Genomic DNA, 57671 nt, shown 5'->3' with positions numbered 1-57671 from the left:
TGGAAACGCGCATGTATAATCAGAGCTCTTCGATTTTTTTCATTCCGGGTTTTTTTTCCTGAGATTCAAATGCCTGCTTTTTTGATTAAAATTTGCTTGAAAACTTTTCAGTTTCAGTTTATGCCTTTCACGATATTTTCTACCATGTCCCAGTCGTGGTCATAGACATGGGCTGAAATACTGACTGTGGTGATCATTCCCGGCTCTACTCCAACTCTTCCGGCAACGTATTCAAGGAGTTTCGAGAGCCCGTAAAGGTTTGCAGGATAGGCTCCTCCGAAGTCGTGACTCCTGAAGAGGGTTGTGAGGTGGACTTTCCCGTCCCGGATCTTGAAGTCGTCCAGGATCATGCAGGGGACTTCATTGACTTTCGTGTCCACAGGCGGGATCCAGGTGACAGCCGTAGCCCGCCGGGAAGTGGGGCTTTCCTGCAGTTTCTCGATTACGTATTCGATCTGGTCTACTTCTTCATTCCAGTTCCTGAGGCGTTGCCCGTAGGTGTATTCAAAGTCCTGTGCGTTTTCGCCCGAGATCAGCTGTTTTGCATACTCTTCGAGCCTTTCTTCGTTCCAGGCTGTATCTTCGGGAATCCTGTCAGTATAGGGGTTTTCAATTACCACCATCAGGTCCATAAACTCCCGGATCTGGCTCCCCCTTTCGTCGGTAATTACCTGCCCGTGGTTCCAGATGATGTTAAGCCCTCGGTACCATGCATCAGAGATATTCTTTGCCCTGATGATCCTGCCAATCTCAAATTTGTCTTCCATAGAAAATCCCCGGATCAGATTAGGATAGGGTATTGACAATCAACGTAATAATTTACATATATCGTTATTGAGAAAATACTTTCCAGACCCTACATCTTTTATCTGCCTTCCCGAGCGTTTTCTTAGAAATGGCAAATAAGAACCGGTAAATCTGCTGTACGGGTGGGTCCGGATTTCTTACCTTTTGTCAGTACATTCATCATAAACTGATGCTTTTGCTGACTGTCTTTTATTGACTATTCATCCTTTCCATTTTATCTATCACTTTCTTTTATAAGTGCTTTTTCTCATGCGAAGCCTGGTAATTTTCCGTGTAATCTGATAACATATAGCATGCTCGATTTAAAAAAATACCGGGCAAACTTCCAGAGAGAAAATGAGGCTGGAAACAAGACAGGAAACGAGAGAGGGAACGAGACAAGAAACGAGGCAGGAGGTGAGACAGGAAAAATGAATAAATTATGCAGGGGGTCAAAAAAATTAAAAATGAAATGCAAGAATGAAAGACAAAGAACAAAAGAGAAAGTAAAAGTAAAAAATGTTTTAGAGGGCTTTAGAATCTCATTGCCCTCAGGCGTTTTACCCTCTCATCGGTTACGGGATGGGTCCTGAAGAGAGACTGGAGCGTTCCACCCTTGAGCGGGTTTACGATGAACATGTGTGCACTGGTCTCTTTTGCCTGGACGTCCCTGATGCTTGGCTGGAAGTGGGAATTCCCGTATTCGAGCTTTTCCAGGGCATCGGCAAGAGCCCAGGGTTTTTTAGAGATTCTTGCCCCTTCTTCGTCAGCTGCAAATTCCCTTGACCTTGAGATTGCAAGCTGGATCAGGGTTGCAGCAAGCGGAGCAAGCACTGCCATTACGATAAACCCGATGATGCCTCCATTGTCGTCGTCCCTACCGCCAAAGCCGCCGAAGATTGCAGCCCAGCGAGCCCAGGTAGCCAGCATGGTAATTACACCTGCAAAGGTTGCAGCCACCGCACTGATCAGGGTGTCCCTGTTCTTTACGTGTGCAAGCTCGTGTGCCAGCACACCTTCGATCTCCTCATAGGAGAGCAGGTTGAGAATCCCGGTCGTAACAGCTACAGCCGCATGCTGCGGGTTCCTGCCCGTTGCAAATGCGTTTGGCATTCCGGAATCAACAACATATACTTTGGGCTTTGGAATATTTGCTTTCAGAGCCAGCCCGTCAACAATCCTGTGAAGGTTCGGGGACTCTGCAGGGGTAACTTCTCTTGCCCTGTACATTTTCAGTACAATCTTGTCGCTGTACCAGTAACTTCCAAAGTTCATGATTACTGCGAAAAGAAAGGCAATAATCATCCCGCCCGTTCCCCCGAAGTAATCTCCGATAAGTACGAGGAGCCCTGTCAGGGAAGCGAGCAGAACTGTGGTTCTAAGCATATTTTTCATGACTTCTCACACGACGTCCTCCCAGGCTAATGTCTGGGTTTTCGGTCTTTTGATACGTATGTTTTGCAGTTGTTTCTGTAATTTTGATTGGTTAGTATCAAACATATATCTCTTGGTTACAGATATATATTTTTTACCTCATTTCCGGGAGATTTGTACTTTTGTGCCATTTTAGTTTCCTGGTTCATCCAAAAATACATTTTAATTCCATAATATAGAAAATTTATTTCTCAAATGGGAAGTTTTATTTTTTTACAAAAAGTCTCATTCCATCTTCTGGTGCAACTCTCATATTTTAAGTTGCAACAGCCGTTAGAGTCCCGGTTTAGAGATAATTGTATTGATTTTATCTTCGAAATTTGTTTTTAGTTCGATTTCAAACTATTATATGGGAGTTTCAAGTATATATTATTTATTGAAAGAAATTTTTATCAAACTTTTTTGGATGAAAGTAAATGAAGCTTGGATTTTTCCATCACTGTAGCTTCATTATTGCAGATTTTTGATTCCTATCGGTTTCAACAAGTTGCATGTTTCAATAAGTTACATGTTTATGCTTAACTTCCGGGGCTAATCAGTGTCTAAAGAAGGATGCTTCTTTCAAGCTGAATGCTCAGCATTCAGATAACTCCATCTTCAAAATAATCGGTGTCCGTCTTCTTCACTTCATATGATTTGACCTTCGAAACCCCAACATCATATTCAATCATCAGCCTTGCAAGCATTTCCCCATCGATAAGGACAATATTTCCTGTAAAGTCGGCATATTCAATAGCTTCTTTTGAAAAATTCGAGGTCGTTATGAAGACTCCCTTCTTTGCTTTTCTTCCTATCAGAGCACCGGCGAACTTCTGAATTTCAGGCCTTGTGACTGTACCTTCCCAGCGCTTAGCCTGGATATAAATAACATCAAGCCCGAGCCTGTCTTCTTTTATAATGCCATCAATACCGCCGTCGTGACTTTTGCCAACAGCTTTCCCGGCATCGGCTCTTGAACCTCCATAGCCCATTTTTGTAAGAACATCTACGACCAGTGATTCAAAGAAACTGGCTGAACATTTCTTTATAATGGAGAGAATCTCGGAGACTAGCTCGTTATGAAGTTTCTGATATGCGATTTCGAGGGTTTCTTTTGGGTCTAAATTTTCAGGTTCTATTTTGTTAGGGCCTATAGTCTCTATCTGTTTTCCTTGATTGCGGAATTCATTAAACTCTTCATACCGCTTCAAAAAATTAACATCAATGGAAGGAGGTTTTTCTCTAAGAACATCCATTCCTCTCTGGGTAATGGAAAAATATCCCTTTTTTCTGGATTCCAGCAGTCCGGCCTTTTTCAGATAAGTATTAGCCCATCCGACTCTATTCTTAAAAATAGCTTGCTGGCCGCTTGGCAGTAGCTCTTTTCTTTCTTCCTCACTCAGTCTGAATTCTTCGGCTAACTGTTCAATTGCATCACGGATTCGATGCTCTTTGCCGTCTTCTGCATACTTTAACAGAGGGAGCATTACGGATTGATAATCTGGAATTACCATCAAACCACTCAAAAGTCATTTTCTTATCCAAATTTTTGAATGTCTTTCCTTTTATGGTTTGCTATTTTCTTATGTCGCCCTTCAATTTCATATTCCAATTTCACCAGCCCACTCTCATACCTCTCCGTGTCAATCATCCTGAGCCTGACCTCCTTCCCAATCCGGTCAAAAAGCGGAATCCCACTCCCAAGAATAACCGGAACAACGAAAACAATCATATCCTGCACAAGGTCTTCTTCGAGAAATACCCTGATAAGCTGTGAACCGCCCACGAGCCAGATATTCTCATCAGTATTTTCCTTCAGCCGGCGCACAAATTCCCCGACGTTTCCGGAAACAAATTCTACGTTTTTTTCCCGGCGCAGGGGTTCTTTTTGTCTGGTAAAAACATACGTTTTCTTCTCCCCGTAAGGCCATACTCCGAAGTCTAGGACCTGTTCATAGGTCTTTCTGCCTATAAGGACTGTGCCGATCGACGCGTAAAATTCGGAATATCCGTAGTCGGTTTCGGAACTGTTTTCGTATTCGGTTAACCAGTCTACGCTTCCGCCTTTTCGGGCGATGAAGCCGTCGAGGCTGCAGGCGATGTAGAGTTTTATTCTGGGATTATTTTCTTTCACTGCCCCTTCCCCTTTCAGTGATTGTTACTTGATTTTATGTGATTTTGCTTTTTATTTATTGTTTCATTTCAGTTGTTTCATGGTTCAGGCCGTTCGCAAGCGAACGGGACAGGACAGACGGGAATAAGCTATTTATGTAGCTCGGATGAAGTTTTTTGCTCTTATTTTTTTGCTCTTCTTTTACCGAATTAAGCTGAGAAACAGCAGGTCTCTCTCATAATGGTCTCTTATGGAAGACCAGAATAAGGAAAAGTTGGTCTCCTATATAATACCAAATTTTCAGTAAAATGGTCTCTTATAAAAGACCATGGAAAAAAAGGAGCTTTTCAACAAGCCTTAGAGGCCGAACTCTTTCCTTTTACCTCTTTATCCCCTGGATTTTCGGGAGTATCTGGCTTTTCGGGGAGTTGAGCCTGTTCAGGATTTTGAGTACTCCAAGCAGCGTTTTGAACTTAAGAAGCTCTTTAAGGAATATCTCTATGAAGGGGGATTTCCCGAAGTCGTGCTCGAAGTTCCGGAGCTCCGGAAGAAGATTCTTCAGGATTACTTTGAAATGATGATCTACAGGGATCTTGTGGAACGTTTCTCCATCCGGAATACCACCCTGCTCAAAGTTCTCACAAAATATCTGGTCACAAACATCGGAAATCTTTTCAGTGTAACTTCCTACTACAAAGCGATAAAACAGGATCAGGAAGTCTCAAAAGGTACTCTCCTCGAATACATCTCTCACCTGGAGGACATCTCCCTTGTCTATTTTCTGCCACTCTTCAGCTACTCTTTAAAGGCACAGGCAATAAACCCCCGAAAGGTCTACTGCATAGACAACGGACTTCGGAATGCCGTATCTTTCACCTTTTCTAAGGATGAAGGCAGGCTTGCCGAAAATCTGGTTTTCCTCGAACTCATGCGCCGGGAAAAAGAGATATATTACTGAAAAAATGAAGGTGAGGTGGATTTCGTGGTGAAGGAAAAAGACATCTCTCTTACAGCCATAAATGTCTCCTACACCGATAGGATCGAAGAAAGGGAAATCCGGGCACTGGAAGAGTTTTCAGGGGTTGAAGGATTCGGGGGTCAGGTGAAAGAACTCCTTCTGCTCACAAAAGACACTGAAAAAAAAGAAAATGGAGTCAGGTACATGCCGTTGTGGAAGTGGGTACTGAAAACCTGGTAAATGCATGGGAATGAATTTTTGCTATTGTTTGAGACTTTTCCTGGTGGTCCGGTCTAGCAGGATTTTTCTGAAAAACTTAAGTGGGTTGGGAGCTTTCCTGTAAGTGGGATTAATTTCCTGCCCGGTCTTTTAGATCTTTTTTTAGGATCTGTTTTAGATCTTTTCTTTACGTAATCGGGCTACATAATGTGTTTTGTAAAGCATGCTTTTGTAAAGTAGACATGTCAGCGGGCGTTACGGATGGAATTCAGGCTGAAAATGGGTTAAGGGGTTTGTTTATGGCAATAATGGAAAAATCGTTTAAAATTGAAACCGATTCCCTGGATGATGAGTATTTTAAAGGTTTGATCAGGAGCGGATGCTTGAGAATTATGGGTGAAACTGAACCATCTTTGAGCTGTCTCCCCATTGTTACACCAAAAAATGAGATGTATGATTTTTATGCCTATGAATATATCTGGACACTGAGTTTCATGTCTCATCTGGATAAAAGGGAGAGACCGACCCTCGATTGGATCAAATGTTTGAAAAAAACAAACACAATTATCGTGCAGATTTTTTTCCGTACTTCGAATACAAACTATACGGTCCGGGAACTGACCGCAACTTTAAAACCTCCTCTTATGACCAATAAAAACCTCTGGGATACCTTTTGTGACTCCTGGATGAAAATAACGGGAAGAACTGCAAAACTCATTGGAGATACCACAAAAATCCCTTCGGTTTCACAGGTAGGGGAAGTAATGGATATGCTTGGTGAACTAGAAAAAGATGTGGTGCCCAGTTCTCATGCTTACCCCTGGTATTTGAAAACAATTGTAACCACAGATGAGGAGGGAAATCTCCTGAACGGGGTCGAGTGGACAATTGACAGAAAAGCTTTTCACAGTATCGGTAACAGATTGATGGGTGGAATTTGCCTTATGTTCATAAAATCTTCTGGTTCGGAGAAAATCAAAGCTCCTGTTAAGCTGGATGTAAGAGCAAGAATCACCTTCAAAGAGTTAGCTTTAAACGAGGGTAAACATCATGACTTCTGGATTCCGGCTAATCCTAACAGGAAAGGCTTTGAAAAAAATGGCTTCTTTTTGGAAGTAAATCCAAAATGCGAAACTCTTTGAAATGTTTATTGGCCATGTTCCGGAATATCTGAACTCAGGGATCGCCCTATTCGATTGTTAAGCTTGTTTTTCTTTTTTGCTTTTTTAATCATAACCTTTTTACCTTTCCTTACCAAAAACTCCTGCATGTCATCCCCAGGCATCCCCCTCAAAACAGACCACTCTATCAGAGACCGCCTTTACTGGAACTTTTTCAATATGATCCCTTTCCTCATTGGCTCCATAGCAATTGCCAGGGATTCCCTCAAGTGGGTTGCAGTTTACATCGGAATAGCTCTCTTTTTCTTTCTGGTAATCGAATTTCGCTTTGCCTGCACCCACTGCCTTCACTACATAAGGAGCAGGGGCTGCGTAAAATGCATGATGCTTTCGGGAGTGCCCAAGATTTTCAAAGCCCGCCCGGGTCCCCACAGCCCTTTTGAAAAGGCGATGACTATTCTCGGGGCTCTTCCCATGTTTTTCTTTCCGGTCTACTGGCTGGTCAGGGACCCTCTGCTGCTGGGGGCTTATTGTGTTTCCTGGGCACTTTTTTTTCTGACCGCCCGGCGGTATGAGTGCGTACGGTGCCTTAACTTTGAATGCCCTATGAACCGTGTGCCTGCAGGCGTGAAAGAGGAGTTTGAGAAAGGGGATAGGCTTTCCGGGAACTTTGAGCTTTCAGGAAAGGGGATTCGGGAATCGTATTCAGACAGGTGTTCTTCCCTTAGAGTAAGACATGAGTTTAGGGATTTTCTTTACTGGAACTTTGTGACCCTTGTTTTTCTCTTTTCGGCGGGGCTTGCAATTGGCATCAGTTCAACAGGGTGGCTTCTTGCCTATATTTTCATAGTTTTTTTCCATTTCGATATCCTGGAGCAGCGCTTTTTCTGTACTCATTGCCCTTATTTTGTCAGAGGAGAAAAGAGTTTGAGGTGCATGATGAACTGGGGCTGGCCGAAGCATTTCAGGCCCAGGCCGTACCCTCCGGGCAAATTCGATCTCGTTATTACCACACTGGGGTTCATAATCGTTATCCTCTTTCCGCTTCCCTGGCTTTTGAAAGTGCCTTTCTTGCTCGGGGCTTACTCCATTTCCATTTTGCTTTTCTTACTGACAATATGGCGGTATGAGTGCATCCGCTGTATTTATTTTGGATGCCCTTTTAACAGGGTGTCAGTGGATGTGAGGAAAGAGTTCGAAAAGAGGAAAAAGTTTGAAAAGGGAAAAGCGAGTTGAATGAAGCCGGACGATTTAAAGGAATGGTAATATGCGGTGCAGTACCGTGTTTTTCTGTTTTCATATCGCTTTTTCAGCATTATTTAAGCATTGGACCGTTTTTTCCTGTCACTCCGGTTAGAGTCCCGAAAATTCGGTAACAAGAAGTCTATATAGTTTTATTTTTTTCTGGATTTTGATATGTTTTCTTAATAATTCGAATTGTTTTGAAATAGAAATCTATTTATTTTATAACTAGGAAATAGGTTACCGTCTTCCTGATATGCTGCGCTGAGAATACCCTGGAAAATGATAATGAGGTTATTTGCTGAAAACCCTCTGTAAGCCGTAAAAACGTAGAAGTTTTCCAAAAAACAGACCCGTTAGCGTTTTCCAATCTCAGTAACTGTATATCTATTTAACAACTGAATATACTTTTATATCTTTATGTTTATCCGAACATATCGATTAAAACATCAAAAGTCTGTAGGGATTTCTATGCGTGAAAAAATAGGTACAATGTTAATACTCTCTCTGCTGGTTCTGGCTATTGCTTCCTGCGGATGTACGGAAAGTACGGGCCAGCAGGCTGTTCCGAACTCAAGCGCTGTGCTCCAGAATTCGGATAAAGTGCAGATCACCGATATGCTGGACAGGCAGCTAACCGTGCCGGCTGAGATCTCCTCGGTAGTAGCCACTTCTCCTCCTTCTACTATTCTCGTTTATATGCTTGCACCGGACAAACTTGCAGGCTGGAATTTCAAAAATAATTTTACTCAACCTTTTATGGATGAAAATTACACAAGTCTGCCAGTAATAGGGGGCTGGTTCGGGACCCAGACCGGGAACTATGAAACTATAATCAGCATGGACCCTGACATTGTAATTGAAGGATACACCACTGACGGGCAAATCAACGAAGCCATAGAACGCAGGCAGGAAAGTTTTGGCAGCATTCCGGTGGTTGCCGTTGATGATTCTATTATCTTCGTGACACAATCCGATCCCACTATCGAATATGTGGGTAAGCTGCTTGACTGTGAAGCCCAGGCAGAAAAACTGATTGAGTTCCGCGGTTCAATCCTCAACGAGATCAACAACACTGTAAAAGATATTCCCGAAGATGAAAAGGTACGGGTTTACTATGCCGAAGGCCCGAAAGGCCTGATGACCGATCCCTCCGGTTCTCAGCACTCCCAGGTCATTGATATCTGTGGGGGTATCAATGTTGCCGACTGTCCGCTAACTCCGGGAAGCGGCATGACCCAGGTTTCAATAGAGCAGGTCATGGACTGGAACCCTGAGATAATCATCACCTCCAATCCGCAGTTTTACGCATCCGTATATTCTGACTCTCTCTGGGAAAGCGTGGATGCTGTCCGGAACAAACGGGTGTATCTTGCCCCTCAGAATCCCTTCTGCTGGATTGACAGGCCACAGGGCCCCCATCTTATTATAGGGACTGCCTGGACTGCAAAGATGCTATATCCGGATCTTTTTGCAGATATGGATCTCTCCGGGCTGACCCGTGAGTTCTACTTGGAATTCTTCCACTATGAGCTTACGGATGAACAACTGAATACGCTACTGAACCCTGCAGCAGAGGCCTGAACGTGGATGAAAAGGGCAAATCTCCGGGTTTTCCCTATATTGCCGAACACATCTTTGCTCCCATCTACCCTGTAATAGCAGCTCACATCGTCAAAGAAAGCGGGATAAAACAGGGCATATGCCTGGACCTGGGATGCGGTATTGCATCCCTGGGGATCGCTGTTGCGGAACTCACGGATATGCAGGTCTATGGGGTTGATTTTTCAACGGAGATGTGCAGGCTTTCAAAAGCCAAAGCTAACCGTCACTTCCTTTCAGATAAGGTTGTTCCTTTGCAGGCTGATGTCCACCTGCTTCCCTTCAGGGATAATTCCGCAGTCCTCATAGTAAGCCGTGGCTCCGTATTTTTCTGGAAAGACCTGCCTGTGGCTTTCAGGGAAATTTCCCGCGTCCTTGCTCCGGGTGGACAGGCGTGGATAGGGGGCGGTTTTGGCACAAAAGAGTTGAAAGCCCAGATCTCTGAAAAAATGGTTGAAATAGACCCGGACTGGCATACTGCTTCTAAATAGCGCCTCAGCCCGGAAACGATTCGGGCTATACGGGAAGCCGGGGAACGGACTGAAATCCCCTGTCATGTGGTTAAGGACGATTCTGGCTTTTGGGTGGTCCTGAGCAAGGAAAAGTAATGGAGATTAAGAAAGGAGGTTAAAATATGCAGTGCAATGTGTGTGAGTTCGGGTGCGAAATCGATGAATACAGCAGGGGCAGGTGCAGGACTTATGTCTGTACCGGCGATACCATTATCCAGGACCCTGATATGGGATACCTTGGTGCATATCCAGTCTCCATAGAAACTATCCCCTTGCTTCATTATTATCCCTCAGGTAAGTTTCTCCAGGTCTTCGGCACGGGCTGTAATTTCCAGTGTTCCGGGTGCGTGGCTCGTCTGCTGGCTTCAGGAAAATCTCTTTCCAGTACCACTTTAACTCCCTCCCAGGTCGTGGAAAAAGCTCTGCAGCAGGATTGCCTGGGTGTGGTTTCCACCTTAAATGAGCCTGCTGCAAATTATTATCTCTTCAGGGACCTTGCAGTGCAGGCAAAAGAAAAGGGTTTGCTTGTGGGCTGTTCCACAAACTGCTATTTCACAGAAGAGACTTTGAACAAGCTCGGGCAGCTTGTGGATTTCATGAATGTCGGAATCAAAGGTTATTCTGACAGAAGTTACATAAGCTGCGGAGTCCCTTCATCAGCTCCCGTTTTCCGCAATATTTCCCTGCTTTTTGACATGGGAGTGCATGTTGAAACTTCGGTTGTTTATTCAAGGGGAAATGAAGCCGATGTGATAAAGGTTGCAGAAGCTGTATCCGATATTTCTCCAACCATTCCTGTCCAGGTCATGAGATTCATCCCCTTCGGGGATGCGCCTATTGAGCTTGAGCCCTCCGTAGGAGAGGCGGAGAGCCTGTGCGCTGATCTGCGTAAGTATGTGGATTATGTTTATCTTTTCAATTCTCCGGGTACGGAACTATTGAATACTTACTGTCCCGAATGCGGCAGTCTCCTTGCAGAACGGGAGTTCTACGGACCCATGGGTTCGAGACCAGTAAGGCCCTGGATAACTTATTCCTGTGATTGCGGGAAGACTGTGCCTGTTAAAGGGACAACTGCCGTTGAACGTTTCAATGAGGAAGGTTTCATGGGCGGATATCGGATCAGCCGGGCTTTCGGGATGGTCCATGGAGTACTTACATGTCTGGGAATACTGGACGATTCCAGGTTAATAGATGTCTGGAGAGAAATCTCCGATTCCGGGACCCTTATGAAGGTGCACCATATGATCCAGCAGCCTTACGCTTATCTTGACTTTGTCAGGCTAATTGCGGAAAGGGCAAATATGCCGGAAAAAGGAGAAGAGCTTATTTCCTTTATCCATACACGCCTGGAGCTTGTTAAGTCCCTTGCAGCAGAAAACAGTGGTCATAAGGTGTATTACTGCATGGGCTCTCCTCTTTTTGCCCTGAACGCCGGGAGAATGGAAAACAACCTTGTGGCATTTTCCGGGGGCTTGAGCATCAATAAGCAGCTTCAAAAGGAAGGCAAACCGGGTATAAATGTTTCTCCTTCTTTTATCAATGAAAATAACCCGGACACAATTTTCATCTCCGGTTTCCTTTCCCGCCCCCTCGATGAATTCTATACCCTCTGCCGACAGTATGGCATAGAGACGGATGCTGTAAAACAGCAGCGGGTCTATGAAGTCCCTCCATCCTGGGATTTCGGAAACCCCCGCTGGATCCTGGGGCTCATGTATATTGCAGACAAACTGTATCCAGGAAACTCAGGAATCGACCTGGAAAAAGAAGCAGATGAGTTCTACAGGCAGTTTTACGGCATGCCATATGGGAAAGCCACACCTAACAGGTCTTTTCACAGGCCTACTTCCGGGACCTGGCATGTTTTGAGGTGCACTCATGCCTGAATGCAGGTATTCCCGTACCACTCTGGTGTACATTCTTCCCCTGGTCTTATTAATAGGCTCCCTTTTCGTGGGGAGATATCAGACTCCTGTCTCGGCGGTTGTGGACGAGAGTATGAAAGCTTTTTCATCTCTCATTTTTGGCACCCCTGCTTCGGTTTCCACTCAACACACGGTCCTGTTCAATGTAAGGCTGCCCAGGATACTTGCAGCTTTGCTTGTAGGGGCTGCACTTTCCACAGCCGGAGCTTCTTTTCAGGGGATCTTCAGGAATCCCCTTGTCTCTCCCTATATTCTGGGAGTGGGTGCAGGTGCGGGTTTCGGAGCATGCCTGGCAATACTGCTCTGGGATAATTACCTGCTTATACAGTTGATGTCTTTTGCTTTCGGACTCCTGGCCATGTTTTTTGCCATAAGTATGGGGAAAGCCAGCAAAGGTACAGGAACTCTGGTCTTTGTGCTTTCCGGAATTATCGTGAGTTCTATTTTCACGGCGCTTACCTCCCTGGTAAAGTATGTGGCAGACCCTTATGACGAACTTCCCGCAATAGTATTCTGGCTCATGGGAAGCCTTGCTACTGTCAGGTACGGGGACCTGCTCTACATAGTGTTGCCCATGTTTGTCGGGGCTCTGGTGTTGTTCCTTCTCAGGTGGAGGATCAATATCATGTCCCTCGGAGACGAGGAAGCTAAAGCTCTCGGGATGAACGTGGAAAAAATGCGCCTGGTTATCATTGTTTGTGCAACCCTTTTAACTTCAGCAGCGGTCAGCATCAGCGGTGTTATTGGCTGGGTCGGGCTGGTCGTACCTCATATCTCAAGGATGATAGTCGGTCCGAACTACAGCCGTCTACTGCCCATGAGCATGGTTATCGGTGCCTCTTTTCTGCTGCTTGTAGATGACCTGTCAAGGACCATTGCCGCAACGGAGATTCCCCTGGGGATCCTCACTTCCCTTGTAGGTGCTCCTTTATTTGCATATCTGATTCGAAGGGGGCGCATGGGATGGAACTGATGCTGGAAGTTAACTCTCTTGCCTTTTCCTATGGAAACGGGCTGGTCTTTGAAAACGTTTCTTTCTCTTTAAAGAAAGGTGAGGTTATGTGCATCCTGGGTCCCAACGGGGCGGGAAAATCCACACTGATCAAATGCATTGCAGGGATTCTCAAACCTTCTACCGGGTCTGTTCGCATTCTGGGAGAGGATACGACTTCTCTCGGGGCAAAGGGAATTGCCCGGCATATAGGTTATGTGCCCCAGCAGAACGAGGTGGTTTTTCCTTTTACCGTGCTGGATTTTGTGGTGATGGGCCGGGCTCCTCATCTTTCCATGTTTGCATCTCCCCGTGCTGAAGATATGGAGCTTGCAAGGGAATCGCTTGCAGTGGTGGGGCTTTCCGACCTCGCGGAAAGGCCGGTTGCCAGTCTCAGCGGCGGACAGAGCCAGATGGTCCTGATTGCCCGGGCCCTTGTCCAGCAGCCTTCTCTTCTTTTGCTGGACGAGCCGACTTCTCACCTCGATTTCGGCAACCAGGTCCTTGTACTGGAAACAGTGCAGAGGCTTGCCTCCCTCGGGATGTCCATTGTGATGAATACCCACATGCCTGACCATGCTTTCCTGGTGGGCAGCAGAGCCGCAGCTCTGGAAGGGGGCAGGCTGGTTGCACTGGGAGAGGTTGAAACGGTTGTAACCGGCAAGATGATGTCCTCGGTCTATGGGGTAAAGGTAGCTGTCCGGGAAATCGAAGATATGAAGAGAAAAGTGTGTCTGCCCTTACGGGGGAAATAATACACTGAACCTGCATCGAACTAAATCAGGGCATTATGAATTAATCAATACAGTGGACAAATTTTTGAATAACAGAAAGAGGTGCAATCGCCTTAATTTTACTTTCACGATAAAAATCTGAACATAGAAAAACAAAGATTAAAAATTAGTGGAAAATTAGTGGAGAATTTTTATGAACTTAAAGAGATTTAAAGCAATAGCTCTGGCTATCTTTGTGCTAACGTTAATCCTTGCGTTGGCAGGAACGTGTACTGCTGCGTCGGTTGAAATCAGGGGCATTCCCCTTGATACCGGGAGCACGGATTCCCAGAATATCTCGTGGGATTTCAGAACCTTCCCGGCTTTTGCCTTCAATGCAAATAAGTACAGTAATTACGTTAGTGGGGTTGGAGAGCACCTTTATTTTGAGGACAAAGGAAACAGCCCTGCTCTGGGTAAAGATAATCCTTCAGCCAGCACAATCGATGAAGGTGAACTCTTTTATACTACCAAACAGTTCCCTTCGAAGTATAAGGTGTTCTCCGAAGAAGAAAATGTAACAAAGTTATCATTCTTTTACATGATGCATCTCTTTGGTAAACCCTACTGTACTATTGACAATGATGCAACGCATCTTGCCAAGATGCTGTACCAGCAGGGTGCCAGCGACAAGAAAACCCTCAAAGCAGGGGAGACCTGGGATATTGCCGGTGGGTACAGCCTTACTCTGAACGGGATTGATGTTAACGGCAACAAATGCTATTTTTCGCTTTACAAGAATGGTAAGGAACTGGATACTGCGGTAATCTCCACGGACAACACTATAGATGACAGGATATTTACTGCAGATGCCGAATTCGGAGACAATGCCTCTCACATTTATTTCGTTACCTTTGTGGATTCTGTTTTTGCAAGTGCGGATACCGATTTTGCAGTGTTCAAGTACACCTGGTTAATAGATAAGGACAACCCTCTTTCAATCGAATCCGGGGACGAATTTGGCAATTTCGAAGTAGACCAGGCCCTTGAAAACCTGATAGTAATGTCAAATTCCGACGCAATAACAATTAATGTCGACGCTGACAGCAAGACTAACATTACAGACGAGTGGTATTTCAAGACCTCTGATGAAGGAAAAGGAAGCAATGGAGGATACGTGATCTACCCGGCAAAAACAGTCATTCTCGCAGACCAAAGTCCTGCAACTGCAACCGAAACTGCAACCGGAACTGCAGAAATCGATACTTCATCCCCTGCTTCCAGCAATGTTCAGGTACAGGAAGATAATAGCACTCAGACAAAAGCAATAACCGAAAATTCCAGTGGAAATAGTGGAGAGGTCTACGGGACTTCATCTGAAGCCCCGACTGAAGCAGAAACACCTGCATCTGCCAGCAGCGAAGCTGCAGCCAGTTCCGGTTTCGGAGGATTTCTGGCTTTCATCTCGCTGGTCAGCATAGTTTATTGTTTTAAAAGGAGTCAAATCTAAGAGTGATGGGAAACCTCAAAGTCTGATTAATTTCCTCCTTTTTTCCTGGCATGAAAGTACTTGATTTGAAAGGTACTTTCATTGCTTTGTTTCTTTTATTTAAGAATTTCATGTTTGGCTCTTCGCTATTTCCCGTGGGTTGGAAATATTTGCATAGTTATAAAGTAGCCAAGCCAAAAAGAGAAATATTGAGCTTGAATGTGATTTTCAACGGCAAATATATCTAAATTTTATAGATGTTCTTTTGATATTTAGGAGATGGGTTTAAGTTACCCACTCTAAACAGCGAAGAGCCTCATGTTTTTTCAATGTTTTTTGAAAATAAGATAGCTTACCGAAAGTTCGGTATATTCTGAATCACTTTCATGCGTCTTCGGTTAAGTTAGGAATCGTGATAAATTGCCTCCATTCTCACAACAGTTGTCAATAATTTTGATGTGTTGTGGACTGGAACTGGGTATTGATTTCATGTAATAAGACCAAAATTCAAGGCAGCCTTTTGGTGAAAAATCAATAGCTTTCAGGCAAGAAAATTCCTTAACTGATGACCAATGAAAATCTATTCACCTAATTCTTGTTTTTCTCTGTTTGTCAGATAATACTCCAGCTATTATTGATAAAAGGAATGATGCGCCAAGTAGAATAAGCGTTAATTTGTTGATCGATAAGAAATATCCTAGTAGAAAAACAAGAAACATTAAGATAATGATGAATTTAAAATGTGTAGTCATATCAATTAATTTAACAGTCCATGTTATAAGTATTGTCAGTATGTCTAATTTTCTGTAAATTTTGTCAAGGGCGGTTAAGAATCTTCCAATTACGGCGGTTTAAAAACTTCCAATTCTCAATCCTTGTGAAAAGTTCGAGGATTGTAGATAATGCTGAAAACGGAGGAATGGCTATTGATACGAGATTTGTATTCACAAGGCTTCAGCATCAGTGAGATCTCTAGAAGAACAGGTTATGCTAGGGAAACTGTGAGGAAATATCTTAAAAAGAAAACTGCCCCAGAACCTCAGAAACGTCCGCCAAAACCGAGTAAACTTGATCCTTTCAAACCTTACATACAAGAAAAACTCAAAGAAGGTCCTTATACTGCTGTTCGCCTTTATAGGGAAATCAAAGAAATGGGTTTTGATGGAGGAAAAACCATAGTCAAGGACTTCGTAAGAGAAGTCCGACCTAAACAGGGAGTCCCTGCTGTACTCCGCTATGAAACAAAACCAGGTGTACAGGCTCAGGTTGACTGGGCAGAGATGGGAACAGTTGAGGTTGATGGAAAGGTAAAGAAACTCTTTTGTTTCAACATGATTCTTGGATATTCCAGAATGAGATATGTTGAATTTACACTGAGCATAGACACTCCCACTCTTATTCAGTGTCATCTGAACGCTTTTGAGTACTTTGGAGGATTTACACAGGAGATCCTCTATGATAACATGAAACAGGTTGTTATCAAAAGAGCCTTAAAATCATCAGATTCCGAATGGAACCCACAGTTTGAGGATTTCTTCAAATGCTTTGGTTTTATTCCAAGGTTATGCAGGCCTTACAGGCCTCAGACAAAAGGGAAAATTGAAAATACAGTCGGTTTCGTCAAGAGGGATTTCTTCCTTGGAAGAAGGTTTACCTCTCTCGAAGACCTGAACGCCCAAGTTCACAGTTGGTTGGAAAGGGTAAATTCAACTGTCCACGGAACAACCTATCAAATCCCTCTTGAACGCTTTAAGGAGGAGAAACTGAGCCCTCTGGATCAGGTTCCTCCTTACAAAGTTGTCCATAAGGAGACCAGAAAGGTCTCCAGAGACTGTTATATTTCGTTCCTTGGAATAAGTATTCTGTTCCTTACAGGTTTGCAGGGAGAACTGCAGAGCTTCAGATCCTTGAAGGAATATTCGAGGTCTATGTTGATTATGAGAAAGTCTGTGAACATGAAATCCTTCCTGGAAACTGCAGAGTTTCAAGGAAAAAGGAACATTTCCAGGGTCTCCTGAGTGAGATTCTTAAAGAGAACTCAAAATGCAAAAAAGATTCACAGATCCCGTTGAAGTTCTCAGATCCCGAAGTTGAAAAAAGGTCTCTTGATGTCTATGAAATATTTAGTGAAGGTGGTTTTGAATGAACAACTTCACCTATGAGAGACTTCACAATAACCTGCAATACCTGAAACTTAATTCTATCGAAGAGCTTCTGGATAACTACCTTGAAATTGCTGCAAGGGACAACAAGACAACAATGGAAGTCCTTGATTACTTGTTTGAACAGGAAAAGAAACACAGAGAAGCTGTTGCAATTGAGAGAAGGATGAAAAGTGCAGTTTTTCCCGTTAAAAAGACTCTTGAGGAATTCGATTTTGAATTTCAGAAATCCATTGATAAAAAAGCAATCGAAGACCTTGCAACCTTGAGATTTGTTCATAATTCAGAGAATGTCGTTTTCCTTGGTCCTCCCGGAGTTGGAAAGTCTCATCTTGCAATCGCTCTTGGGATTGAAGTAGCAAAAGCAGGGATTTCGGTTTACTTTACCAATACAGGAAACCTTATCGAGAAGTTGAAAATAGCAAATCGAGAAGGAATGCTTGAAAAGAAACTAAGGGACTTGATGAAATATAAAGTGCTGATAATTGACGAAATAGGGTATCTCCCATTTGACGAAGAAGGAGCTCACTGCCTATTTCAGCTGATCTCAAGACGGTATGAAAAGAGTTCAACGATCTTGACATCAAATAAATCATATGGAGAATGGGGAGAGATATTCAAGGACCATGTAATAGCGGCTGCTGTACTTGATAGGATTCTCCACCATTCAACTACGATTAACATCAAAGGGGAAAGTTACAGGCTGAAAGAAAGGAAGAAACAGGGAATAAAAACAGGAAATATATGCCAGTAATTTCTAAAAGTTTATGAAAAATTGAGTAAAATTTATATTAAAAGGTTGGCAAATTCTAAACCGCCCAAAATGGAAAAAAGTTAACCGCCCTTGACAATTTTACTTCAAATATTCGAGTGATATGGAAAAAAATTGATCTTCCGATGTGGAAGAAGCTACCAAGCAATTTCTTGATATTTTTAATTATACAGAATTTTCGCTACACTGCCTTTTTGAATATGTCTTTTGAATGATTTTTTTGGTGAGTTTTGAAGGTTCTGTGTCTTTTTTCCAGGGCGAGTACGAGCTCTCAATGAAACGAAACCTTCTGATTTCTGCCTCAATTCGGAATTTTATTTTCTTCTTTCTGAATCCGGAAAGTTTCAGTCCATTTTTTATGGATTTTTTGTCAGATCTGGCTATCCGTCCTCCACCTGAGAAATCTTTATATATCAAAACACGGTAATAGGATTCCGGGCATCCTGCGATGGGCAGGAACCCCCAATACAAGAAAAGGAGATCCAGAATATGAAAGAAAAAGTAGAGGTAGAAGCTCCAAAACCCATTTTGCGTGGGTTTTTGTTCGGCAATGGTACGTTTGTCACCCCGGCAGAAATGAAAATCATGGAAAGCCTTGGGGTCGTTCCGGCAACAAGAGCATGAACTCGAAAAGTAAACCGGGAAAAAGCGCATTGTAAAGAGGTCAGGGAATTCATTAAAACACTCTATAACCATACTACAAAATATCTAGCTATTTTATTCAGCTAACCTCCAAAAATCCAACAAACCAACCTCCTAAATGTAAATATTACAGTGATTTACACCAGCTCCTTCTTATGCTCAAAAGAAGGTATGGAAGTCTAATCACGTTAAAAGTGAAAGTTTACAGAAAATAATCTCCTGACCCTTAATCTCTGTGTTTTCCTGCGTTCTAATTCTTTCATTTCTCTCTTTTTTTTGTTTATTTTTTGTATATTTTTTGTTTTATTCTTTTGTTTTATCCTTTTGTTTTTGGGTCATAGATCTCAGGTTCACGCCTGTACCTGAATTAATTTCCGTCCTTTTTAAAGGAATATGTCCTTTTTCCTCTCTTTTTCAGCTTGAATAACCTCTTCCGGGTTATACTTTCCATGATTTCTTCTTCTTTCATTTGATGGTCGCTAAAAGAAAGGGTTCCTTCTGGTTTCAGGACCCTGTGCAACTCCTTCATAACAAGTTCCGGTTTATTCAGGGTATGATAGGTATCATAGAAGAGGACTGTGTCTAGGCTTCCGCTGGGCAGACCTGTATCGTAATCGGAAAGGATGGTTTCTATGTTTCTCAGCTGTTTTATCGAAGCCAGATGCCGGACCATCTCAACAGCAACCGGGTTGATATCCAGAGCATAGACTTTTCCTGAAGGGCCCACCATTTCGGAGGCATCACGGATATAGGAACCTGACCCGCAGCCGTAATCAAGAATTTTAAAACCGGGCTTTATTCCGGCTTCTTCCAGGATTTTCCTGCGGGGGAATAAGAAGTCTCGGAACTTGAAGATAAGGGTCGTTGCGTGGAATCGAAAATCAGAATCTGGTTCTTCCGTGATGTTTTCCTCCTTCATAGTCAGTCAATAATCCAGTAATGGCTAAGGTCCTTCTCTTGCAGACAGCTTTTTTCTTCAAGCTTATTTTGAGATTCACATGCCTTATATTTTGCCTACGAAAGTTTTCATGATTTTTTGTTGTTCTGTACGGATCCATGAGCCATACATAATCAAAGTGCTGCCTGTAGCAGTTATTCAGACTCTGAACCTTCACTGCTATATCTGAGTACAAATAATGAGGTAAATACTGGAATACAAATAATGAGGTAAACTGAAGGGCAAATTCTGGAGGTAAATACTGGAGCGCAAAAACTTAATCTAAAATCGGAAAATAGAATTATCTCATAAAGTATCCAAATAATTATTTATGATGTGCTTTATGAATTGTGGAGACGATTATGAAAGCAGCTTGTATCCAGATGAATATCTCACTTTGTTCGAAACAGGAAAATCTTGAGCGTGCCCTCTCCCTGGCAGAAGAAGCAGTTTCAAGAGAAGCCGAGCTGCTCGTCTTTCCGGAAGTTTTCTCAACAGGCTTTTGTTATGACCGCATAGGGGATGTGGCTGAAACCACTTCCGGCCCCACTCTAGAAACTCTCCGCGCTTTTTCCAGAGAACACGGATGTATTCTTGCAGGTTCAATGATCGAAATAAGGGAAGGAGACGCGCCAGGTTCAGAAAAGAAGGTTCCTTCCCAGTATAACCTCGGTTTTTGCATAGAGTCCGGAAAGTTAGCCGGAATCCGCCGAAAAGTCCAGCTGTACGGCCCTGAAAAGGAATATTTTGCTTCCGGTGACAGCATATCTCCTATCAAACTTCAAAAATACGGACTTTCCATAGGGCTCATAGTTTGCAATGAACTCAGGTATCCGGAAGTTGCCCGAAAACTGGTCCTTGAGGGAGCGGATCTGCTGGTCTCAGCTGCCGATATACCGGACTTTTACATATATCCGTGGCGCATTATGTCCTTTTCACGGGCAATTGAAAATCAACTGCCGCATATCGCCTGCAACAGGGTAGGAAAAGACAGGTATTCTATCTATCCAGGCGGCTCTTTTATTGTCGACGGCTGGGGCCGTGTCCTGGCAGAAGCTGGAACCGAAGAGTGTGTTCTTCTAGGAGAAATAGATCTGGTAAAAGCAAAAGAACTCAGGCAAACAGGCTCTATTCTCGAAGACCGCAGGCCTGATCTATATTAAAAATCAGAGGATGGTAAAATCCAAAAATCAAGTTAAAAAAATCGAGCTAAAAGTAGAAAAAAATTAGAAAAGGTAAACCCTTCCGGGTTACCCTTTAAGTTCTTTGAGAATCAGTTCGCGTGCAGTCTTTGCATCTGCCGTGCCTTTTGTCTTTTTCATGACCTGTCCGACCAGGAAGTTCAGAGACTTTTCTGTTCCTCCCAGGTAGTCCTGCACTGCAGCTGCGTTTTCGGCAATTGTTTCGGCAACAGCTTTTGTAACCAGGTCGTCTTCGGCTTTGAAGAGGCCTTTTTCTTCGATGATCTGGGAGGGGGTCTTTTCCTCCGTGCCGTCCAGAATGGTACGGATGACTTCAACTGCAGCCCTGTCACTTATCTTGCCTTCGGCAAAAAGGGTGACCAGTTCTACCATATCCGAGCCTTTGAAGGAGTTTTCTACTTCAGGATCTTTTGCGTGGATAAACCCAATGGTCTTGCCGCCGTAGGAAGAGATCGCAAGGTCGCGGTAGTTCAGCTCCCCGAGGAAGACATCGGCTGTCCAGGTGGCGGCAATCTTCGGGTCAACACCTTTTGCACAGACTCCTTCGTAGAAGTCGGCAAGCATTATCTTGGATGTAAGGGCTCTTGCGTGCATATCCGTGATGCCGTACTGCTCTATGAAGCGGGTACGTTTGGCGTCCGGAAGTTCGGGAAGGGTTTCTTTGATTGCAGGAATCCAGTCAGTGATACGCATAGGCATAAGGTCAGGCTCACGGAAGTAGCGGTAGTCTTCTGCCTCTTCCTTTGTCCTCATTGAAAGCGTTACACCCCTGCCCTCATCGAAATGGCGGGTTTCCTGCACGATTGTTCCTCCGCGGCGGATCACGTTCTTCTGGCGCATGATCTCGTAGAGGAGAGCCCTTTCCACTCCTTTGTGGGAAGAGATATTCTTGACTTCAACCCTGGTTCCCCAGTGAACCGAGACGTTAGCATCGACGCGCATAGCCCCTTCAAGGTTTCCATCAAAGACGTCCAGGTATTCGAGGATGTTTCTGAACTTGTCAAGGAACCTTCTGGCCTCCTTGGGGCTTCTCATATCCGGCTCGGTAACGGTTTCAATTAAGGGCATGCCCGACCTGTTGTAGTCTATAAGGACCCCTTTGGATTTTCCGATACTTCCTATGTGCACAAGCTTCCCAGGGTCTTCTTCCATATGGGCTCTTGTAATCCCGACCACATGCTCCCCGTCCTCGCCTTCGATTACAACCTTCCCCTTGCTGACAATCGGATAGTCGTACTGGGTGACCTGGAAACCTTTCGGGAGGTCAGGGTAGAAGTAGTTCTTCCTGTGGAACTGGGTCTCTTCCGCAATCTCACCTTCAAGGGCAAGCCCCACCTTTATTGCTGCTTCCACGACTTTTTTGTTCAGGACCGGAAGTGTTCCGGGCAGGCCGAGGCAGATCGGACAGGTGTGGGTGTTTGGGGCTGCATTGTGGTAATCGGTAGAGCAGCCGCAGAACATTTTGGTCTTGAGCTTGTTGAGCTGGACGTGGATTTCAAGCCCGATCCTTATCCCGTCAGGGTTTTCGTAGACCATTTACGCCACCTCCGGAGGTCTCTTTGTGTGGTAATCGGTATTCTTCTCAAAAGTATAGGCAGCCCTAAGGACAGTCGGCTCATCAAAGGGTTTGCCCATTATCTGGAGTCCCACCGGGAGTCCATCAGTAAAGCCGCAAGGTACGGAAACTGAAGGCACACCTGCAAGGTTGATCGGGCAGGTGTTTACGTCCGAGAGGTAGAGGGTAAGCGGGTCTTCAATCTTCTCCCCTATCCTGAAAGCAGGATTCGGCATAGTCGGCGCCATGAGCAGGTCTACTGTTGAGAGAGCCTTATCAAAGTCCTGCTTGACAAGGGTCCTGACCTTCAGGGCCTTGAGGTAGTATTTGTCATGGTAGCCTGCAGAAAGGGCATAGGTCCCGAGGAGAATTCTTCTCTTTACTTCGGTTCCGAAACCTTCGGCCCTAGTCTTTGAGACCATTGCGTGCCAGTTTTCCCCATTTGCTCTGAATCCGTAACGTGTTCCGTCAAAGCGGGCAAGGTTTGAGGAAGCTTCACTCATTGCAATGATATAGTATGAAGCAAGAGCGTAATTTATGTTGGGCATCGAAACTTCCTGCCTGGTTGCTCCGAGGCTCTCAAATTTGTGGATTGCGTTCCATACGGCTTTTTCCACGCCCGGGTGAATCCCTTCTCCGAAAAACTCTTTAGGAACCCCTATTTTCAGACCTTTTACATCGTCAACAAGAGCCTTCTGGTATTCGGTTTTACTGTCAATGGAAGTGGAATCTCTCCGGTCGTAACCGGCTATAACATCCATCAGGATTGCAATGTCTTCCACGTTGTTTGCAAGGGGTCCGACCTGTTCAAGGGAATTTGCGTAAGCCACAACCCCGTACCTTGAAACTGCCCCATAGGTCGGTTTAAGCCCTACAACCCCGCAGAAAGCTGCAGGACAGCGTACGGATCCGCCTGTATCAGAACCAAGAGCAAAAGGAGCTTCTCCTGCTGCAACAACTGCTGCGCTGCCTCCGGAAGAGCCGCCAGGTACCCTTTCAAGGTCCCAGGGGTTTGCGGTCGGCCCATAATAGCTGGTTTCCGTTGACGATCCCATTGCAAACTCGTCCAGGTTGGTTTTTCCAAGGATTACGGCTCCGGCATCAAGAAGTTTTTCGATTACGTGAGCATTGAATGGGGGGACGTAGCCTTCAAGGATTTTCGAGCCGCAGCTGTTTGGAAGCCCTACTACGGAAATGTTATCCTTTATTGCGATTGGCACACCTGCAAGGGGGCCTTCATGCCCTTCAACATCGATCTTTTTTGCCTGTTCGAGGGCTTTATCGGAAACCGTTATATATCCGTTGATTTTGCTCTTTTCGATAACTTCGAGGTATCCGGCTGTTACTTCTTCGGCTGAGCTTTCTTTGATCTTATCTTTAACCTGTGCAACACTCATCCATTTTGCCATCAAAACATCTCCTCAGCCGATCTTCGGGACCCTGAAAGTCCCATCCTGTTTGTGTTCTGTGTTTGCAAGAACGGTTTCCTGCGAAAGGCATTCTTCCACCACATCTTCCCTGAATACGTTATGGATCTCAGCAACATGGTATGTGGGAGCAACATCTTCGGTCGGCAACTCGTCGAGCTGTCCGAAGTACTCCAGTACTGAGTTAAGTTTTTCCATATACTCGACTGTTTCCTGCTCATTGATATCAATGCGGGCAAGCCAGCCGATGTGTTCTACATCCTCTTTTGTGATCATTAAAATTCCTCAAAAATAGAATAATCCGAAATAGAATGCCGTTAATTATGCATACTAGAAACAGTTTATGAAATAAATATATTCTTCCTATTCTCATCTCGGGGGATATGTGGGGAAGTATTTTTTAATATAATCTGGCCAAATGTTTTCTTTTTTCAGACAAAGTTGAAATACTGACAATCGTTCAGCTACTGTTACTCCTTACTTATTCTTCTGCTACACTCAATGCTGATTATTTCCATACTGGCTAGAAATACTCCTGGAAATATCCTGCGAAAATATTCCGCAAATTCATATCTGTAAATTTATTGATTCTTCCGTATACGTAGATCGGTTTTAGAAAATCTCATGGAATTACCCTGAAATCCCAAAGATTCCAAAAATTCGGGAGCGAGGTGAAAAAGTGATATTAAATAAGGTAGCAGTGGACCGGAAACGAGATGATAAAGTGATATTAAATAAAGTAGCAGTGGATCGGAAACGAGATGAAAAATTGATAATAAATAGAGTAGCAGTGGATCAATTTAGTGAGACTCTTCAAAAGGCAAGAAATGATCCTTCAAAAACTAAAAAAGTGATTGAGTTTGAAGGGAACTGGGAAATAGGCAAAACCGGGCCTCAATTTTCCACAAAGATAAAAACTGAAAAAGGAGGAGAGTTCCTGATTCAATCGGATGAACCCATAGCTCTCGGAGGTAGCGGAACTGCCCCTAATCCTGTTCAGTATGGCCTGTACGGAATAGCGTCCTGTTTTGCAGCTTCTCTTGCTAAATGGACTGCAATGGAAGGTATAGTTCTCAATCAATTAAAGATAAAGGTCAGAGCCGACATGGATTTAAGTGCAAGCTTTGGAATTTTCCAGGAGCCTGCAATTCCTATATACGAATGTATTAAATTTGAAATCGTAATCGACTCCGGAATGAGCATGGAAGAAATCAAAAGATTTAATGAGATCGCAAAGCAGCGTTGTCCGTGTTATTACTGTTTGACCGCTGCAATCGTCCCCGATATTGTATTCAAAAAAGGAGATCAGAACCATAAACAGGTGTCTTTTCTCTAGGGATCTGTTGAAGTGTATCAGGTTTCTATCTGGAAGGGCTCTAGCCGGGATCTTTTCCTGTTAGGAGTAGTTTTTGAGAGTCCCATATAGAGATCCCCGTTTCAAGAGGATTAAAAAGTGAAGGAGTTATTCTTTCTATGTTTTTGCTCTATTAAAAAAATAGCTTTTGTTCCCCTTTTCTTACACTTTCTGCCTCATGTGTAGGGCGTACATCTGAACTTTCTTCATTTTTGCCAGATTAAGGACCTTTTCGAGTTCTTCATCGGTGAGGTTCCGGGCTTCGATGTAGCCGTTGTCTACGGCTTCATTGAAGATCTCGTGCCCTATAGCTGAGCGGGCGAGGACTGTTGTCCAGCCTTCGGGGCTGCCCACGCCGCCGAAGGAGATGTCTGCGTTTTCAGAGGCAAGGTCTGTGCAGAACTGGCAGGATGAACTGCGGTATTCATCGAAGTCACTGAGTTCCAGGACATGTTCTTTTCCGTCTTTTAGCGTAATTTCGAACTTTCCTTTCCGGATTTTCATTGCCTCTACATTTTCGAGTGCGATCCCGTAGCTTTCAAGTACCGCTTTGATGCCCTCGTAGGTGAAAGTGTCCATGCAGAAGAGGCCCAGTTTCAGAATTTTTGCCCGCATGAAGAGGTGCAGTAAACCGTAAGAACTTTTCTGCATCTTTGTGACGGCGTCGATGTTGCAGCTGGTTCCTACAAAGGCGATGCTATGCATTCCCTGCTTGATTGCGCTCATCAGGGCTTCAAGGGTCATTGAGTGGGAGTAGATGCTTCCTCCGCTTTCAAGAATCTCCTCCCTGGTTTTTGCTACTTTTGGTATGGGTTTCCAGGGCTCTTCCTTTGAGCGGGTTGTGACCACGGCGCAGTCGATCAGGCCTTCATCCAGGGCATACAGGAGGAGAGAGGTCACAACTCCCCCGTCCTGACCTTTCATTTCGGGAATAGCAGATTTTGCGGCGTAGGCATATCGAAAGCTTCCGATCAGTCCTTCTTCGGTGGTGATTGTCCTTGGGCACTGGTAGTAGCAGACCCCGCAGGCTTTGCAGGGGCCGACCAGTTTTGGGGCCCCGTTTTCAATGGTTATGTATTCGCAGCTCGATGCGCAGGCTCCACAGAGGGTGCAGATTCCCGGTTTTATGATGTCTTTCTTCAGTTTTCCGAAGGAAATCTTTTCCTTTTCACTCAGATTTCGCTTGAGCCGGATGACGCTCTTTTCCAGTACATCGAATTTCTGCTTGCATTCGGGACTGCAGAAATAATAGGTTTTTCCCCCGTAGTCCGAAATGTATTCACTGTTTTCAGGTATTATTTTCTTGCAGATGGGATCCAATGGCATTAATGGCCTCCAATTCAGGTTTACGCGAAAAATGTAACAAGTATATATACATTTTTATAATCATACCCTTTATAATTTCTGCTCTTTATAATTATGTGTTGCAATTTTATCTTATGGCATGTAGAATCCGGAATCTCCCGATTCACGTAACCTTGTAAGAATAGAGTGTGAATATAATGTAAAAACAGAATTGAAACCGAAGCTAGTTGACGACTTTAACCTTTTTTGCAAAGGTTATTATAGGCTCTGGTTAATACCTTCTTCAAACTTCAGACAAATTATGGTCTTGTTAGATCTTTTTAAGGGGTTAATAAGCCTGAATTAACCTTCGAATAGGCCCGAATTAACCTATAAATAAGCTTGAATTAACCTTTGAATAGGCTCGAATTAGCCTATAAATAAGCTTGAATTAACCTTTGAATAGGCTCGAATTAGCCTATAAATAAGCTTGAATTAACCTTCGAATAGGCTCGAATCTCTTTCAAATAACCTTGAATCTCTTTCAAATAACCTTGAATAACCTTCAAATAAGCTTAAATTGTCTTTTCAAATCAAGCTTGGAAAATAATTATTTCCAAATTGCATTTAGTCACAGACCCTCAGGAAGGTACAAAAAATGGCTCTTAAACCCAGAATTGCAGAATCTCCTCAGGTTCGTTTGATCGACCTCAAATCAAAACCGTTCTTTATTGTGGCTTCCGTAGAAGTCGGAAACACCACTACTAAGTGTATCCTTACGGCTACCAACATGGATACTGGCAGGACTCATATCATAAATAAAATCGTACGAATGACAAGGGACGTCCGTCCTCCCAAATCTGGAGAAGTCATATTCGGAAGAACGCTTACGGGAGTGGAGCTTACGCGCGAATCCGTTGCGGAACTGGTGAAGGGCACCCTGACCGAATCTCTGGAAAAAGCCAGCCTGGATATAAAGACAGACCTTAACTTTGTGGTGCGTTCAACAGGTGTCGTTGCAGGCTTTGATTCCCCTGAGGAGGTGGGCGAATTTATCAAAGCCCTGGCAGACGGCTGCCTACTGGCAGGGGTCCCTCCAAAGAATATGACTCCTCCAATGTCTATATCGAATATCTCTAAAAAACTCCAGAAATACAGTAAACTGGAAAAAGTCATCTTTGACGGGGCTGTAGCAGGTGTTGTGCCTCCGATCGGCTCCACAGGTGTTGAAATTGTTGCAAACGAAATGGAAGGAGAGCTTGCGACAGCAGGGATCAAGGAAGCGGCTAAACTGACGGATGTCGATTTCAGGAACCCCTGCATCTCAATCGACTTCGGGACAACCCTTGACGGCAGGATTACAAGCCCTGACCTGCCTTATGCAAAAACAATCGGAAACTTCTGCGGTTATGCGGGTGCAATTCCTGATGCCATTATTCGGGGTTCGAAAATTGTTGATGCCAGGGTAGGCACGGCTCTGGAAGTTTTTGAGAAACAGAAACCTCCTTCTTTCCTTACTTTGAAGCTGAAGGCTAAAGCCATCGAAGAGTATGAAAAGCGCATTCATGAACTCATAATCATTGAAAAAGTCCCTGCGGATAGAAAAAGGTACGGTAGCGTCCCTGTAAGGCCTGATGCCGCCGAAGAGATAGGGGTAACCCTTATAGGCTGTGATGTGGGGGAAAATGGCTCAAACATGGGAAAACTGAGCGCAATAGGTCTGGAGATCTGTAAAAGTCATGGGTTGCCTATTGTTTATGCTGTCATCGACGAGGTAATGGCCAGAGTGGTATGCAGGCTTATAGAGGTTGCAAAGAAAGAAGGGCTCATTTTTGAAGATACAACTATTGGAATTACAGGAAGGGCAGGGATTACCGGGAACAAGCCTAAATTAATCCTGAGCTGCCTTGAGAATATGAACCTTGCCCCCAAAATCGATGAGAGAGTAGTCTTTGTGGATGACGGGCTTGCCAGAGGTGCGGCGGTCATGGCGCGCTGCATGAATTCCCTGGGAATACCGCAACAACCTCTTGGCGGCAGACACGGCGGAAAATGTATTCTTGCACAGCGGATGAAAATGCAGGAAAAGTGAACTGGCGGTTGTGCAGTGCAATTAAAAAAGATTGGGGTTGAGGAATGAAATTCAGGCAGGAAAATTGACAGGAAGAATTATCCTCCTGCTCCTCCTCCTCCGGCTTTTCCAAGATCATAGGTCTGCATCGTTTCCCTTTCTTTCCTGAACCTTTCTTCCAGTTCTTTGGCAGTAAACTCCCTCTGTTCTCTCTTTTCTGCGGGTTTGAGGTCCGTATATTCCAGTGTTTCTTCTCTGTACCAGAGGTCGGTACTTTCGAGCAGGACCCAAACATTTCCTTCTTCGTCCTTTTTGATCTCGCTGACCCTGCTCACCGTATCGCTATTTACGTATTTGACAGCATTTCCCACTAGGATGGGTTTTTTGTTGCGCCCTACTGCTGTGATTTCCTCAGCATCAGCCATACTTTCACCTCGAGGGGCTTCCAGGACGCTGGCATTTAGGCCCTGCAAGTCCGTTTCTTTACATACAGATAACTGCTAATAGGTTATTCAGGCCCTTTAATAAAGCTTGTGTGGTCTCAACTCAAAAACCTCCGGTAAAGCCCGAAAAAACTTAATAGAGGTTCCTGAGTTTGAAAAATAAAAAAAGAATTTAAAGGTTTGTTGATCGCTCAGCAAATGCTACCTTCTTTTGCTGGTTAACCTTTTTACTGGTTGATTTCGCTCCTGAGTTCTCCCATGAGGGCAACCCTTTCGGCAAAAGCGTTGTGCCTGTGTATGCTCTCTTCGTTAATCTGTTTGATAGTGATCACAGCATTATCGGGAAGGTTCGGAAACTCTTTTACAATATTGTCTGCCATTGCCCTTACGCAATCTTCCACAAACTTCGGGTTCATGTGTGCGGTTTCCACGACAACTTTTTCGTCCGAACGTTTCAGGACTTCATAGACGCTTGAACTCATGGAGCGCTCGATGATCCTGATTATACTCTCAAGGGAAACGTCAAAATCGTGTGCTACCTTGATCGAGATAATACCTCTTCCGCGCTGGTTGTGGGTCGCCATTGGAACTTTTTCCAGGAATCTTATGATTGTATCCCTGTCAACCCCAAGTTCGGCAAGCTCGTTTGCAGCCTTATCTCTCATTATTTCCTGAGCGCAGGGGCAGGCGGTCATTCCAACTACTTCGGCCCCTATGAGCTTTTTTACATCAAAGTAGTCTTTGTCGCCGACACCTCTTACAGCTGAAGCTTCGGCAAAGATATTAACGACTTCCTGACACTTGATCCCCGTTGAAGGAGAGGCGCGCCTTATCATATATTCGCTTTTCATTCTTACTTCAGCCTGATTCGCGTATTCGTGACGACCGAGCAGATTGTGTGCGATATCGCTGCATAGTTGTTCGATTTCGTATACCGGTGTACTGAGCACCTTCTCCAGCACCTCGTCTACAGCTTCGAAGTTCCTCGAGAGGTTTGCTCCCTTGCGGTCTGAAGGCAGGTCAACAAAGACATCAAAAGTTGAAATCAGCACTATCGGGCGCTTGTCCTTTCGTTTGATTTCAACCAGCTTTTTCATGTTTGTTACCCCAACACGGGTGAGGTTGATAGCTATGCTTGGTTTGCTGGCCTGGACATCAGGGAGGTTGAAAGTACAGTGTTCCATATTTAACCAGATCCGTGAAAAGATGAGTGTGTGCTTGATTTGTAGAATCAATACCTAACAAATACATATTTTTATTATATGCATTTGGAAAAATATAGTGACCATAAGAAGTAATAGCATGTAAAGTTTGTGCTTTCCAGGGTCTTTTCCAAAAGTACAATAAAATATATTTTTTAAGAGTTTCTAAAAACCCTTTCCTGAAGCATATTTTGGAGTGAATTTTTAACAACGAATAAATATTTAAATATTTCCCGTGTTTCCAACAATATATAAAAATTTAGCTTATATACCCTGTATAAATCAAGTGTATTTTTTCATAAACCACTAACTAAAGACGACATCCTGAAGAAAGATTTTATATACTTTAAAATTTAATCAGTGTCTAGCAATACAATTTGCGAGGTGACCTTTATGTCCAACACAAGAAATTTTGTTTTACGAGACGAAGAAGGCAATGAACATGGAGTTTTCACTGGAAAACAGCCTCGGCAGGCTGCTCTGAAAGCTGCAAACCGGGGTTCCGGTACCAAATCCAAACCGGATGTCATCCGCCTCAGAGAACGCGGGACAAAGAAGGTGCACGTTTTCAAGGCATGGAAGGAACTTGTCGCAGCCCCCAAAAATAGGCCTGACTGGATGCCTGAGAAAATCAGCAAGCCCTTTGTCAAGAAAGAAAGAATTGAAAAAATTGAGTAAACCTATTACTCATATGCCCTGTAAATCGGGGTTCTTTATTTTCTTTTTGATATCCAGATGTGGAATTAGCCTGGACAGATCTTGATTTTATACTATCCGGGCTTGTTTATTTCTGTAATTTTTATTTTTGTTTCTACAATTTCCATAATTTTCATGGCTCATTTCTATAATTTCTATATCTCACTTCTATAACTCCTATGATCTCCAAAGCTCGATATATTCAAAATTTTAATATATTTTGATGTGTTTTGTATCAATTTGTTTTTTACAGAATTCCTCCGAGCCTGGACTTTAATGTTCAACGATAAGTTTAAAAAGAGATTTTCTGATTCCTAGATCATGGAACTCAAAAGAGAGAATGTGCTTATTGAAGCTCTGCCTTATATGCAGGAATTCTATGACTCAATCATGGTTATCAAGGTGGGTGGGAATGCAATGGTCAGCACCCAGATCATGGAGGACATCATAAAGGATATCGTTCTCCTGCGTTATGTGGGGATCAAACCCGTTATTGTACACGGTGGAGGCCCTGAAATAACTGAAAAAATGGAACGTATGGGCAAAAAGGCCGAATTTTTCCAGGGACTCCGTATTACGGACGATGAAACTATGGAAATTGCCAGGATGGTTCTGGTAGGGAACATAAACACCAAGATTGTATCCCTTATCGGGATCTTCGGCGGCAAGGGTGTCGGGTTCACAGGCTATGACGGGCGAATGATCCTTGGCCACAAGCAGGCTGTAAAGCGTGTATTAGTCGATGGAGTGGAAACTGAAGTGGATATAGGCTGGGTAGGGGAAAGTGAGGTCATAAACCCGGAAATTCTTCATATTATGCTTGAAAAAAGCTATATCCCTGTAATCTCTCCAATCGCCGTGGACGCAAAAGGCAATGCCCTGAACATTAATGCTGATACGGTTGCAGGAGATATTGCAGCGGCTCTGAAAGCTAAAAAATTGATCCTTATGACCGATGTTTCCGGTCTGCTGAGAAATATTAAAGACCCGAGCAGCCGTATCTCCCGCGTAAATCTGGATCAAATCGATTCCCTTATTGAAGAAGGAATTATCAGCGGGGGCATGATCCCCAAAATCAAAGGCGCCGCTGTTGCGGTTAAAAGCGGAGTTGAGAGAGCTCATGTCATAAATGGGAGTGTTTCCCACTCCATGCTTCTTGAGCTTTTCACAGACGGCGGAGTAGGAACTATGCTCTATGGGCCGGACCACCCGCCGGTGTGAAACAGGTTCCTGCTGGTTTTTAATTACTGGAAAAGAAAGACTCTGAGGAGATAACTACCATGGATTTGCTTATCAGGCCTGTCAGGTTGAGTGACTCTGAGGACATTAATGAAATGAGAAGGCAGGAAGATGTCAGGGCGAATACACTTGCCCTGGCAACCGAAACCATTGCTTTTACCGAAGGATTCCTGAAGAGTCTGGGAATCGATGACCATGTACTGGTAGCCGAACTTGATGGAAAGGTCGTAGGAATGGCGGGAGTCCATCCCTTCAAAAGTGCAAGGCAGAGGCATACTGCCTGCCTTGGCATGATGGTAAGGACTGAATTTCAGGGTCAGGGCATTGGAAAAAAGCTGCTGGAAAACATCCTGGACCTTGCAGATAACTGGCTCATGCTTGTAAGGGTTGAGCTCGACGTCACCTCTGACAATGAAAGAGCAATTCACCTGTATAACTCATTCGGGTTTGAGCTTGAAGGAAAAAAGAAATATTCGATAATTAAGGACGGGAAGTATGCTGACCTCCTCATGATGGCCAGGTACAGGATTCCCGCTCAGTTTAAATAAAAACGAACTTTTTTCAAGCGAAATTTTTCCGCTGTTTCAGTCTAAAATGGGTGTTCCATATGTGAAATCTTCGATCTCCAGGACTTTTTTCCAGAGTTCTTTACATTCGCAATCTGCTGTACTGAGGTCTGCAGGGTTCTGGGTGAGTGAAAAAGTCCTGAGGGAATCGGCAACTTCCGAGCTGCAGATTTTACAGTTGTGGGGGCCGCGTTTTGAGCCCGCCCCGACAGGATCGGACATCAGGGGGAGCTCAGGGTGGGCGGCTTTTGCCTGCCGGAGGATTTCAATTATGCTCCAGAGCCAGGGCGGGCGGTACTGGCCTTTTTCCCAGAGGGCTTCTACAAGGGTACCCTTCTGGACGTTGCAGAGGTTGATGGATATGGTGTCAGCATAAGGAGCCGCATCGTCTATGGAACGTATGATATCTTCCATTGCCTGCCTTTCGGAGAGGAAGAGAGGCTTGAGCATAAGGTAGACTTTTACGGTTACCCCGTATTTTTTTGCAGTTTCTGCTGCGTGGACAAAGTCCTGGAAGGTGAAACCCTTGTTAATGGAATCTCTTCGGATCTTATCCGAGCTGGTCTCGAGCCCGAATGCGAGTTCGAAAGGTTTATTTTTCAGGATGCTGAGGCAAGCCTGTACGTTCTCTTCCGTTACATAATTAGGGCGGGTCTCGACAAGCACTTTGGTGACCCTCGGATCTTCTGTAAGGTTTTTGAGGATTGCATCCCTGGCTTCTGGAAGGACTTCCTGTTCATCCAGGAAACTGCCTGAGGTAAAGATCTTGACCATGAACTCAGGAAACTTTTCAGCTTTCCTCATCGCTTTTTCAAGCTGTGCCATGTAATCCTCGAGGGAAGGGGGCTCGCTTGCGCAGTCATAGACGTAACCGCACATCGTACAGCCACCGGCTTTTCCCCAGCGGCAGCCTGCGCTTTTGAAGATTACAGTGAGGGTTTTAGTCTGGACCCCGTTCACAAGATCCGTTCCGGTCCAGCTTGCCGCGGGTTCATTCGTAGGTGAGGGCTTTACTTTTATCCGTTGTCGGATCTCCAGTACTGCTTTATTCAGGGACATGGGCTTGGAACTCGCTATTCTCAAATTTGCTTCTAGTAGTATCTCACAGGTTATAACCGTGATTTTTCGTAGGATATTTTATACGTATTGTAGATTTTGTCATGGTTTCATTTTTACTGCCTAAGATATTGTGCCCACTATGAAGCCAGAAACCTCGCTTGACACATAACTCCAGATGCTCATAATGTGAAACCAAGGTTATGCAAGTTAACATCTATTTTCACTAAATACATACTCTGTTACTTCACCATACTTTACAAATCCTATTTTTTGATATGCTGCATTTGAAGCAGGATTTCTTGCATCTGCATACAACATAGGAATTCTATTTTCCTCTAAGAGTTTTTCACTCATCTTACCTACAAGCATACCAGCATATCCTTTTCCTCTTTGTTCACGTTCTGTAAATACGGTATTTATTCTTGCGTATTCTCCTGTTTTGTGAGCAATCCTAGCCATTGAAACAATCTTACCGTCATCTTCCCACAAAAATAAATTATTGGAATTTACCATTGCATTGGCAAAACCGTTTGCCTTACTTTCATTAATGGCCGTTTTTTCTGTATCATATGTTATTTCAGTTATAAACTCAGTTATAAATCTGGCCATTATTTCCTTGTGTTCCTCTTTGGGCGTAACGATTTGTCCGCTTATTTTATATCTGCTTATTGCCTGATTGCAGGCATATGCAATCATTGGGACACTGACACAATACCCAAGTCCCGTTTTCTTAGAAACCCTGTCCAGGATTTTCCTGGCATATTTGTCATACGCATTCAATTGCAGGTATTGATTCAGTACTAATCTGCTTTTAATAATATCGCATATTTCATTTTCTACATTTTCGTCTGGTATTTGCTTTAACCACATCCACAAAGGGGCACTTTCGTTGCCCTGCCCAATTATATATGTACTATCATCCGTAGCAAAAAAAGCACTATCTCCTTCACGAATCAGATAGAACAAATTATAAATAATCCTATCTTTTTTATCTAATATTTTTTCAAGAATTTCTTCAGTTCCATCTATGATTCTCATCCCTAACGCCTCATTTAATATAATCCCTTCTCAGTCAGGCTCTGTAGAAATCCTTAATTTGATGCAAATAATTTCTACAAATTTTTTGTTAATATCATAGACTATCAGTATAATTTTTAAGCGGAGTCAAAAAGCAAAAAAAATTCCCGAAAACCCCGTATTTACAAGCTTTCGGGAATTATTTTATTTATTCAAACTCGATAGTCGCAGGAGGTTTTGGTGTGATGTCGTACACCACCCTGGCAACCTTCGGAATTTCGGAAGTGATCCTGGCTTCGAGATGCTTGAGGACTTCCCACGGAAGTTCGAGGGCTTCTGCGGTCATTCCGTCTCTCGACCCCACAGCCCTTACGGCCACGATCCAGCCATAAGCCCGGATATCGCCCTTAACTCCTGTCCCTTTGCCGAGCACGGCAGCAAAGGTCTGCCAGGGGCAGAACCTCTCCAGAAGTTCCTCTTCGACTATGAAGTTAGCTTCCCGCACCACCTCAAGCTTTTCTTCCGTAACTTCTCCGAGAATCCGTACAGCAAGTCCCGGACCAGGGAAAGGCATCCTTTCGCAGATCTCTTCAGGCAGCTGAAGGGCCCAGGCGACTTCTCTTACCTCATCTTTGTAAAGGTCTTCAATAGGCTCAACGATCTTCTCGAAGTCCATGACGCTTGGAAGCCCTCCTACGTTGTGGTGGGACTTGATCCCACCTTCGGACTCGATCCTATCAGGATATATAGTACCCTGGATCAGATAATCGGCTGCAATCCTCTTTGCTTCGTCTTCAAAAACGCGGATGAAGGTCTCACCAACAGCCTTCCTTTTCTCTTCAGGGTCCGTAACTCCGGCAAGGGCTTCAAGGAACCTGTCCTTCGCATACACGACGTGCAGGTTCATATGCGAGAAAATGTGCTTTATCCTCTCGGTTTCCCCTTTCCTCATAAGCCCGGTATCTATATAGATGGGCTGCAGCCTGTCTCCTATTGCCCTGTAAGCCAGCTCCGCACAAACAGAACTGTCCACACCTCCGGAAAGTGCAATAATTGCCTTCCCCTCTTTTATCTCCTGGCTGATTTTCTCAATTGCCTTTGGAATGAACTTTTCGGGTTTTACCATTGAAGCGCTCCTTCGAGTGAATCTTTCCTTTGAAGAAATGATAGTGACCGGTGAATTGTATGAAAATAATTAAGATTTGATTGTATTTTATTGTGATATATGAGTCAGTGCATGGGGTTTTTGATATTTAAAGGTATAGTTAGAGAATCCTTCATGCGTCTTCGGTTAAGTGAGGAATCGTGATAAATTGCCTCCATTCTCACAACAGTTGCCAATACTTTTAATGTGTTATGGACTGGAACTGGGTATCGATTTCATGTAATAAGGCCAAAATTTAAGGCAGCCTTTTGGTGCAAAATCGATAGCTTTCAGGCAAGAAAATTCCTTAACCGATGACCAATGGAGAATCCTTTTATTTGTTAGAGCATTCTTTGATTTCCTTCATCTTTAATTCCGATAATTTTTATCTTACTGGCCAGTAACTTACTAGAGGATAAGATCTCTAGATAGCGTAAACTTTTGTTTTTCATGGGCTTATGGAAATGCGGGTTCCAGAATGGAATAAAAGGATTCGAGAGGAAAATCGGGCAAAAATAATCTTTAGAAAAATTTTTCTGAGAGTTAGGTGCGAGATTTTAAGCTCTGAGGATTTCCTTCTAACCTCGTTCAAAAAACAAAAAATTACTCTTATATACGAAGCTTTTCCAAAAACATTGCTATCACGAAGAAATGAGGAATTGGTGATAGGAATGGCTAATGAAGACTATGAGATGATTGATAAGCTTGAGAGTATTGCAAAATCCCTTCAAAGCATGGCAGAATCGCAGAAGAAAATGGCTGATATTCTGGAATTGCTGGTACAGGAAAAAGAACTTATAGATTTGAAGTAGTGAGGCTCTGTCTAAAACAAAAAAGTAAAATTAAGCAAAAAAACATCAGAACACAGGATCAGAACATAGGATCGGAACACAGGTATTGGTTTCAATTTAACTGGAGGGCTTTTGCTTTCAACAGTTAAAGGAGACTTTTCCGGGGAAGATATGCTGTAAGTGCCAGTTTTATTTTCAGGGTCGAAGGGATACTGGAAATTTTGAAAAATGAAAATAAATTCTGCATTTGTTTTTCCGGGGTCTTGTTTGAGATTCTCAGGCGTCTTCCGGATAGTTTCCTCTGAAGCATTCATTCTTGTTTCTTGTTTTAAAAGCTTGATTTCACTTCGTATATTCGCTCCGTATATTATTCAGTATAAAGTTTCTTCTACTTATTCAGAAATGTTATCAAATGGCTTTGTCAGATCTGTTCTTTTTTATGTGATAGTGGGTTGTGTTCTTTTCTATATGTGACAGTGGTTTTTGTTTTTTTATAAGTGATAGTGGGTTGTAAGCAAAGTTCGAGTTTAATCTGAAAACTTAAAGATAATACCAAAAAAACGGCAGGTTAATATAAAAATCGAAGACATAGTATCTAGCTACATACTAAATAATCATGTTTCTTAATATTTGTTCTTGCACCTATATATCAGTACATCTCAAATTAAAACAGGGGATTTGGAACTTTGGATGCAGAAAAAGCGTTAAAGTTGTGGATGGCTCTGATGTTTGTACTGATGCTTGGACTGCTGCTTATTCTACTTATGGTCATTGCAAGTTAAGAATAAACAGTATCTGTCGAAGATATTGTAGAAGATATCCATTTGCCTTAAGAGGTACCATTTGGCGGGATTATCCCGTTTTTGATGGTTGATCCAGTCCCGGTTGAGCTAAAGTTTTTTGCGCTAAAATGGATGGAGCTAAAAGTGACTGGGGATCAACTGTGCTGGATATAAATTCGGTGAATCTAAATATGACTGGACATACACCAGTGAATACAAAAACGGCTTGATGTAAAATGACAGTTTAATCTAAAATTCAGTAGCTGAGAAAGAGTATTTTGCAAATGGGAAGTAAAGCTTGACATTGCGGCGATATTTCTTCCCCCTCCTTCTCTTACCTCTTAATCAGGCGTTATTCCCAGGCGCTGAGGATGCCTGATTTTAAAGGTCTGGTAGCCGCTTCATTCCCCCCGTACTTTACTTCCGCATTTGCTTTTCCGCCTTGGCGGCCTCACCTTTTCTTCTTAAGTCCTATCATCTCAGGAAGAAAAGGCACCATCATCGTCACGTTTATGTGAATTTTTATTCCCTTGTCAGGGTACTTTAAGTGCTATGGTACCCGGGGGACGGGAATGGGGGATGAGAGCACTCTTCATGTCCAGGGAATAACTCTGCAACATTCGGGATGAACGAGTCGCCTGACCTGCAGTCCTTTCCGTTGCCTTCAGGACTACAGTTCCAAAGTTCACCGGTTTTAAATACCAGGTATTCTCTTGACATAATAGATTTCTCAATTAAGTTAAACGCGATCATCGCATAAATTTCTTTCGAGAGTTTTCGCCCTTAAATATCCCGGAAAAACAGCTCTATATTTTTATTTCATCGTTTTTAAAAAATTCTTCTTTTTTTGAACGTAATGAATACTTTTCGGATCCCGAATGAAATACTTTCACCCTGCATACCTGCAACTTAAATAAGATGAGTCCGAAACATCACAGCACTGCGGATTCATAAATAAGTATAGCTATTGTGTAAGTGTTGAGAATAGATTTACGTGGGACCATCCATAGTTGACTTATGCGTTGACATCTGCTTTGATGAATGCTTTGAGTTTAAAAGACCTCCCCGAAAATTTATATTCTGGCATGGTACGAGTTCTGTAAATTCAGGGATGAGATAATGGACATTGATTACGGAGTATTGAGAGATAGTAAAAATGAACTTGAGTCCAGGGTATTGAGGTCTGCCAGGATGCACTCCGTACTCCGTCAGTACTTCGGATACACTGCTTTTCGCCCCCTGCAGGAGGAAATTATCAGGGATGTCCTTGACCGAAAAGACGTCTTTGTGCTCATGCCTACGGGAGGGGGTAAGTCGATCTGCTACCAGCTTCCTTCCCTTCTCCTGGACGGGGTCACTGTTGTGGTTTCTCCCCTTATCTCCCTTATGAAAGACCAGGTTGACGGGCTTGAAGCAAACGGGATTGCTGCAGCCTGCATGAACAGTACCCAGAGTGCCAGAGAAATCCGGGATGTTAAATCAGCTTTTCTGGAAAACAGGTTGAAGATACTCTATATCGCACCCGAGAGGCTCATGATGCCCGGGACCATTACCTTCCTGAAAAAGGGCAAGATTAGCCTTTTTGCAATCGATGAAGCGCACTGCATTTCTGAATGGGGTCATGATTTCCGGCCTGAGTATCGGAAATTGAAACTCCTGAGAGACCCGAAGACAGGTTTTCCTGATGTGCCAGTCATCGCACTCACGGCTACGGCTACCGGCAGGGTCAGAAAAGATATCATAGTTCAGCTCGGACTTGATCTCGACCCGGAAAAAGGTCTTTACGTTGCCAGCTTTAACCGGAGCAACCTTTACTATGAAGTCAGACCGAAGAAAGATACTTTTTCCGAGATTACCGACTACTTGCTCAGGCACAGGGGTGAAGCCGGGATCATTTATTGCCAGAGCCGGAACAACGTGGAAACCCTTACAAAAAAGCTGAACCTTGCAGGGTTCAGGGCACTTCCCTATCATGCCGGGCTTTCCGATTCCGAACGCTCCCGAAACCAGGAGATGTTCATAAAAGATGACGTGGACATAATAGTGGCGACGATCGCTTTCGGGATGGGGATCGACAAGTCCAATGTCCGTTTTGTAATCCACTATGATCTCCCCCGTAACCTTGAAAGCTATTACCAGGAAACAGGGCGGGGAGGCAGGGACGGAAGCCCATGCGAATGCATCCTTTTTTTCAGCAGGGGAGACCGTTTTAAAATTGAGTACTTTATTGCACAGAAAACAAATGAGAAAGAAAAGGACATCTCCCTTGTGCAGTTAAGGCAGATGGTGGCTTACTGCGAAGGAAATAAGTGCAGGCGCCAGGCACTTCTGGAGTATTTCGGAGAAGAGCTTTCAGCTTCATGTGGGAACTGTGATACCTGCCTCAGGCCTAAAGACACTTTTGACGGGACTGAAGCTGCCAGAAAACTGATCACCTGTATTCAGGAATTGAACCAGCGGTTTGGAACGAACTATGTTATTGATGTGCTCACAGGCTCAAAGAATAAAAAGGTCAGGAAAAACCGCCATGAAAAGCTGAAATCTCATGGGAACGGCAGGGAGTTTACAAAGGAGCAGTGGAGGTCGCTTGCTTCCGAAATGCTGAACACCGGGCTTCTTGAAGTAAGTGGGACCCAGTACCCTGTCCTGAAACTTAACTCTATGAGCAGGAAGATTTTGAATGGTTCGGAGAGTGTTGAGCTTGTCTGTCCTGAGGGTTTTATTCCCGAAGCCGAAGAAATTTTTATCCCTCCAGCCCCTGCAGGTAAGGTCAAAGCAAAAGCTGAAGACAATATACAGCCTTCTACCACTGAATACTCAACTGCTACCGATATTCTTAAAAAAGCAAAGTCTGGAGGGCTTCTCAAATCGGGAACAGAGCATGACCCTATTCTTTTTGAGAGGCTAAAAGCTCTGAGAAAAAAGATCGCTTTAAAGAGAAACCTGCCACCATACATCATTTTTTCCGATACTAGCCTGAAGGAGATGGCTTCAAAGTTCCCGCAAACTCCTGAAGAGTTCCATTCTATCACAGGGGTGGGAGACCATAAACTCCGGAAATATGGGGATGATTTCCTCCAGGAAATAGGGGATTACTGCAGGGACTACGGCTTAATTTCTGGCGAAAACGCCGAAGACTCCGGAGATAGTGAGTCGGTGCCCGAAAAACAGATAAATATCTCAAAGGGCCGAACCCCCAAAAGTGCATCTTCAGAAAGTGCATCTTCAGAAAGTGCATCTTCAGAACTCAAAATTGAAGCCGAAGAGCTTGGTTTTTCAAATCCTGCTTCAGAAGTCGGTAACGGGAGCGCATCAGGGATACCATCCTCTGGCATCCTCCCCGAAAAATCTTCCGAAGCTCGTAGCTTGCCTGCAAAGAGAGTAAGGTATCTGGATATGAGCATTCAGGATTGGTCGGAAGTAGATTCTTCTGAAATAGGTTCTACTGAACTTAATTCTTCTGAACTTGATTCTTCTGAACTTGATTCTTCTGAAAAGGATTCTTCTGAAATCGATCCCCTTGAAATAGATCTGTTTGAAAAGGCTTCGCTTGAAAAGACTTATTCTCTCTATTTGCAGGGACTCGATATCGGTGAAATTGCAGAGATCGAAGGTTTGAGTACAAAAAATGCTTACAGACAGTTTGAAAAATTGATACTTGCCGGGAAGGTCCGAAAAATTGAAGGGCTTGTGTCGCCGGAAAGACAGCAGCAAATAATAAAGGCAACTGAAATATTGGAAATTGAATTTGAATCCCTGCTCAGGGCAAGGCTTGGAGATAACTGCCGGGAAGAGGAAATGAAGCTTATAAGGGCTTTTCTCCTCTCAAAAATGCTTTTTTCAGTCTGAAGGGGTCGATTTTCCTTTATTTTTCATGATTTCGATTTGTAGTTGACGGGGATACCCGCTCTCGCGGGTAAGGATACTTTCATTCCACTCTTTGAATTCGGATTTTCTGGGTCGTTAGTTTTGAATATTTATCCCGATGGCTGTTTTTGTGGTCTTCGCTGATAAAATATCCCGGAATTGGTTTTCCCGGATTTTTCTCCTGTAACGATTTTTAATCTTTTTCAGTACCGAATCGTTTTTTTAAATAGCGGCCCATACTTTTATGGGGAAGCCCGGGGTAGAAAAATAGCACAATCGAGCTTATCAGTCCGATGGGGGGCCAAAAAAATTTGGAGAATGAACCTTTCGAAGCAGGCGAAGGTGAACCGCTCGAAGCCGGGGAAGACACAAAGAGCCTGCAGGAACAGGTAGAGGAACAAAAAGCAAAACCTGTTTTGTTCGGGACCTTTGAGGGTGTCTTTGTTCCTAACCTGCTTACCATCCTCGGGGTGATCATGTACCTGCGGGAAGGCTGGGTCGTGGGAAATGCGGGGCTGCTCGGGGCCTGGCTGATCATCCTTCTCTCTTTTGCCATCACAACCTGTACAGGGCTTTCTCTCTCCTCGATCACCACAAATATCCGCATAGGGGCCGGAGGAGCTTTTTCCATCATTTCCCAGTCTCTTGGGCTTGAAGTTGGGGGCAGTATAGGGATCCCTCTCTACCTTTCCCAGGCGCTGGCGGTTTCCATGTACATTTTCGGGATCAGGGCTGGATGGAGATGGTTTTTTCCCGAACATCCTGCCCTTTATATTGACCTTGCAGCCTTTATCCTGCTCTTCGTTATCGCCTACATCAGTGCCAGGCTCGCGTTCCGGATCCAGTACTTTATCCTTGTCGTGATTGTGGCTTCGTTGGTTTCAGTTTTCTGGACCGGGTTTGGGGATTCGATGCAGGGGTCTGTGCAGTTATGGGGGAGTTTTCCGGGCTCACCTGAAACCGGATTTGTGGGGATAGGGTTCTGGGAGGTTTTTGCGGTTTACTTCCCTGCCGCAACCGGGATCATGGCAGGAGCCAACATGTCTGGAGAACTCAAAACCCCCCGGAAAAGCATTCCTCTAGGCACCCTGAGTGTCATAGGTATCAGCCTCTGCATCTACCTGGCTCTGGCTTACTGGTTTGCCCTTTCTGCAACTCCTGAGGAACTGGTAAGCAACTATACCATTATATTTGAAAAAGCGGCTTTCGGACCCATTGTGGTTGCAGGATTGCTTGGGGCTACTTTTTCTTCGGCCCTAAACTCCATTGTGGGAGCTCCGAGAATTCTGCAGGCCCTGGGAGAACATGGGATTTTGCCGAAAAGCGAGTGGTTTTCCCAAAAAACCGACAGAGGAGAACCCAGAAATGCCATTCTGTTTACAGGGACGATTGTACTCGGAGCTATTATGCTTCGGAACCTTAATTCTGTAGCGCCTCTGATTACCATGTTTTTCCTGATCACATATTCCATGATTAATGTGGTAGTCTTTATCGAGCAGAACCTGAAACTGGTGAGTTTCAGGCCCCTTTTTAAAATCCCTCTCTCCGTGTCCTTTCTGGGAGCGGCAGGCAGTCTTTTTGCAATGTTCATCATTAACCCGGGTTTTAGCCTTCTGGCAGTGGTTGTGGTTCTTCTGATCCACAACTATCTCCTCCGCAAGCACCTGAAAGCTCCTTTCGGGGATGTTCGAAGCGGGCTTTTTGTGACAGTTGCCGAGTGGGCGGCAAAGAAAACAAACTCTCTTACTTCTTCCAGCGAGCGGACCTGGAAAGCTAATCTCCTGGTACCTGTGGAAGATCCACGGGAGCTCATGGGAACTTTTGATTTCCTCAGAGATATCACCTACCCCAAAGGTTCGGTCAAACTCCTAGGCCTGGCAGGCAACACAGATAAAGAAAACCTTCTCTCTCAGCTGCCTTCAATAAGTGAAGGCTTCCAGGAAGAAGGGGTTTTTTCTTCCTGGACCATTATTGACACTGCAGAATTCGAAGAAAACCTGGTCGTAGGCATGGAAGCACTTACAGGTTCTTTTTTCCGGCCCAGTATTCTCTTTTTACGCCTCCCCGAAAACAGGGACAGAGACGAGGAAATCCGGGAAATCATAAGGAAAGCTTCCATGTACAGGATGGGAGTGCTTCTTTTCTCAAAGCATCCTCAAGCTGGGCTCGGAAGACAAAATTTAATTAATCTCTGGATTGAGAATAGGGGTCTTGATTGGGATATCAGCATGGAGCTCGGAAATATGGACCTCGCCCTGCTTATAGCATATAAGCTCAAGAGCAACTGGAAAGCTTCCCTTAGCTTTATGACCTTTGCTCCCACTGCTATCCAGGCCCAGGCCGCCGAAAATTTCCTGCAGTCCCTGGCTGAACTGGCCCGGATCCCAAACGTAAAGATGCAGGTATTACGTGAAAATCCTATAAAAAGCTCGAAACTCCCTTTCGCATCCCTGCACATCTTCAGCCTCGACCCAAATCCGGATCTGGACCTGGCCAGACACCTGATGGAAAAAGCTGGTTCTTCATGCATTTTTGCCTTGGATTCCGGGGAGGAAAACGCCCTTGCCTGAAAAAGGCTTTCGAGTATTCTTTTTCAAGGATTCTTTTGCCATTCTTCGGTTTTTTTTGTCAGAAATACAGGCTACAGGCACCCTCGAATATTTCGGGGAGGAAATTTCCGGATAATAGGAAAACTATGACCCCTGCCCCAGTCTAAAGACACTTTTGATGAGCAGAAACTGCCATTAGAGGAAATGAAACTTATAAAGGCTTTTTATTCTCAAAAGATTTTATCCTCTCTGGAATGCTTTTTTCAGCCTGAAGGGCCCGAAAGAAGTTCTTTTCGGTAAATTATTTTGTGTTTCCTTTCATTTATTACGATTATAACAGTCGAATATCCCTCTTTTAGTTCAACTTCTTCTGGCGGGGGAAGTTTCATCTGGTTTGCTACTTCCAGGACAACAGACGGGTCTGGGCTTATTTCATACTCGATACCGTTATACTGGAGATAAACCCCAGGTCCTTCCCCCTAAATTAACTGGGTCTTCTCCTTCATGTTCTATTTTAAGGTTCTTCGAATCGATTATCTGGATGTCCAGTTGCGTAAAAGTCCCTGATTTCAGAACTCTTTCCGTACTTCCTCCAGGGAGCATGGTTCCTCCATGAGAGCGAGGAGTCCCGTGCACATCATCGAGAGGGCGACGCTACAATTCGATTTACGGCTTTTTCGTCGCATGTGAATTTATTTATGGGCCTGCGCAAGGCTTTGCCTGAGGTCTCATTTCTGAATTCACTTAAGAATTCTGAATCCGAAATGGCTTCACCCCCATTGTAGAAGCATTTTGAATTCTTAATATTAATTTATTAATATTGTTATGCATTTTTCTATATAAAAAAGTTTCAAAACCTTCTTAGTTTTCAATAGATTTTTAATAAGTTATTATAATTCTGTGATTATTTACCTATCAGAAAATAAAACCAGGTAAGAACTTCCGTTAAGAAATAGTAAATGAGATCTCCCAATATCACTGCCAGAACGAAACTTGCTGTTATAGGGATCATGAATGGAAGTCCTGGAGTTACCCAGACAGTGCCGTCAAGGAGCCCGTGCTCTTCGTGTGCTTCAAGTCTGGAGATCATATTCTGGTTTACATTAATTCCTCTGCCTGCAAAAAAAGGATTTAATTTCCCGTTATTCAGCTCAAAACGTTCAGTTAGCCGGATATGCCTTCCTTTCTCCAGAAGTCTTCGCATATCCCTAATGTTTATCCTGTATGCAAAAAGCATATAAAACGGCTTTTTGAGCATATCAGGAGTAAAATGAAGAATGTTATAACAGAAAATCCCCAAAGGAATGATGGCTGTAAGAAGAACGGAATTTTCAAGAACCGTAAGTGAAAAGAGCCCTACTGGGGGAAATCCGAGCAGAGGAAAAGTGTAGCCGTAGAAATCCAGGACAGGGTAAACAGGGACAAGAGTTCCGATTACTATCAGGGCCTTTGCATCTGCGCCTCCGAAAACCCTTAGCCTGAAAAGCAAATAGGCCAGAAAAAAACTGGAAAAAAAAGAAAAAACTAACTGGAGCATAAATAAAATTCCCCCCTCCACAATTTCATATATTAAGAAACCTGAGAGGGAAAAAAGCATAAGCTTCCATATACGATTTGGAACCCTGCGGGTTTCCAGATCCAGGTAAGAAGAGTAAAGGAGAAAAGGCAGACAGGCTGCCAACTTCAAAACTTCGATCATGTGTAATTTTCTGCTCTTTTGCTTTTCTGTTTCTCCGATTACAATCTTTTTTCTTACTGGTTTTTATTATTTTCTGTATTTTCTTCTATTTTCTACATTTTTTCTGCTTTCTGATTTTTTCAGTTTCTACATTTTTTCTGCTTTCTGATTTTTTTTCAGTTTCTACATTTTCTTCCATTTTCTGTATTTTTAGTTCAATTTTTATTCCAGGCTTTTCCTCTCGCTTTTCCGGCTTTCAGAGGCTTTTCCGGCATATAGGGGCTTTTCTGAGATGGATTTTTCAAAGCTTTTCCCATTTTTTGAGCTCCATGATTTCTGAAAGGGTTCCCCCCCTCCGGATTTCATCGAAGATTCTCTTTTCGGTTTTATTGACTTCTTTTGCCCTTCTTGCAAGTTCGTAGGCCTGTTCTTTCGGGACAACTACAACTCCGCTTTCGTCGCCGATTATATAGTCTCCTGCTTTTACAGCCTGGCTTCCACAGGTGATTTCGGCATTGATTTCTCCGAAACCTTTCGGGTCCCCGGCATTGGGGACTGTATTGCTTGTATAAATTGGGAGCCCGAGCGTTTCGACCTCGTCAATGTCCCTTACAGCCCCTTCTATTACCACACCTGCGATTCCCTTATTCAGGCTGCTCAGGGTTGCAAGCCCTCCCCAGCAGGCAATATCCTTACTTTCATTATAAATTACTATTACATCTCCTTCTTTTGCGATATCAATGGCTTCAACCGTTTTTGCCCAGTCTCCAGCAAAACACTGGACCGTAACTGCAGTTCCCACCATTTTTCCTCTTACAAGAGGGTGAATACCTTTCATTGCGCCTTTTCTGTGCATCGCATCCGAGATATTCGAGGTAGAGACTTCCTTAAAGATCTCCCTTATTTCCTGGTCTACGGTTCCCCTGTCCCGGATATCTACAGACTCGGGAGAGTCCACACTTTGCCTTATTTTTTTCGCAGCTTCGGTTACATTGTCAGAGCGGGTTATGTTACCTCCAACTATCACAATCCTGGCCCCGGCTTTGACTGCTTTGGCTGCACCTTCAGCGTCAAGCCCCCCGGCTACTGCAAGCTGTACACTTACTTTTTCTGAAATTTCCATTAAAATGGATATCGGGTCTTTTCCAACCATCTGCTGGTCGATGCCTACATGAACGTTTATATAGTCCACGCCCAGAGCTTCAAGATCCACTGCCCTTTTTATGGGTTCCGGGGCTGATATAAGGTCTGCCATCACCCTGACTCCATATTTGTGGGCTGAACGGAGCGCGTCGAGAATTGTAGAATCGTCCGCACTTCCTAGGATGATAGCTACATCCGCACCGGCTTTTGCAGCCATCTCAACTTCCATGGCTCCGGTATCTACGGTTTTCATGTCGGCAAGAATTGTCCTGTCCGGAAAAGCTTTCCTCATAGTACGGATTGAGTCCATGCCCTCACTTTTGATCAGGGGAGTCCCTATCTCGATCCAGTCCGCACCTCCTGCGACTGCTTCCTTTGCAATCTCAACTGCACGGTCAAGTTCCAGAAGATCAAGTGCAACTTGAATTATGGGAACGATAATATCACCTCTATCGGGAAACCGAGAAATATGAAAAATTGGGTTTTTGCATCGGTTTCCTCCTGGTTTTATTTTTTTCAAATTTTATTATATGTTTTTAATTTTCACTACATTCTTAAATTATCAGTATGACTTTTATTACCTTTTTTGATTCACCTGTTACCCCTGTAACCTGTTACCCCTGTATATTCTTACTGCCCATTTTCAGTATGTGAGTTCTTCATTATCTATATTACTTTTTATTCTGAACTATGTTTCTTTGAATGTTTTTGTTTACATAATTTTATCTCCGCAGCCAGAGCTCTCCACTAAAAATTTGTTACAAATATTTTTTATCGGAAGAGATAATTTAATTGTCGGGGACAAATTATGGAAAAAAGCCTTAAAACAAACGAGGAAGAAAATTTTTCTCAAAAATATATTACTGATGCGGAACGCAGAGAGCTACTGGGTGCTCTACATTGCCGTCTCTTCTGGGTGGGACAGCATATCCCGGATTATGTGGAGTTCGAGGGAGAAAAATACCAGCTTCATGACTATGTCTGGGAGTTAATCCAGAAAGATACCCTTACCGAGACCGAAAAATCCAGAATAGATAAATGCATCAATATTATTTCGGCAAAAGAGCAAGAGGACGAAAAGGAGCTTGAAGAGAAACCTCTTACACACGAGCAGGCAGAATCCCTCTACCATGAGACTGCAGGTCTGCTCCGTGCAATAACGGATCTTAAAGAAATCGAAAGCGGGGCTCTTAAAGAAAGTTCAAAACGCTTTCAGGAGCAATTTGTCGGCCAGAGGGTTAGGGATGCCAAGCTCTGGCTTGAATTCATAAAGAATGTATCTAAGTAAAAAGGAAATGAACAAGGGTAGATAAGGGCTATAACTGCTGAAGTGTTAACTTGGAAAACTTTCGGAGCAAAGATTATATCTCTGGGAATCATTTATGAAAAACGGATGTTATTCAAGAACCGGCACGTCATCTCAATGAAAGATTTTTCGCGGGAAGAAATTGACCATGTTCTGGACACCGCAGAAAAACTTGAACCTGTAGCCAGGGGTGAGGAAAGGTCCAGGCTGCTGGATGGAAAAATCGTTTCTCTTCTTTTTTTTGAACCAAGCACAAGAACAAGGCTGTCTTTTGAGGCTGCTACCCAGAGACTTGGGGGACAGGCGCTGAACCTGGGCTCGGTTGAGGCAAGTTCTGTCATGAAAGGAGAAAACCTTGCCGATACTATCAGGGTAATCAGTAAATATGCTGACCTTATTGTGCTACGCCACCCCCTTGATGGATCGGCACGCATGGCTGCGGAATTTGCAAGCGTCCCTGTGATCAACGGGGGAGACGGCTCTGTCCATCACCCTACCCAGACTTTTCTTGACCTCTACACAATCCGCAGGGAAAGCCATCTTGAAGACCTGAGAATCGCCATGGCAGGAGATCTTAAATATGGGAGAACAGTCCATTCCCTTTGCCATGCCCTGTCCCTTTACGGAGCAGAAATGACTTTTGTTTCGCCTCCGGAACTCCGGATGCCCCCTGAAATTGTCCGGGATCTTAAGAAGCAAAAGATCCGTGTAAAAGAAACCGATTCTCTTGAGGAGATAATAGGAGACGTCGAAGTCCTGTACATGACAAGAGTTCAGAGGGAACGTTTTCCGGATCCGGAAGAATATGAAAAGGTTAAAAACAGGCTGAAGGTTACAGGCGATCTTTTGAAAGCCGCAGACCCTGAACTTAAGGTCCTTCATCCTCTTCCTAGAGTAAATGAGATTGCTCCCGAAGTGGATGCAACTCCTCACGCATGTTATTTCGAGCAGGCTTTCTACGGAGTCCCGATAAGAATGGCCCTGCTTGCTCTGGCAATGGGGGTGATTGAGTGAAAGAAAAAAGGGACCTGAAAATCCAGGCAATTGAGAATGGGACTGTAATTGACCACATAACGGCCGGACAGGCTCTGAATGTCCTGCGTATCCTGAGAATTTCAAGTGCTTTTCGGGCAACTGTCAGCTTTGTTATGAACGCTCCCGGAGCGAGAGGCAAAAAAGATGTCGTTAAGATCGAGGGCAAGGAACTCAGTGTTGAGGAACTTAACCGAATAGCCCTTATCTCTCCCAAAGCCACAATTAATATCATAAGGGATTTTGAAGTGGTTCAGAAAAATAAAGTCGTGCTCCCATCTTATGTGGAAGGCGTTGTCCGCTGTATGAATTCAAACTGCATCTCCAACAGCAGCGAACCCATAAAATCCAAATTTTCAGTCCTTCGGACCGAAGAAGAAGGAGTTTCCCTCCACTGCCTGTACTGCGAGCACGTAATCTCCGAAGAGATTGCGGAAAATTTGCTGTAAAGGTTTTTTTTCCTTCAGGTTTTTCGTGGAAATAAGTACAGCTTCCGAATTTGTTTTTTTCGGGGTCGGAATGAAAAAGAATATGAGATCTGGAGGATAAATCATAAAAGTAGATCTGGATTTGAGGAAATAGTTTATGCTGAAAGATGAAAACAGGACAAACGGGACAGATGCCGAATATATCAGTTATCAGGAGCGGAACAAACTCCTCTGGAGCCTCAGGAGTGAGTTTGCCTGGGCCGGGAAGAAAATTCCCGAATGTGTGGAAATCGATGGAGAGGAGTACAGGCTCCGGGATATTGTCAGGGCTCTTGGAGAAGAGGAATTACCAGGACCTGATGAAGCTGCCGAAATCAGGGCTCTTATCCCAAAATTGAAGGAAAGAGCAAAAGCAGACGAAGAACTGCTTGAAACCGAAGAACTCACACAGACTGAGGCAGAAGCCCTTTATGAAGAGGCGGTCGGACTTTTGCGAGCGGCAATAGAACTGAAAGATAAACTTGAGGGGAAAGGTGGGGAAAAAAGTGTTGACGAGTTTAAGCGGATGCTCAATACCCAGAAGATAGTGGACGAAAAGCGCTTTCAGGAGCTGATTAAAAGTCTAAAATGATGAATTTGTTTTCTACATTTTCTTATGTGTTTCTAACTTTGGGAAGTCACAATTTCAGGACACCTCTTTTTTCCTCTTCCTTTTTATTTAGTCTCGTTTTTGAGAATAGTGACAAGCTTTTCCGGTTCTTCGGTGAAGAATTGAAGATTCAGGTTTGAATTCGTAGTAATTTTAAGGGTCTGCTGATAAGGCGCTAAGATTTCGACATTGTAATATAGCACAAGGAAAAATGCTACTCCCGCAAGACGCACCAGAAATAGACTGAGTACAATATAGTCTGGAAATGATCTTTCCAAATTCCGTAAAGCTTTAATTATCCCCTCCCCAAGGTAGAATGGTAAAAAAATAACATAAAATAAGCGGATCAACCAGCGCAGGGAATGATTTTCGTTCCTTGTTACCGAAATTTGCCTGATATCCTCTTTTTCGACAACAACTGGCTTACGTAGAGGTCTCTTGATTGTGATTTTTCCGGACATTACTTCGACGGTATTGAGGCGATTAAGAAAGAATATGAGAGGTATAAGGAAAATAACAAAGCCTGAAAATATAATTAAAAAAGAATCTTCAGGAATATAGGCCCATACAAGCAAAGAGGTTATAAAAGAGATTATTGATACGAAAACAGTAATTATTAGAGCCCAGAAGTCAAAGAGGCTAACCTGCACCTTAGGAATTCTACTTTCGGGCGTGTCCATGGGAGAGGGGTTCAATTGAATACTTCCATTTTCCATTTTAAAGAACGGGTAGTTGCCTTCCTGCCACCCTTTTTGGAGGGATTTTTTGCATTCGGGCACCAGCCCATCAATTTTCTGAAGTATTTCACAAAAATCATTTCATGCGCCTTCACAAATGCCTTTCAATAGATGATTTAAGCTCTGCAGCTGAGGCTTCGTCCGTGATTACTTTTTTGGTTTTGATGTATAGTTTCGTATTCAGATTCCAAAGTTTAGAAGCTTTGTAAGCTCTTCCGGTTTTTCGGTATATATCCAAAGTTTCAGGTTTGAGTATGTGGTCATTTTAAGAATCTGCTGATAAGGCGCTCGTATCTCAAAGTAATAAAAAAACACAAGAAGATATGTCACTGTCAAGGACTGTGAAAGAAATAAGCTGAGTTTTGCGGAGGCTGAGGCTGCTGCTTCCAGTTGCAAATCCCTTACAATCCTTTCTACGGTGCGAAGCAGTATAATAGGAAGGGTAACAAGAAAAACTAAGCGCATTGGCCAGCGCAGGGAACGGTTTTCGTTCCTTGTCACCGATATTTGTATGATATCCTTCTTTTCAATCACAACTGGCTTACGTATAAGCCTTTTGACTATGATTTTTTCAGGCATTACCGTAACAGTACTGGGATGATGGAAAAGTAATAGCACTATGAGGGGTAAATACAGAATAATCTCTGAAAGGATAATTAAAAAAGAGCTTTCGGGACTATATGTCCATAGAAGTAAGGAGATTATTAATGCAAAGAGAATGATTATTACAGCCCACCATTCTGGAAAAAGGTTTACATGCACCTTAAAAATTCTATTTCCCTGAAGGTCTGCGGGAGACGAACCCAACTCAACAATCCCATTTTCGAATTTAAAATCAGGGTAGTTGTTTTCCTGCTTTCTTTTCCCAAGGGAATTTTTCATCGGGCACCAGCCCATCATTTTTCGGATAGATTCGATAAAAGCCATTTCATATACCCTCATATTGCCTTGCGATAAGCGATTTGGTCTCTTCAGCTAAGGTTTCTCTGTGATTATGGAATGATAAGGGTCCCTCAACAACAGGGGCTGGTTTCAATATCAGCTGCGTATTCAGATTCCGATGTAGGTTTTTTCCTTTATCTCTTACTCCTCTTCTTTTTTGAGAATTCCTGTGAGTTTTTCAGGATCATCGGTAAAGAAACTTAGTTCCAGGTTTGAACGTGTAGTAACTTTAAGAATCCGCTGATAGGGCGCCATGAGTTCGAAGTTATAAAACATCACAAGGAACATTACTAATACTGTAAGATTCAACAGAAATAGGCTGAGATCAATGTATTCCGGAAATGACCTCTCCATTTCCTGCAAAGTTGGCATTATCTCTTTTACAAAGTAAAGTGGTATAAAAACAACGTAAATTGAGCGGACCAGCCAGCGCAGGTAATGATTTTCTGTCCTTGTTACCGATATTTGCATGACGTCTTCTTTTTCGATCACAAGTGGTTTACGCATAGGTTTCTTGATTATGATTTTTCCGGATGTTACTTCAGCAATATTGGGTCTGTTAAGAAATAATATGAGAGGTATAAGGAACATAATAAGACCTGAAAATATGATCAAAAAGGAGTCTTCAGGAATATATATCCATAGAAGCAGGGAGATTATCAATGTGAAAATAGCAATTATTACAGTCCACCTGTCAAAGAGACTATATCGCACCTTAAGGATTTTGTTTCTCCTCAGGTCTACAGGAGAGGGGTCCAATTGAATACTTCCATTTTCCATTTTAAAGAACGGGTAGTTGCCTTCCTGCCACCCCTTCCCGAGGGAATTTTTCATCGGGCACCAGCCCATCATTTTTCGGATAGATTCAATAAAAGCCATTTCATATACCCTCGCAGTGCCTTTCTATGGACGATTTCAGCTCTTCAGCCGAGGCTTCATCCGTGACTAAGGAATAGTAAGGAGTCCATTCATACCACTTTTTGTGTCTGGTCTTGATGTACAGCTGCGTATTCAGGTCCCGGAACTGAGTTCTTTGTTTCCGCTCTGCAAAAAGTAGGAGGGGGAGAAGGGAGATCAGTAGTATGGGTACATTCCAGTCTCCTTTTCCTACAGCTATGTAGGCCACGAACCCGCAAATAGCAATGCCCCCAATTCCCAGGAGAATAGATGCTTTCTTTGAACGTTTTTCAAGCCTGTGTAATATTATGCTTTCAATTTCTTCGTAAGGAATTTCAAATTTCTTCAGTCTGAAAGCCTGCAGATGTACCCCTAATTTATTTACAAGAACTGCTGTGTCGAAGGTTTTGAGAATTAGGAAGTAAAAAGAAATGTTAAACAAAAAGATACCTGTCAGGAAGAAGAGAATTTCCTCCGGATACTTAAGGGAAAGGAGCAGCCTGAAACTTATCATGAAATATATCAGGAACAGAGTTGTGTTTGCAGGAAAAAGTACATTTGAAGTTCGGAACTCGAGGAGATTTCCTATTTTTTCGGAAACTGGGGTCGTATTTGCAAAGGAACAGAATTGTCTTCTTCCCGATGCCATTTTTCCGCAAACTGGGCACCATCCCATCAGTTTTTTTATATGCTCAAATGAAGCAGCTTTGGCAGGCATTTATTTTCTCTCCCGAATGATATACGAATTTTTCCACTTTCCATACCCTTTATCGAAATAGATCGTTTTGTGATTCTTTTTCTCCCAATATAGTATCTGAAGATAGCCAAGCCACATGAAGGCGAGTCCGCCTGCAAAGAAAGAAAGGGTTCCTTTCATGAGAAAATTTCTTTCCAGATCTCCTGCAAAAATCCAATAAAAAAGTGTGGCATAGAAAATCAGAGTTATTATTCGAAAAAGTCTTTTATACAGAATTTTCTTGTTGGAATCATCAAGAACGAGTTTTTGTGCGAGAGTATCGTACCTTTGCATCTGCTTCTTCCAGCTAAAAATGAAAAAAGTTAAGGAGAGGAAAAATCCGGCGAGTAAAGTCACTATGTTTACGCCCAATTGGGTCATTACCAGAAGATATGTAAGTGTAAGAAAAGAATCAACTAAGAGAATTTTGCTACTCGATTTCCGGAACCAGCTTAAATTTTCCGAGTTTCCGGTATCTCCACCTCTGGTCGGGATATTCGCATCAAAATATTCGGGATGAAGGGAATGTTGAGTTTCATGTGATCTGGCATTCGGACACCAGCCTATCAGCTTCTTGATATTTTCAAAAGCAACATTTTTGGCAGGCATTTATTTTCTCTCCCGAATAATGTATGAGTTCTTCCATGTCCCATAGCTTTTGTCGAAATAAATCGTTTTGTGGTTCTTTTTCTCCCAATATATTAGCTGGAAATAGAAAGGCCATATTCCGACCACGAGACCTCCCACAAATGAAAACACCGCTTGCAGATCAAGTCCCTGTTTTTCGATATAATAATTATATATCAAAATGAAAAGTACAGCTGCAAGTATGTAATACAATTTTTTATCTGAATAGTCGATTACCGGATGTTTTACGAGAGCGTCATATCTCTGCATTTGTTTCTTCCAGTCAAATATAACGAAAAATAGGGCAATGAAAAATCCGGAAAGTAAAAGGATTAGATTTGCACTCAGAGTTAGATTTATACCCAACTGATTGATTACCAGAAAATATGCAAGTGAAAGAAAAGTGTTAATCAGGAGAGTATAAGTATTTGTTTTCCGGAGCCATCCGGGATTTTTCAGACCTTCATTTTCTCCACTTGCTCTATCTGGGAGCTCAGAAGCAAAATTTTCAAGGTTAGAATGCTGTCTGGCTTCATGTGCTCTGGCATTCGGACACCAACCCATCAACTTCTTGATCTGGTCAAAAACAAAGATCTTAGCGGGCATTTATTCTCTCTCCAGAATTATGTAGGATTTCTTCCATCCGTAGCCTTTGTCAATATAAATCACTTTACGGTTCTTCCTCTCCCAGTAAAGTATCTGAAGATATTCAAGCCACATACTGACCAAGAAACCTCCAATGAATGAAATCATTGCTTGAACGGCAAGTTCCCCAGCATTAGCATCAAGGTAAGACATTATGTAAGACATTACAAAATAAACTGCAAATATGGTCGCGAATAGACTCATTTTTCTTTTATTTGAACACTCAGTAACTGGTTTTTTTATCAATTCGTCATATTTTTGCATTTGTTTCTTCCAGAAAAATATGCTGAGAAATAGAGAACTGAAAGATCCGGCAAGTAAAAAGATCGGGCTTATGCCTATTTGATGAAATACCATGAGATAAATGAGAGTAAAAAAAGTATAAATGAGAAGGGGTCGCGTACTTGCTTTCCGGAACCATCCCAAATTTTTCGGATCTCTATTTTCTTTCCCTGCTCTTTCATGAATATCAGAATTAAAATTCTCAAAGCTAACATTTCGTCTGGCTTCAGATGCTCTGACATTCGGGCACCAACCTATCAATTTTTTAATGTATTCGGTATTCAGGTTCACAGTTTCTCCTCCTTTTCTTCAGAGGCATACATTTTTTGGAACCCCTTTTCACTTTTTATATAAATTTTCATTTGTTTTTTCTTTTCCCAGTAAATTAGCTGAAAATAACTTCCCCACATCAGTATCCAAGCTCCTGCAATAAAAGAATACATTGACTGAGCGTTAAGAAAATGGAGCATATGAGATAGATGAGACAGTAAAACCATGAACAAAATTAAGCCCAAAATTATGACTGAGAGAACCCAGATGAATGTTTTTTTAAAGGAAGGAGCAACAGCAGGTTTTTTTGCCAGGGTATCGTACTTATTCATCTGCTTTTTCCAGCCGAGCAAATAGGTAAGTAAAGAAAGTGAAAGGCCTAGAAGGAAAGCCTCTAAGTTTATACCCTTTTGGGATAGCAAATTTATGAGGTAAAAAGTAAAGAATAGTGTTGGCAGAAGAATTCTAACGTCAAACCTGGAGAAGAGCCTGGAAAATCGGTTCGGAACCCCCTGATTCCTGGCTTTTTCTCCTCCGGATTGAGCATATGCTTCAAAATTGGCAGGGCTAATCCGGGATCCCACTTCAGCAGTTTTTACATTTGGGCACCATCCCATCAGCTTTTTTATGGATCTGGGTTCCAGGTTCACATTTCTCCCCCCTTTTCTCCAAGGACATACAGTTTGTGCTGTCCCTTCTCTCTTTTCATATACATTTTTACATGGTTTTTCCTCTCCCAGTAAATTAGCTGGAAATAGAAGCCCCACATCAGAATCATAGTTCCTGAAAAGAAAGAATACAGTACCTGATCGTTAAAAAGATAAGCTGCATGAGACGAGATATAAGGTAAGAAAGCTATGAGTAAACCCAAACTTAAAAATGGGAATAAGAAAACGTAGAAGAATATTTTTCTGAAAAAAGGAGAAATAACAGGTTTTTCTTTCGCGGCGTCGTATTGATGCATCTGCTTTTTCCAGCCGAGCAAATAGGTAAGTAAAGAAAGTGAAAGACCTAGAAGGAAAGCCTCTAAGTTTATACCTTTTTGAAATATGTTTATATAAATAGGAGTAAAGAACATTGGTAGCAGGAGGAGTTGGGTATAAAGCCTGGAATGGGAGCCCAGAACCTCCGGACTTCTTGCTTTTTCTTCTCCCGATCGACCATATGCTTCAAAATCAGCAGAGCTGATTCGGGGTCCGGTTTCAAGTTTTTTTGCATTAGGGCACCATCCCATAAACTTCTTGATCTGGTCACAAACAAGGATCTTAACGGGCATTTATTCTCCCTCCCTCACGATATACGACTTTTTCCCCATTCCATAACCTTTGTCGAAGTAAATCGTTACGTGATTAATTTTCTCCCAATATATTATTTGGAAATAGCCAAGCCAAATTCCAACCATTAAACCCGTACCAAATGAAATCATTGCTTGCGGGGAATGTTCGCGACCAACAATGATACTAAGGAAAAATAGCACAAAATAAAGCGCATACGGGATCGTCAGTATAATACTTTTTTTCTTGTCCAAATGTTCAATAATTGATTGCTTTACCAGGGCATCGTATTTTTCCATTTGAATTTTCCAGTAAAATGCGACATGAACGAGGGCAGTGAAAAATCCGGCAAGTAAAAAGATCGGGTTTATGCCTGTTTGATTAAGTACCAGAAAACACACGGATGTAAAAAAAATGCCATATAGAAGAATTCGAGTACTTGCTTTCCGTAGCCGTCCCGGATTTTTCATATCTCCGCCTTCTCCTCCTGCTCCAGCTGGTGTATCTAAGTCAAAACGCTCAAGATCAACGTACTTCCTGGTTTCATGTGCTCTGGCATTCGGGCACCATCCCATCAGTTTTTTTATGTATCTGGATTCCCGGCTTATGGTTCTCCCCCCTTTTCTCCAAGGACATACAGTTTGTGCTGTCCCTTCTCTCTCTTCACATACATTTTTACATGGTTTTTCCTCTCCCAGTAAATTAGCTGGAAATAGAAGCCCCACATCAGAATCATAGTTCCTGAAAAGAAAGAGTACAGTATCTGGTCGTTAAAAAGATAAGCTGCATGAGACGAGATATAAGGCAAGAAAGCTATGAGCAAAGTTAAACCTAAAAATGGGAGTAAGAAAACACAGAAGAATGTTTTTCTGAAGGAAGGGGAAATAACAGTTTTTTCTTTTGCAGCGTCGTATTGATGCATCTGCTTTTTCCAACCGAGCAAATAGATCGGTAAAGAAAGTAAAAGGCCAAGAAGGAAAGCTTCTGTGTTTATACCTTTTTGAAATAGGTTTATATAAACAGGAGCAAAGAACATTGGTAGCAGAAGGAGTTGGGTATAAAGCCTGGAATGCGGGCCTGAAACCTCCGGACTTCTTGATTTTTCTTCTCTCGATCGACCATATGCTTCAAAATTAGAAGAGCTAATTCGGGGTCCGGTTTCAAGTTTTTTTGCATT

55 protein-coding genes and 1 pseudogene (2 of these 56 cut by a window edge) are annotated in these 57671 nt (G+C 43.3%); 27 read left to right on the top strand and 29 right to left on the bottom strand.

Annotation, left to right across the window (positions count from 1 at the left end):
• Positions 1 to 13: the start of a 3-phosphoshikimate 1-carboxyvinyltransferase gene (gene aroA / locus MA_RS23690; protein ID WP_011024417.1), read on the bottom strand. The gene continues 1280 nt to the left of window position 1, outside the view; only the first 13 of its 1293 coding nucleotides appear in the window; it begins with the start codon at positions 11 to 13; the stop codon falls past the left edge of the window.
• Positions 14 to 113: 100 nt separating this feature from the next.
• Positions 114 to 767, bottom strand: a complete 654-nt coding sequence (locus tag MA_RS23685; RefSeq protein WP_048066013.1) for a thymidylate synthase — start codon at positions 765 to 767, stop codon at positions 114 to 116.
• Between the two features lie 333 nt (positions 768 to 1100).
• Here MA_RS23685 and MA_RS27790 point away from each other — a divergent pair, with 333 nt between their 5' ends.
• Positions 1101 to 1379: a hypothetical protein gene (locus MA_RS27790; RefSeq protein WP_157860407.1), complete on the top strand. Its 279-nt coding sequence runs from the start codon at positions 1101 to 1103 to the stop codon at positions 1377 to 1379.
• Here the strand turns inward: MA_RS27790 and htpX are convergent.
• From htpX to MA_RS23670, 3 genes are all read right to left on the bottom strand, one after another.
• Positions 1321 to 2181 carry a zinc metalloprotease HtpX gene (htpX, locus tag MA_RS23680; RefSeq protein WP_011024415.1) on the bottom strand — a complete coding sequence of 287 codons (861 nt, stop codon included), beginning with the start codon at positions 2179 to 2181 and terminating at the stop codon, positions 1321 to 1323. The genes MA_RS27790 and htpX overlap by 59 nt on opposite strands.
• 620 nt (positions 2182 to 2801) lie before the next feature.
• On the bottom strand, positions 2802 to 3713 hold the full coding sequence (locus tag MA_RS23675; protein ID WP_011024414.1) for a restriction endonuclease: 912 nt from the start codon (positions 3711 to 3713) through the stop codon (positions 2802 to 2804).
• A gap of 23 nt (positions 3714 to 3736) precedes the next feature.
• Positions 3737 to 4333: a dihydrofolate reductase family protein gene (locus tag MA_RS23670; RefSeq protein WP_011024413.1), complete on the bottom strand. Its 597-nt coding sequence runs from the start codon at positions 4331 to 4333 to the stop codon at positions 3737 to 3739.
• 502 nt (positions 4334 to 4835) lie between these two features.
• Between MA_RS23670 and MA_RS24875 the strand changes: the two genes are divergently transcribed.
• From MA_RS24875 to MA_RS29595, 13 genes and pseudogenes are all read left to right on the top strand, one after another.
• On the top strand, positions 4836 to 5270 hold the full coding sequence (locus tag MA_RS24875; protein ID WP_052279225.1) for a DUF4143 domain-containing protein: 435 nt from the start codon (positions 4836 to 4838) through the stop codon (positions 5268 to 5270).
• A 27-nt stretch (positions 5271 to 5297) separates the two neighbouring features.
• On the top strand, positions 5298 to 5510 hold the full coding sequence (locus MA_RS24870; protein ID WP_157860406.1) for a hypothetical protein: 213 nt from the start codon (positions 5298 to 5300) through the stop codon (positions 5508 to 5510).
• A gap of 278 nt (positions 5511 to 5788) precedes the next feature.
• On the top strand, positions 5789 to 6631 hold the full coding sequence (locus MA_RS23660; protein ID WP_048066012.1) for a hypothetical protein: 843 nt from the start codon (positions 5789 to 5791) through the stop codon (positions 6629 to 6631).
• A 126-nt stretch (positions 6632 to 6757) separates the two neighbouring features.
• Positions 6758 to 7846, top strand: coding sequence for a hypothetical protein (locus tag MA_RS23655; RefSeq protein ID WP_048066604.1), 1089 nt, complete (start codon positions 6758 to 6760; stop codon positions 7844 to 7846).
• 477 nt (positions 7847 to 8323) lie between these two features.
• Positions 8324 to 9436, top strand: a complete 1113-nt coding sequence (locus tag MA_RS23650) for an iron ABC transporter substrate-binding protein (RefSeq protein ID WP_048066011.1) — start codon at positions 8324 to 8326, stop codon at positions 9434 to 9436.
• A gap of 2 nt (positions 9437 to 9438) precedes the next feature.
• Positions 9439 to 9945 (top strand): class I SAM-dependent methyltransferase, encoded by a 507-nt coding sequence (locus MA_RS23645; protein ID WP_011024409.1) that lies wholly within the window; start codon positions 9439 to 9441, stop codon positions 9943 to 9945.
• 143 nt (positions 9946 to 10088) lie between these two features.
• Entirely contained in the window at positions 10089 to 11855 is a 1767-nt protein-coding gene (locus tag MA_RS23640; RefSeq protein ID WP_011024408.1) for a radical SAM protein, read from the top strand.
• The gene (locus tag MA_RS23635; protein ID WP_011024407.1) at positions 11848 to 12867 is read left to right on the top strand and encodes a FecCD family ABC transporter permease; all 1020 of its coding nucleotides are present in this window, start codon (positions 11848 to 11850) and stop codon (positions 12865 to 12867) included. Before MA_RS23640 ends, MA_RS23635 begins: the two co-directional genes overlap by 8 nt.
• Complete coding sequence (locus MA_RS23630; protein ID WP_048066010.1) at positions 12858 to 13640, top strand: ABC transporter ATP-binding protein; 783 nt, start codon at positions 12858 to 12860, stop codon at positions 13638 to 13640. The genes MA_RS23635 and MA_RS23630 overlap by 10 nt, the downstream gene beginning before the upstream one ends.
• A gap of 172 nt (positions 13641 to 13812) precedes the next feature.
• On the top strand, positions 13813 to 15108 hold the full coding sequence (locus MA_RS23625; RefSeq protein ID WP_052279223.1) for an S-layer protein domain-containing protein: 1296 nt from the start codon (positions 13813 to 13815) through the stop codon (positions 15106 to 15108).
• A gap of 881 nt (positions 15109 to 15989) precedes the next feature.
• Positions 15990 to 17233, top strand: a pseudogene (istA, locus tag MA_RS23620) (IS21-like element ISMac3 family transposase).
• The gene (istB, locus tag MA_RS23615) at positions 17230 to 18003 is read left to right on the top strand and encodes an IS21-like element ISMac3 family helper ATPase IstB (RefSeq protein WP_011020063.1); all 774 of its coding nucleotides are present in this window, start codon (positions 17230 to 17232) and stop codon (positions 18001 to 18003) included. Before istA ends, istB begins: the two are co-directional and overlap by 4 nt.
• Positions 18004 to 18510: 507 nt before the next feature.
• Positions 18511 to 18645 (top strand): hypothetical protein, encoded by a 135-nt coding sequence (locus MA_RS29595; protein ID WP_281085346.1) that lies wholly within the window; start codon positions 18511 to 18513, stop codon positions 18643 to 18645.
• Positions 18646 to 19030: 385 nt separating this feature from the next.
• Here MA_RS29595 and MA_RS23605 read toward each other — a convergent pair whose 3' ends face one another.
• Positions 19031 to 19582, bottom strand: a complete 552-nt coding sequence (locus MA_RS23605; protein WP_011024403.1) for a class I SAM-dependent methyltransferase — start codon at positions 19580 to 19582, stop codon at positions 19031 to 19033.
• A gap of 380 nt (positions 19583 to 19962) precedes the next feature.
• On the opposite strand from MA_RS23605, the gene MA_RS23600 reads away from it, so the two are divergent.
• Positions 19963 to 20763 carry a nitrilase-related carbon-nitrogen hydrolase gene (locus MA_RS23600; RefSeq protein WP_048066008.1) on the top strand — a complete coding sequence of 267 codons (801 nt, stop codon included), beginning with the start codon at positions 19963 to 19965 and terminating at the stop codon, positions 20761 to 20763.
• Between the two features lie 87 nt (positions 20764 to 20850).
• Here the strand turns inward: MA_RS23600 and gatB are convergent, their stop codons facing one another.
• Genes gatB through gatC form a run of 3 tightly spaced genes read right to left on the bottom strand, consistent with a single transcriptional unit; the run spans position 20851 to position 24060 of the window.
• Positions 20851 to 22338, bottom strand: coding sequence for an Asp-tRNA(Asn)/Glu-tRNA(Gln) amidotransferase subunit GatB (gene gatB, locus MA_RS23595; protein WP_011024400.1), 1488 nt, complete (start codon positions 22336 to 22338; stop codon positions 20851 to 20853).
• Positions 22339 to 23766 carry an Asp-tRNA(Asn)/Glu-tRNA(Gln) amidotransferase subunit GatA gene (gene gatA, locus MA_RS23590; protein WP_048066007.1) on the bottom strand — a complete coding sequence of 476 codons (1428 nt, stop codon included), beginning with the start codon at positions 23764 to 23766 and terminating at the stop codon, positions 22339 to 22341.
• 12 nt (positions 23767 to 23778) lie between these two features.
• On the bottom strand, positions 23779 to 24060 hold the full coding sequence (gene gatC / locus MA_RS23585; RefSeq protein ID WP_011024398.1) for an Asp-tRNA(Asn)/Glu-tRNA(Gln) amidotransferase subunit GatC: 282 nt from the start codon (positions 24058 to 24060) through the stop codon (positions 23779 to 23781).
• 403 nt (positions 24061 to 24463) lie between these two features.
• Between gatC and MA_RS23580 the strand changes: the two genes are divergently transcribed.
• Positions 24464 to 25120, top strand: coding sequence for an OsmC family protein (locus tag MA_RS23580; protein WP_011024397.1), 657 nt, complete (start codon positions 24464 to 24466; stop codon positions 25118 to 25120).
• 180 nt (positions 25121 to 25300) lie between these two features.
• Here the strand turns inward: MA_RS23580 and MA_RS23575 are convergent, their stop codons facing one another.
• Positions 25301 to 26464: a Coenzyme F420 hydrogenase/dehydrogenase, beta subunit C-terminal domain gene (locus MA_RS23575; RefSeq protein ID WP_011024396.1), complete on the bottom strand. Its 1164-nt coding sequence runs from the start codon at positions 26462 to 26464 to the stop codon at positions 25301 to 25303.
• A 616-nt stretch (positions 26465 to 27080) separates the two neighbouring features.
• Here MA_RS23575 and MA_RS23570 point away from each other — a divergent pair.
• Positions 27081 to 28514 carry a methanogenesis marker 14 protein gene (locus MA_RS23570; RefSeq protein WP_011024395.1) on the top strand — a complete coding sequence of 478 codons (1434 nt, stop codon included), beginning with the start codon at positions 27081 to 27083 and terminating at the stop codon, positions 28512 to 28514.
• 77 nt (positions 28515 to 28591) lie between these two features.
• Here MA_RS23570 and MA_RS23565 read toward each other — a convergent pair whose 3' ends face one another.
• Positions 28592 to 28918, bottom strand: a complete 327-nt coding sequence (locus MA_RS23565) for a DUF2098 domain-containing protein (protein ID WP_048066006.1) — start codon at positions 28916 to 28918, stop codon at positions 28592 to 28594.
• Between the two features lie 245 nt (positions 28919 to 29163).
• Positions 29164 to 30120, bottom strand: a complete 957-nt coding sequence (mptA, locus tag MA_RS23560) for a GTP cyclohydrolase MptA (protein WP_048066005.1) — start codon at positions 30118 to 30120, stop codon at positions 29164 to 29166.
• A 411-nt stretch (positions 30121 to 30531) separates the two neighbouring features.
• Here mptA and MA_RS23555 point away from each other — a divergent pair, with 411 nt between their 5' ends.
• The 3 genes from MA_RS23555 (at position 30532) to MA_RS23545 (ending at position 32621) form a co-directional block, all read left to right on the top strand.
• Positions 30532 to 30816 (top strand): non-histone chromosomal MC1 family protein, encoded by a 285-nt coding sequence (locus tag MA_RS23555; RefSeq protein WP_011024392.1) that lies wholly within the window; start codon positions 30532 to 30534, stop codon positions 30814 to 30816.
• Positions 30817 to 31155: 339 nt separating this feature from the next.
• Positions 31156 to 32055 carry an acetylglutamate kinase gene (gene argB, locus MA_RS23550; RefSeq protein WP_011024391.1) on the top strand — a complete coding sequence of 300 codons (900 nt, stop codon included), beginning with the start codon at positions 31156 to 31158 and terminating at the stop codon, positions 32053 to 32055.
• A 59-nt stretch (positions 32056 to 32114) separates the two neighbouring features.
• Positions 32115 to 32621: a GNAT family N-acetyltransferase gene (locus tag MA_RS23545; RefSeq protein WP_011024390.1), complete on the top strand. Its 507-nt coding sequence runs from the start codon at positions 32115 to 32117 to the stop codon at positions 32619 to 32621.
• A gap of 36 nt (positions 32622 to 32657) precedes the next feature.
• On the opposite strand, the gene MA_RS23540 is transcribed toward MA_RS23545, so the two are convergent.
• From MA_RS23540 to guaA, 3 genes are all read right to left on the bottom strand, one after another.
• Positions 32658 to 33698, bottom strand: a complete 1041-nt coding sequence (locus MA_RS23540; protein WP_048066004.1) for an archaeosine biosynthesis radical SAM protein RaSEA — start codon at positions 33696 to 33698, stop codon at positions 32658 to 32660.
• Between the two features lie 207 nt (positions 33699 to 33905).
• A complete protein-coding gene (locus tag MA_RS23535; protein ID WP_011024388.1) occupies positions 33906 to 34736 on the bottom strand; it encodes a GNAT family N-acetyltransferase in 831 nt (276 codons plus the stop codon).
• A 187-nt stretch (positions 34737 to 34923) separates the two neighbouring features.
• Entirely contained in the window at positions 34924 to 35841 is a 918-nt protein-coding gene (guaA, locus tag MA_RS23530; RefSeq protein ID WP_011024387.1) for a glutamine-hydrolyzing GMP synthase, read from the bottom strand.
• 482 nt (positions 35842 to 36323) lie between these two features.
• Here guaA and MA_RS23525 point away from each other — a divergent pair, with 482 nt between their 5' ends.
• From MA_RS23525 to MA_RS23510, 3 genes are all read left to right on the top strand, one after another.
• Positions 36324 to 36671, top strand: a complete 348-nt coding sequence (locus tag MA_RS23525) for a hypothetical protein (RefSeq protein WP_048066003.1) — start codon at positions 36324 to 36326, stop codon at positions 36669 to 36671.
• 1880 nt (positions 36672 to 38551) lie between these two features.
• The gene (recQ, locus tag MA_RS23515) at positions 38552 to 41281 is read left to right on the top strand and encodes a DNA helicase RecQ (protein WP_011024383.1); all 2730 of its coding nucleotides are present in this window, start codon (positions 38552 to 38554) and stop codon (positions 41279 to 41281) included.
• 329 nt (positions 41282 to 41610) lie between these two features.
• Positions 41611 to 43869 carry an amino acid permease gene (locus MA_RS23510; RefSeq protein ID WP_226990705.1) on the top strand — a complete coding sequence of 753 codons (2259 nt, stop codon included), beginning with the start codon at positions 41611 to 41613 and terminating at the stop codon, positions 43867 to 43869.
• A 426-nt stretch (positions 43870 to 44295) separates the two neighbouring features.
• Here MA_RS23510 and MA_RS29125 read toward each other — a convergent pair whose 3' ends face one another.
• From MA_RS29125 to hxlA, 3 genes are all read right to left on the bottom strand, one after another.
• Positions 44296 to 44451 (bottom strand): hypothetical protein, encoded by a 156-nt coding sequence (locus tag MA_RS29125; protein ID WP_226990704.1) that lies wholly within the window; start codon positions 44449 to 44451, stop codon positions 44296 to 44298.
• A 301-nt stretch (positions 44452 to 44752) separates the two neighbouring features.
• The gene (locus tag MA_RS23500) at positions 44753 to 45547 is read right to left on the bottom strand and encodes an A24 family peptidase C-terminal domain-containing protein (RefSeq protein ID WP_011024381.1); all 795 of its coding nucleotides are present in this window, start codon (positions 45545 to 45547) and stop codon (positions 44753 to 44755) included.
• A 280-nt stretch (positions 45548 to 45827) separates the two neighbouring features.
• Positions 45828 to 47099, bottom strand: coding sequence for a 3-hexulose-6-phosphate synthase (hxlA, locus tag MA_RS23495; RefSeq protein ID WP_394295997.1), 1272 nt, complete (start codon positions 47097 to 47099; stop codon positions 45828 to 45830).
• Between the two features lie 378 nt (positions 47100 to 47477).
• On the opposite strand from hxlA, the gene MA_RS23490 reads away from it, so the two are divergent.
• From MA_RS23490 to MA_RS23475, 4 genes are all read left to right on the top strand, one after another.
• Entirely contained in the window at positions 47478 to 47957 is a 480-nt protein-coding gene (locus tag MA_RS23490; RefSeq protein WP_011024379.1) for a DUF5788 family protein, read from the top strand.
• Between the two features lie 105 nt (positions 47958 to 48062).
• Complete coding sequence (pyrB, locus tag MA_RS23485; RefSeq protein ID WP_011024378.1) at positions 48063 to 48989, top strand: aspartate carbamoyltransferase; 927 nt, start codon at positions 48063 to 48065, stop codon at positions 48987 to 48989.
• The gene (pyrI, locus tag MA_RS23480; RefSeq protein ID WP_011024377.1) at positions 48986 to 49456 is read left to right on the top strand and encodes an aspartate carbamoyltransferase regulatory subunit; all 471 of its coding nucleotides are present in this window, start codon (positions 48986 to 48988) and stop codon (positions 49454 to 49456) included. The genes pyrB and pyrI overlap by 4 nt, the downstream gene beginning before the upstream one ends.
• 136 nt (positions 49457 to 49592) lie before the next feature.
• Entirely contained in the window at positions 49593 to 50066 is a 474-nt protein-coding gene (locus MA_RS23475; RefSeq protein WP_011024376.1) for a DUF5788 family protein, read from the top strand.
• Positions 50067 to 50149: 83 nt separating this feature from the next.
• Here MA_RS23475 and MA_RS23470 read toward each other — a convergent pair whose 3' ends face one another.
• The 11 genes from MA_RS23470 to MA_RS23420 all read right to left on the bottom strand — a co-directional run.
• On the bottom strand, positions 50150 to 50863 hold the full coding sequence (locus MA_RS23470; RefSeq protein ID WP_048066002.1) for a DUF1673 family protein: 714 nt from the start codon (positions 50861 to 50863) through the stop codon (positions 50150 to 50152).
• 138 nt (positions 50864 to 51001) lie between these two features.
• Positions 51002 to 51748, bottom strand: a complete 747-nt coding sequence (locus tag MA_RS23465) for a DUF1673 family protein (RefSeq protein WP_157860405.1) — start codon at positions 51746 to 51748, stop codon at positions 51002 to 51004.
• A 156-nt stretch (positions 51749 to 51904) separates the two neighbouring features.
• Complete coding sequence (locus tag MA_RS23460) at positions 51905 to 52642, bottom strand: DUF1673 domain-containing protein (RefSeq protein ID WP_011024373.1); 738 nt, start codon at positions 52640 to 52642, stop codon at positions 51905 to 51907.
• 1 nt (position 52643) lies between these two features.
• Positions 52644 to 53378 (bottom strand): hypothetical protein, encoded by a 735-nt coding sequence (locus tag MA_RS23455; RefSeq protein ID WP_048066001.1) that lies wholly within the window; start codon positions 53376 to 53378, stop codon positions 52644 to 52646.
• A complete protein-coding gene (locus tag MA_RS23450; protein ID WP_011024370.1) occupies positions 53379 to 54005 on the bottom strand; it encodes a DUF1673 domain-containing protein in 627 nt (208 codons plus the stop codon).
• Positions 54006 to 54629 carry a DUF1673 domain-containing protein gene (locus tag MA_RS23445; RefSeq protein WP_011024369.1) on the bottom strand — a complete coding sequence of 208 codons (624 nt, stop codon included), beginning with the start codon at positions 54627 to 54629 and terminating at the stop codon, positions 54006 to 54008. It lies immediately after the preceding gene.
• The gene (locus tag MA_RS23440; RefSeq protein ID WP_011024368.1) at positions 54630 to 55241 is read right to left on the bottom strand and encodes a DUF1673 domain-containing protein; all 612 of its coding nucleotides are present in this window, start codon (positions 55239 to 55241) and stop codon (positions 54630 to 54632) included.
• On the bottom strand, positions 55238 to 55870 hold the full coding sequence (locus MA_RS23435; protein WP_226990703.1) for a DUF1673 domain-containing protein: 633 nt from the start codon (positions 55868 to 55870) through the stop codon (positions 55238 to 55240). Before MA_RS23435 ends, MA_RS23440 begins: the two co-directional genes overlap by 4 nt.
• Positions 55867 to 56496 (bottom strand): DUF1673 domain-containing protein, encoded by a 630-nt coding sequence (locus tag MA_RS23430; protein WP_011024366.1) that lies wholly within the window; start codon positions 56494 to 56496, stop codon positions 55867 to 55869. The genes MA_RS23435 and MA_RS23430 overlap by 4 nt, the downstream gene beginning before the upstream one ends.
• Positions 56497 to 57081, bottom strand: a complete 585-nt coding sequence (locus tag MA_RS23425; protein ID WP_281085404.1) for a DUF1673 domain-containing protein — start codon at positions 57079 to 57081, stop codon at positions 56497 to 56499.
• A 17-nt stretch (positions 57082 to 57098) separates the two neighbouring features.
• Positions 57099 to 57671, bottom strand: partial view of a DUF1673 domain-containing protein gene (locus MA_RS23420; protein WP_048066000.1) — the 3' portion only. It continues 42 nt past the right edge of the window; 573 of the gene's 615 nt are visible here — the last part of the coding sequence; the start codon falls outside the window, past its right edge — the gene reads right to left on this strand; the stop codon is at positions 57099 to 57101.

The sequence above is a fragment of the Methanosarcina acetivorans C2A genome, from assembly GCF_000007345.1.
In the GTDB taxonomy this organism is placed as follows: domain Archaea; phylum Halobacteriota; class Methanosarcinia; order Methanosarcinales; family Methanosarcinaceae; genus Methanosarcina; species Methanosarcina acetivorans.
This window is presented reverse-complemented; position numbering and strand designations above follow the sequence as displayed.

What these genes read in the sequence shown, in the direction of transcription:
- MA_RS29595 (WP_281085346.1), top strand. Translation starts at nt 18,511, where the DNA reads ATGAAAGAAAAAGTAGAGGTAGAAGCTCCAAAACCCATTTTGCGTGGG.
- MA_RS23675 (WP_011024414.1), bottom strand. Translation starts at nt 3,713, where the DNA reads ATGGTAATTCCAGATTATCAATCCGTAATGCTCCCTCTGTTAAAGTAT.
- MA_RS23540 (WP_048066004.1), bottom strand. Translation starts at nt 33,698, where the DNA reads ATGTCCCTGAATAAAGCAGTACTGGAGATCCGACAACGGATAAAAGTA.
- MA_RS23500 (WP_011024381.1), bottom strand. Translation starts at nt 45,547, where the DNA reads ATGATCGAAGTTTTGAAGTTGGCAGCCTGTCTGCCTTTTCTCCTTTAC.
- MA_RS23630 (WP_048066010.1), top strand. Translation starts at nt 12,858, where the DNA reads ATGGAACTGATGCTGGAAGTTAACTCTCTTGCCTTTTCCTATGGAAAC.
- MA_RS23535 (WP_011024388.1), bottom strand. Translation starts at nt 34,736, where the DNA reads ATGAGAATCATAGATGGAACTGAAGAAATTCTTGAAAAAATATTAGAT.
- istB (WP_011020063.1), top strand. Translation starts at nt 17,230, where the DNA reads ATGAACAACTTCACCTATGAGAGACTTCACAATAACCTGCAATACCTG.
- MA_RS23525 (WP_048066003.1), top strand. Translation starts at nt 36,324, where the DNA reads ATGCGGGTTCCAGAATGGAATAAAAGGATTCGAGAGGAAAATCGGGCA.
- MA_RS23455 (WP_048066001.1), bottom strand. Translation starts at nt 53,378, where the DNA reads ATGCCTGCCAAAGCTGCTTCATTTGAGCATATAAAAAAACTGATGGGA.
- MA_RS27790 (WP_157860407.1), top strand. Translation starts at nt 1,101, where the DNA reads ATGCTCGATTTAAAAAAATACCGGGCAAACTTCCAGAGAGAAAATGAG.
- MA_RS23575 (WP_011024396.1), bottom strand. Translation starts at nt 26,464, where the DNA reads ATGCCATTGGATCCCATCTGCAAGAAAATAATACCTGAAAACAGTGAA.
- htpX (WP_011024415.1), bottom strand. Translation starts at nt 2,181, where the DNA reads ATGAAAAATATGCTTAGAACCACAGTTCTGCTCGCTTCCCTGACAGGG.
- MA_RS23430 (WP_011024366.1), bottom strand. Translation starts at nt 56,496, where the DNA reads ATGCCCGTTAAGATCCTTGTTTGTGACCAGATCAAGAAGTTTATGGGA.
- MA_RS23600 (WP_048066008.1), top strand. Translation starts at nt 19,963, where the DNA reads ATGAAAGCAGCTTGTATCCAGATGAATATCTCACTTTGTTCGAAACAG.
- MA_RS23565 (WP_048066006.1), bottom strand. Translation starts at nt 28,918, where the DNA reads ATGGCTGATGCTGAGGAAATCACAGCAGTAGGGCGCAACAAAAAACCC.
- MA_RS23650 (WP_048066011.1), top strand. Translation starts at nt 8,324, where the DNA reads ATGCGTGAAAAAATAGGTACAATGTTAATACTCTCTCTGCTGGTTCTG.
- MA_RS23685 (WP_048066013.1), bottom strand. Translation starts at nt 767, where the DNA reads ATGGAAGACAAATTTGAGATTGGCAGGATCATCAGGGCAAAGAATATC.
- MA_RS23605 (WP_011024403.1), bottom strand. Translation starts at nt 19,582, where the DNA reads ATGAAGGAGGAAAACATCACGGAAGAACCAGATTCTGATTTTCGATTC.
- MA_RS23465 (WP_157860405.1), bottom strand. Translation starts at nt 51,748, where the DNA reads ATGGCTTTTATCGAATCTATCCGAAAAATGATGGGCTGGTGCCCGATG.
- MA_RS23625 (WP_052279223.1), top strand. Translation starts at nt 13,813, where the DNA reads ATGAACTTAAAGAGATTTAAAGCAATAGCTCTGGCTATCTTTGTGCTA.
- MA_RS23570 (WP_011024395.1), top strand. Translation starts at nt 27,081, where the DNA reads ATGGCTCTTAAACCCAGAATTGCAGAATCTCCTCAGGTTCGTTTGATC.
- MA_RS23490 (WP_011024379.1), top strand. Translation starts at nt 47,478, where the DNA reads ATGGAAAAAAGCCTTAAAACAAACGAGGAAGAAAATTTTTCTCAAAAA.
- MA_RS23660 (WP_048066012.1), top strand. Translation starts at nt 5,789, where the DNA reads ATGGCAATAATGGAAAAATCGTTTAAAATTGAAACCGATTCCCTGGAT.
- MA_RS29125 (WP_226990704.1), bottom strand. Translation starts at nt 44,451, where the DNA reads ATGCTCCCTGGAGGAAGTACGGAAAGAGTTCTGAAATCAGGGACTTTT.
- pyrB (WP_011024378.1), top strand. Translation starts at nt 48,063, where the DNA reads ATGTTATTCAAGAACCGGCACGTCATCTCAATGAAAGATTTTTCGCGG.
- gatC (WP_011024398.1), bottom strand. Translation starts at nt 24,060, where the DNA reads ATGATCACAAAAGAGGATGTAGAACACATCGGCTGGCTTGCCCGCATT.
- argB (WP_011024391.1), top strand. Translation starts at nt 31,156, where the DNA reads ATGGAACTCAAAAGAGAGAATGTGCTTATTGAAGCTCTGCCTTATATG.
- mptA (WP_048066005.1), bottom strand. Translation starts at nt 30,120, where the DNA reads ATGGAACACTGTACTTTCAACCTCCCTGATGTCCAGGCCAGCAAACCA.
- MA_RS23460 (WP_011024373.1), bottom strand. Translation starts at nt 52,642, where the DNA reads ATGGCTTTTATTGAATCTATCCGAAAAATGATGGGCTGGTGCCCGATG.
- recQ (WP_011024383.1), top strand. Translation starts at nt 38,552, where the DNA reads ATGGACATTGATTACGGAGTATTGAGAGATAGTAAAAATGAACTTGAG.
- MA_RS23450 (WP_011024370.1), bottom strand. Translation starts at nt 54,005, where the DNA reads ATGCCTGCCAAAAATGTTGCTTTTGAAAATATCAAGAAGCTGATAGGC.
- guaA (WP_011024387.1), bottom strand. Translation starts at nt 35,841, where the DNA reads ATGGTAAAACCCGAAAAGTTCATTCCAAAGGCAATTGAGAAAATCAGC.
- gatB (WP_011024400.1), bottom strand. Translation starts at nt 22,338, where the DNA reads ATGGTCTACGAAAACCCTGACGGGATAAGGATCGGGCTTGAAATCCAC.
- MA_RS23445 (WP_011024369.1), bottom strand. Translation starts at nt 54,629, where the DNA reads ATGCCCGCTAAGATCTTTGTTTTTGACCAGATCAAGAAGTTGATGGGT.
- MA_RS23555 (WP_011024392.1), top strand. Translation starts at nt 30,532, where the DNA reads ATGTCCAACACAAGAAATTTTGTTTTACGAGACGAAGAAGGCAATGAA.
- MA_RS23640 (WP_011024408.1), top strand. Translation starts at nt 10,089, where the DNA reads ATGCAGTGCAATGTGTGTGAGTTCGGGTGCGAAATCGATGAATACAGC.
- gatA (WP_048066007.1), bottom strand. Translation starts at nt 23,766, where the DNA reads ATGGCAAAATGGATGAGTGTTGCACAGGTTAAAGATAAGATCAAAGAA.
- MA_RS23655 (WP_048066604.1), top strand. Translation starts at nt 6,758, where the DNA reads ATGTCATCCCCAGGCATCCCCCTCAAAACAGACCACTCTATCAGAGAC.
- MA_RS23635 (WP_011024407.1), top strand. Translation starts at nt 11,848, where the DNA reads ATGCCTGAATGCAGGTATTCCCGTACCACTCTGGTGTACATTCTTCCC.
- MA_RS23475 (WP_011024376.1), top strand. Translation starts at nt 49,593, where the DNA reads ATGCTGAAAGATGAAAACAGGACAAACGGGACAGATGCCGAATATATC.
- MA_RS23545 (WP_011024390.1), top strand. Translation starts at nt 32,115, where the DNA reads ATGGATTTGCTTATCAGGCCTGTCAGGTTGAGTGACTCTGAGGACATT.